Below are 56,219 nucleotides of genomic sequence, written 5' to 3'. Positions count from 1 at the left end.
GTCTCGGGTGCGAGGTCGGCATCGGGTCCGGTGCCGATCCACGGGTTCCTCAGCACGGCCACGGCGGCCGCCTGCACGAGGGGGCGGTCGAGCGGGGTCCCTGCCTCGGCCATGGTCTCCTCACGGTTGAGGGTGAGGGATCGGACGCCGAGGCTGCGGGCGAGGTCGTCGAAGCTCTGCGGACGGGCGTCGGGTTCGGCTGCGGATGCGGCAGTCGGCACAGCTGACTGGGACTGTGCGCTCACCGGTCCTCCTCCTGCTCGGAGAGCTCATGCTGTTCGCTCAGCGACAGGAGCGCAGCTCTGCTCGAGGCGTTGACATGCTCGCGCATGGCGATCTCCGCGCCGAACCAGTCCTTGTTCTCGATCGCCTCGATGACGGAGTGGTGCTCTCCGACCGATTCGCTCAGCCGGCCCGGGCGCTGCACGGCGCGGAGCACGATGCGGTGGTAGGCGAGCTGGTGCATGAGCCGTTCGTAGGTCTCGGCGAGCTTGATGTTGTCGGCGCCGCGGACGAGGGTCGCGTGGAACTCGTGGACGAGCCGCGCGTAGGTGTCGGCGTCCCCGGCGAGCGCGGCCGCATCGGACGCGTCGGCATTGTCCTTGAGCATTGCGAGCTCCGGGATGGCCCCGCGCCGGGCGAAGAGGTTCGCCGCCAGCCCCTCGAGGGATTCCTTGAGCTGGAAGAGCTCGACGATCTCACGTCGCTTGGGTCGCCTGAGGAAGGTGCCGACGCGCGGTCGGATCTCGACGAGGCCTTCGTATTCGAGCTGCTTGAAGGCCTCCCTGATGGGGGTGCGGCTGACGCCGAAGGACTCCGCGAGACTCGATTCGGGAATCATGTCCCCGGGTTCGTAGCCGTCGCTGAGGATGAGCGCCCGCACCCTGTCGAGGAACGACTCGCTGGCCTGAACATCGGAAATCTGTTGCATACAAGAAACGTACTTGCATACATCGACAGATGTCAACAATCTTGACCAATCCCAGTATTCACGGACTTAACCGAATCTATTGACGGATGCATAACGGTCATTCTATGGTCTCTGGTATGCAACAAACACATGACACCGCCCTGCGGGGTGTGAAGCAGACCATCACCGACGCCTGGCACGCCGTCTGGGACAGCGACGATCTCGACGCCTTCGATTCGCTCGTCACCGACGACTACGTCCGTGTCTCGACGAATTCCGGCCAGGCGAAGGACGCGCAGGCCATCAAGGACGAGATCCGGGAGATCCGTTCGGCCTTCCCCGATCTCACGACGACGATCGACCACATCCTCATCGAAGGCGACGAGGGTGCGATCTACTGGCATTCCGTGGGAACGTTCACCGAGCCGATGGGCGACGTCCCGCCCACGGGTCAGCAGGTGACGACGCACGGTTCGAACCTCATCACCCTGAGGGGGTCGCGGATCGCCCGCGAGGAGGTCACGTGGGACGCCCACGAGCTGCTCGCCGACCTCGGGCTCAAATCCCTGTCGTCGGCCTTCGAGGCCGGCCCCGAGGACGTCGTCACCGATGACCTGTCCGGACGCCCGTCGGCGGACTCGCTCAAAGCGTTCAACCGCCAGTTCATCACGGGCGTGACCGTGGTGACGACGACCGACGACGAGGGCAAACCCCGCGGCCTGGCGGTGAATTCCTACAACTCCGTCTCCCTCGACCCGCCGCTCGTCCTCGTCTGTGTGCAGAAGACCTCGTCGACCTATCCCGCGCTGTTCCGGTCGACGCATATGGGCATCAACATCATGAGCCGCAATCAGCGGGAGACGATCGGCGTCTTCGCTTCGAAGTCGCCCGACAAGTTCGCCACCCTCGACTGGCATGCCGGAGCCAACGGCTCTCCGCTCATCGACGGTTCGGCGGCATCGATCGAGGTCGAGATCAAGGAGCGCTTCCAGGCGCTCACCCACACCGTCTTCATCGGTCGCGTGCGCAGCGCGGAGACCTCCGAGGACTCCCCGATGATCTACAAGGCCGGCAAGTTCTTCGACAGCGAGGACCTCAGCTCACTCGACTGACACCTTCTCACCTCCGGCTCTCCCCTCGAGCCCCGGACTTACCCCGGTCCACCTCATCACAGCCTGACCCATCCCTGCATCAACCGGGCGCCAGAACGATTCACAAGGAAGTGGAGTTCGCCATGCAGTACGAATCCGGTCAGTCCGACGCGGAGGACAGCGCGTCGAGACCACAGCACCGCCACGCTCAGCTGCCCGGCCACGGCATGGATTTCCCCGGCGGCATCTCACCGGCCATGGCCGAGGCGAACGCGCTCCGCCACCGACCGGGGTCGGTGTTCTGGATCTCGATCGCCGGGGTCGCCGCATTCACCCTGTGGGGAGTCCTCTCCCCCGACGGCATGGCCACGACGATGACGAACGCGATGAACTCCGTCGCAGCGAGCGTCGGCTGGACCTACCTCATCGTCCCCCTGGGATGCATCGGCCTCCTCCTCTACCTCGGCTTCGGACGCTTCGGGCGGGTCCGCCTCGGCGCCGAGGACGACCGTCCGGAATTCAGCACGTGGGCCTGGCTGGCGATGATCCTCTCCGCCGTCATGGGCATCGGGCTCATCAGCTACGGCGTGGCCGAACCGATCTCGCACTTCACGACCCCGCCCCACGATCTCGCCGCGCCCGGCACCACCGAGGCCGCCGTCGTCGCGATGCAGTACTCGTACTTCGATTGGGGTCCGCACGCGTGGGCGGTGTTCGGGGTCTTCGGACTCGCGATCGCCTATTCGACGCACAAGCGCGGGAACACCGGCCTCATCTCCCCGATGCTGCGACCGCTGTTCGGCAAGGCGATGGACGGATGGCTCGGCAAGCTCGTCGACATCATGGCCGTCGTCGCCACGCTCTTCGGCACGACCACCTCGCTGGGCCTCGGCGCCTCGCAGATCTCCGAGGGACTCAACCGGGTCTTCGGGATCCCCAATGAGCTCTTCGTCCAGATCATCATCATCCTGGGCATCACCGTCGTCTTCACGCTCTCGGCGCTCTCCGGGGTGAACAAGGGCATCAAGTTCCTCAGTCAGACGACCGCGGTGCTCTCGATCTTCCTCGGCCTCTTCGTCCTCATCGTCGGTCCGACCGGCTTCATCGGCAACCTCTTCTTCCGCGCGACCGGCCAGTACCTCGGCGAGTTCTTCACGATGAGCCTGCTCACACCGCTGACCTCCGACGCCGTCGGCTGGTACCAGTACTGGACGTACTTCATGATGGCGTGGTGGCTGAGCTGGGGCGCGTTCGTCGGGGTCTTCCTCGCGAAGATCTCCAAGGGACGCACCGTGCGGCAGTTCGTCCTCGGCGTCATGGGCGTGCCGAGCCTCGTCTTCTTCGCCTGGTTCACCGTCTTCGGCGGGACCGCGATCAAGATCGACATGGACGGCGGCGGACAGATCGGCAAGGCGGCCGCCGAGAACGTCAACTCCGCGTTCTTCGAAACCCTCGGCAACCTGCCCTGGACGGGACTGACCTCGGTGATCGCGATCATCCTCGTCGTCCTCTACTTCGTCTCCGGAGCCGACGCGAACACCTTCGTCCTCAGCATGCTCACGTCCCGCGGCACGCTTGAGCCCAGCCGCTGGGTGCTCACCGTCTGGGGTGTGCTCACGGGTACGACGGCGATGGTGCTCTTCTTCGCCGGTGGGCTCGCGGCTCTGCAGCAGGCGGCGATGCTCTCGGCGCTGCCGTTCGCGATCATCGTCGCCCTGCTCGGGATCTGCATCGTCAAGACCCTCCACGAGGATCATTCGATGGACGCGTACCGCACGGTCAGGCGCAAGGACCTCCCCGAGGAGTTCGCCACCACCGAGGTGTGAGGCGGGACAGCCTCGCTTCACTGCCCACACTCATCGAGACCGCCGCCTAGCGCCGAGACCGCCAGTCACAAGCTGCAGTCTCGGCGCAAAGTGGCGGTCTCGACGCTTCAGCCGGCCTCGTCGGCGAGGCGGGCGAAGGCGAGGTGGGCGAGCGCGGCGGCCTGATCGCCGAGCAGCGCATCGTCGAACTGCACCCTCGGCGAATGGTTCGTCTCGGCATCGGGATCGATGCCCTCAGGGGTGGCGCCGAGGAAGACGAACGCGCCAGGCACCTTCTCGAGCACGAACGAGAAGTCCTCCGAGCCCATGCGCGGATGCTCGAGCACTTCGACCTTCTCCTCCCCGAACATGCCGCGCAGGCGCGAGACGGTCAGCTCCGCCTCGGCGGGGTCGTTGACGGTGACGGGGAAGCCAACCTCGAAGTCGACGGTCGCCGTGCACCGGTGGGCGCGGGCGATGCTCTCGACGATCTCGGGCACGCGCTGCTGGAGGAGGGCGAGCGAGTCGGCGGAGAGGAAGCGGATCGAGGCGGCGAGCTTCGCCTCGTCGGGGATGACGTTCGTCGCCTGCGCGCCCTCGAGCTGGGTGACCGAGACGACGACAGGGTCGAAGATGTCGAACGACCGCGTCGTCATCGTGTTGAGCGCCAGCGCGATCTCGGCGACCGCAGGCACGGGGTCCCGCGTCGACTGCGGCTGCGAACTGTGACCGCCGGCCCCGTGGACGGTGACGTGGAGATCGGCGAACCCGGCCATGAGCGATCCCGGTCGCGTCGCGAACCGGCCCCGTTCGGCGGCCTCGACGTGGATGCCGTAGGCCGCGACCACTGGGACCCCTGCCGCCTCGAGCACGCCTTCGGCGATCATCGGCTCGGCCCCGCCCTCGACCTCCTCGGCGGGCTGGAACATGAAGGTCACCGAGCCTGACAGTTCGTCGCGGTGCGCGGCGAGCAGCTTCGCCGCCCCGACGAGCCCGGCCGTGTGCATGTCGTGCCCGCATGCGTGCATGTTCCCGTTCGTCGACGCGAAGTCGAGCCCGGTCTCCTCGACCACCGGGAGCGCGTCCATGTCCCCGCGCAGCAGCACCGCAGGTCCGGGCTTTCCGCCCTTGAGGACGGCGACCACCGAGGTGAGCGCGCTGCCCGTGCTCACCTCGAGTCCCAGCCCCGCGAGCTCATCGAGCACCTGCGCCTGCGTGAACGGGAGGTCGTAGCCGAGTTCGGGATTGGCATGGAGGATGCGGCGCAGGACGGCGAGGTCGGGCTGGAGGGTTCGCGCTTCGCTGCGGAAATCGGGGATCGTCATGGTCCCGATCCTAGTTCCGTCGATGCCGAGGCCACGTGCGCGTCCATCCCCACCGTCCCCCACCTGTCCGCAGACACCAACCGACCCTCGTGCTCGCCCCGGAATCGGCGTAGCGTGAACGGCACGCACCCACCGTCCGCCCCCACCGCCGGGATCCCGCTCGAAAAGGAGTCCACATCGTGCGCATCATCATCACCCAGAACACCACGCTCGACGGTCGGGTCGAGATGCTCGATGACTGGTTCGATCCGCAGGCCCAGGACGACGAACTCCTCGCCGAGGTGCGCAGCCAGACCGCACGAGAGCAGATCCTCCTCCTCGGGCGACAGACGTTCGAGGACTTCCGCGGCTTCTGGCCCCGGCAGACCGCCGACACCACGGGCATCGCGGCGCAGCTGAACAAGGTCGACAAATGGGTGTTCTCGACGACGATGACCGATCCTGAGTGGGAGAACTCGCGGATCATCGCCGACGACCCGCTGCTCGCCGTCGCCGCACTGCGCGAGCAGCCCGGCCTCGACGCGATCCTCACCGGCAGCATCAGCCTGGCCCACACGCTCATCACCGCCGGCCTCGTCGACGAGTACCGCATGTTCACCTACCCCGTGTGGCAGGGTCGCGGCCGCGGCTTCTTCCCCGGCGGCCACCCGCAGCCCCCGCTCGCCCTCCTCGACTCGCGATCGTTCCGCAGCGGCGTCGTCTACTCCGCCTACACTCCCGCAGGTCAGGTGCCGACAAGCCTCTGATCTCCCCCGCCGAGGCGGTTCCCCAGTTCCCAACTCCCCCGCCGAGGCGGTGCGGAAGTTCCGACCGACCCTCGCCGACTCCCGCTCTACGCGGTGCCGAACATGACCTGTCTACCGTCCGGGTCGGCCACCGTGACGACGACGTCGTCGATCGCGGTCGGGATGATCCCGGCGGCATCGAGCCGGTCGAGGAACGCGGTGCGGTCGTCGATGCGGAAGTAGAGGTGGGTGAGGTTCGACGCGGGAACGGTCGGGTGGGTGTAGTCGGCGAACGCCTCGGCGTCATGGAGGGCGAGCTGGATCCCACCGACCTCGAGGACGTAGTACGTGTACTCGTCATCGCCGGCCGCACTGAGCTCGAGCCCGGCGATGTCGCGGTAGAAGTCCGCCGTGTCCTCGAGTTCGCCGCAGGTGAGGAACACCCCGCGCAGCTTCGCGTCCATGCGCGCAGTCTAGACCCTGCTCAGCCCCGGCTCCCACTGCGCGTTCAGGTTCGACCCCGCGCGCTCAGGCCTTGATGATCCCGAACTGTTAGCGTGGACGGCTGAATCGTTAGGAGTGAGTGTGCAGAGGATCAAACGCTGGGTCGGCGTCGCTATGGCCTTCTCGATCATCGCGGTCGCCGGGTGCAGCGCAGCCGGCAGCGGCGGCAGCCCCGAGGAGACCGCCGGAGCCGAGCAGTCCCAGACCGGTCAGTCCCAGGACGGCAAGCCGAACACCGACAGCATCCCCGAGGTCGTCGCCGAGGTCAACGGCGAGAAGATCACGAAGGACGACTTCGTCCCCCTCTTCGAGACCCAGTACCAGCAGATGATGGTGCAGGCGCAGCAGGCCGGTCAGCCCGTCGACGAGGAGGGGCTGAAGAAGCAGACGGCCGAGAACCTCGTGAGCACGAAGCTGCTCAGCCAGGAAGCCGACAAGCGCGGGATCAAGGCCTCAGATGATGATGTGACGAAGGCCCTCGACGAGGCGGCGGCCTCGAGTCAGATGAGCACGGAGGACTTCCTCGGCGCCATGAAAGACCAGGGCATGGACGAGAAGAAGGTCCATGAGGAGCTGGGCACCCAGTTGAAGATCGAGGATCTCATCGTCGACGAGTTCGGCGAGTTCGAGGTCACCGATGAGGAGATCGGCGCCGCGTACCAGCGGGCGAAGGACCAGCAGGAGCAGATGGCCGCGCAGTCGGGTCAGGAGGCGCCGGTGCCTTCGCTCGAGGAGATGCGACCCCAGCTCGAGGAGCAGGTCAAGGGCGAGAAGTCGACCGAGGCGACGCAGAAGTTCGCGGGCGACCTCCGCGAGAAGGGCGACGTGACGATCAACCTCTGATACCGGCGCCTACGGAATCCGTCGTGACAACCTCACCTGAGGACAACCTCGGCGAGGATGCCCATGCCTGCGCCGATCCCAGGCGTAGTGGACATTTCAACCATCTACTCCACGATCCTCGATTCGGGCGAGTCTGAAGAAAGTCTTTCAGGATCTCGCAAAATCGGTGTGCGCGTTCTAGTCTGTATGGGACCAACGCAACCCGACTTCCCCTCGCCGATGATGGCGACCAGGGCAGCGGCGCTGACCAGAAGGATCCTCATGGCTTCCGTACTCTCCCGTTCGGCGATCATCGCGCCGAAGGACTTCAACCGCTGGCTGATGCCGCCGGCCGCATTGGCCATCCACCTGTGCATCGGCCAGGTCTATGCGTTCAGCGTCTTCAAGATCCCGTTCATGTCCCGCTTCGACGCCGGCGAGGTCTCGATCGGGTGGATCTTCTCGATCGCGATCCTCATGCTCGGCATCTCCTCGGCGATCTTCGGCACCTGGGTCGAGAAAGCCGGCCCCAGGGCTTCGATGGTCGCCGCCGGTTCGTGCTGGGTCGCAGGCTTCCTCATCGCCAGCCTCGGCATCATGACCGGCCAGCTCTGGCTGGTCTACTTCGGCTACGGCTTCGTCGGCGGCATCGGACTGGGCATCGGCTACATCTCGCCCGTCTCGACGCTCATGAAGTGGTTCCCGGACCGGCCGGGACTGGCCACGGGACTGGCGATCATGGGCTTCGGCGGCGGCGCACTCATCGCCAGCCCGATGTCGAACCAGCTCATGTCCTTCTACGGCGGAGGCACCGAGCCTGCGAACCTCGTCGCGGGTCTGACCCCCACGTTCGTCACCCTGGCCATCGTCTACGCGGTCGTCATCGCCGCCGGTGCCTACGTCATCCGCGTCCCGCACCCGGATTGGAAGCCGGCGAACTTCGACCCGTCGACGGTCAAGGCGAAGCCGCTGCAGACGACCGGCAACGTCTCGGCGAAGAACGCGATCCGCACCCCGCAGTTCTGGCTGCTGTGGATCGTCCTCTTCCTCAACGTCACCGCGGGCATCGGCATCCTCGAGAATGCGGCGCCGATGATCCAGGCCTACTTCGGCATCACCGCGGCCGCTGCTGCCGGCTTCGTCGGACTGCTCTCGATCGGCAATATGGCCGGACGGTTCGTGTGGTCGACGACTTCGGACTACCTCGGGCGGAAGAACAACTACATGATCTACCTCGGCGGCGGGGCGCTGCTCTACCTCGTCGTCGCGCTCTTCGGCGGCGGGTCGATCGTCCTCTTCGTCATCGCGACCCTGTTCATCATCTCGTTCTACGGCGGCGGGTTCGCGACGATCCCGGCCTACCTCAAGGACCTCTTCGGCGTCTATCAGGTCGGTGCGATCCACGGTCGCCTGCTCACCGCATGGTCAGCCGCCGGCGTGGCCGGACCGCTCATCGTCAACTCGGTCGTCGAGGCCGGCGACAAGGCCGGCAAGACCGGACCCGAGCTCTACACGCCCGGCATGTTCATCATGGTCGGGGCACTCGCCATCGGCTTCGTCGCGAACCTCCTCGTCCGCCCGGTCAAGGACAAGTACCTCGAACCCACCACCGCCGAGGCGGCCCCGACCTCCCCGTCGACCGCTGAGAAAGACTGAAGGAAGGACGCAGCATGAGCACATCGCAGACATGGTCCTCGGTTCCCCCCGAAGGCTCCCCGCAGTCCCCGGTGGGCGGCGCGTACAAGGTCATCGGCTCGGCCCTGACCGTCGTGGTCGTCGGCGGCCTCGCCTGGGGCCTGACCCTGACCGTGATCAAGGCAGTCGCGATCTTCACGAGCTGAAGTCGCTCCCCGCCGAGGCGTGTCGCCGCTGACGGCGCATGACTTCCGCGTCGAGCGCGGCAGGAGACATCCAACGGCCCCGCACCAGACGAACAGTCCGGTGCGGGGCCGTTCGCATTCAGGCGTGCGATCCTCGGCGACCGCCGCCTCTGCCCAATGTCAGCTCACCTCTTGCGCCCGCATTAACTTAAGTGCTTAACTTACTGGCATGGACCTGGCATTCGAACTCCACGATCTCGTGCGCACCCTCGATCGGTGGGCGGAGAAGATCCTCCAGCCCGAGGGACTGAGCTACAACCAGTACGTCGCGCTCGTCATCCTCGGCCAGCATCCGGGCATCACCGGTCGTACCCTCGCCGGCGCCCTCGGCGTCACCGAGGCGGCAGGCAGCGGCATCGTCAAGGTCCTCCTCGGGGCCGGCTACGTCGACAACCTCGCGGCGGCCGGATCGGGCAACCGACGTGAACTCCACCTCACCGAGGTGGGCGCCGAGAAGGCCGCCCACTGCGGTCGCCTCCTCGGCAGCTCGCTCGACGACAACGCGCGCACGATCGGCCTCGACCCCCAGGTCCTCGCGCAGACGATCCGCGATCTCCACGACGAGGTCCGCACCGTGCGCTCTTCCTCTCCCGACAGCTGACGCCGCTGGCCGGTAGCCCACCAACACCCCATCGGCAACCCGCCTCTCCACTCCCACTCGTTCCCAGGAGCACTCATGGCCTTTACCCTCGCCCTCCTCGCCCTCGTCTTCGGCCTCGCCCGCCTCGGCGTGTTCATCGCCCTCCACCTCGTGCCCAGCGAGTACACGATCGTCGGCCACGCCGTCAGCGACTACGCAGTCGGTCCCACCCGGCGCCTCTCGAGCGCCATGACATGGCTGACCGCGATCTTCTGGGCGCTGCTCGCCGCCGCGGTCGCCCTCGGTGTGCCCGACTGGTCCGACGCCACAGGGATCACGATCGCTCTGGCCGCACTCGCAGTGATCTTCATCGTCCTGCCCCTGGCGCCAACCGACCTCGAAGGCGAGAAGGCCACGATGATCGGCCGCCTCCACTACGTCTTGGCGATTGCCTGGTTCGCGATCAGCTACGCGTGCATGGGCAACTTCACCCGCCTCTTCACCGCCGAAGGTCCCGCGTGGCTCGCCGGCTCCCTGGGCGTCATCGCCTGGATCGCGGCGATCTCGCTCGCCGTCAGCGTCCTCGTCCTCATCGTCAAGCGACTGCGCCCGAAGGTCTTCGGCATCTCCGAACGCATCTTCATCCTCGCAGTCAGCCTCTTCTACCTCGGCGTCGCCGCCGGACTGATGATGCTCACCGCCTGAGGGCAGCCAGTTCCGTACCGCTCATGCCGACCCACCTCCCGACCCGAGTCCACCCCGTCCCGCTGGCACCTCCCCGAGGCGTACACTCGATCCGTGCCGACGACGAACCCCGAGACCCCACCCCGCAGACGCGGACGCCTCGCGTGGGGGTCGATCGTGCGCAACGCGGCCCTCGCCGTCGTCGTCCTCGCCGGACTCTGGCTCGTCGTCAACGTCCACCTGCCCACTCCCCGCGTGCTCCAGGATGAGATCGCCGAGGCGGGCGCCTGGGGCTTCGCCGTCTTCATCGCCCTGGCCACGGTCGTCGCGGCCACCCCGATCCCGGTGACGATCGTCGCCGTCGCCGGCGGGCTCGCGTTCGGCCTGCCGCTGGGAACCCTGCTCACGCTCATCGGCATCGTCCTCGGCGGGTATGCCGGGTACTGGATCGCCCGCGGCCTCGGCCGTCCGACGGCGAGGAAGATGCTCGGCTCCCACGCCGAGGCGGTCGAAACCCAACTCCACGGCGGCGGCTTCTACGCGGTGTGCACGCTCCGCCTCCTGCCGGGCCTGCCGTACTGGCCCGTCAACTACGGCAGCGGCGCCTTCGGCATCGACAACCGCACGTTCCTCACGGCCACGACGATCTCCTCGCTGCCTGGCCTGTTCGCCCTCGTCGGCATCGGCGCCTTCATCGGCGACCCGACCGTCCCGGGCGGCATCGCCGTCGGCGTGGCCTGGGTCGTCGTCGGCGTCCTGACGATCCTCGCCTTCCGCCGCTGGCGAGCGACGACCCGCGAACCTGCCGCCCAGAACGGCACCGAACCCGTAGTCGAGTCCGACAACCGCGAGAATCCCGGACCCGTCACCGAGGCGGCCGACGGCTGAGCCCTCCGAATCCCCGGACAGTCCCTACCCGAAGTTCGGCTTGCGGCGCTCCTGGAAGGCGCGGAATCCCTCGGCGTAGTCCGGGGTCTGCCGGGCCGACTCCTGCAGCCTGGCCTCCGCGTCGAGGACCTCGGTGAGGGTCGGCTGCTCGTCGGCGAGCTTCTGGACGAACGCCTTCTCCATCGCAAACGCCTCGGCGGGCCCGGAGACGATCCCCGCCAGCTTCGCTTCGACGAAGTCGGCGAGCTCGTCGGCGGGAACGGCACGGGAGACGATCCCGGCGGCGGCCGCCTCGGCGCCGGACATGAAGTCACCGGTGACGATGAGATCCATCGTCCGGTGGTAGCCGAGCCGGTCGAGGAACACATGATGGGCGCCGGAGTCGAGCATCGCGCCGATCGCCGCGAACGGGGAGCCGAACTTCGCGTTCTCGGCCGCGTAGACGATGTCGGCGGCGGCCGCGATCCCGAACCCGAGGCCGAGTGCGGCCCCCTGCACCTGTGCGACGACGGGGATCGGCAGCCCGCGGATGGCCTGGAATACGGGGGTGAACATCTCGGCGAGGAACGCGTACGCATCATCGGTGGCGACGTCGACGGCGGAGATGTCCCGGCCGGAGCAGAACACCTTGCCCTCGCCGCGGATGAGCAGCGCACGGACCCCGGGCACCGCCTCGGCGACCTGGGCGACCGCCTCGGCGAGATCTCGAAGATTGGCGGCGTTGAGCGCATTGCGGGATTCGGGTCCGTCGAGGACGATCTCGGCGACCTGCGCCCGGATGTGCAGACGGATCTCGGTCATCGCTGCTCCTTCACCACTCGTAGAATCCGCGGCCGGACTTGCGCCCGAGCTCTCCGGCGGCGACCTTGTCGCGCAGGATCTGAGGCGGGGCGAAGCGCGGGCCGAGTTCCCGTTCGAGATGCTCGGCGATGCCCAGGCGCACGTCGAGACCGACGATGTCCGTCGTCTTCAGCGGTCCCGCCGGATGCCGGTAGCCGAGCACCATGGCCGTGTCGATGTCCTCGGCACTGGCCACACCTTCCTCGACCATCCGCATCGCCTCGAGCGCCAAGGCCACGCCGAGGCGGGAGGAGGCGAATCCCGGCGAATCCTGGACCATGATCGGCGTCTTCCCGAGACCGGCGACCCAATTGGCTGCGGCGGCCACGAGCTCCGGGGAGGTGCGGGAGCCGACGACGATCTCGACGAGGTCGGACACCGGCACGGGATTGAAGAAGTGGAGGCCGATGAGGGCCTGCGGGCGCGGCAGGACCGTGGCGAGCGCGTCGATCGACAGGGAGCTGGTGTTCGTCCCGATGCTCGCGGCGGGCGCGAACTTCGCGATGTCGGCGAGCACCCGCTGCTTGAGCGCGACGACCTCGGGGACGGCTTCGATGACGAGCAGCGCCTGGTCGAGCAGGGTCGGATCCCGGTGGACCTCGATGCTGCCGGGCACCGCGACGCCCTTGGCCTCGGACTTCGCGATCGACGCGGCGATGCGCTCGCGGGCGGCGGCCGCCGTGTCCTCGGTGTTCTCGATGACGATGACGCGGGCGCCGGCGGTGGCGAAGGCATGCGCGATGCCCGCACCCATCCGGCCCCCGCCGTAGACGCCGACCGTGTCCGGGACGTGAGCGAGATCCGCGGCAGCGGTCTCAGGGGATTCCGAAATGGTCGCCGAGGTGGTCGCCTCGGGGGTGGGTGTCTCAGGGGATGGTGCGCTCACTGCTCTCCTGTCTCTCTCTTCGCCTGCGTCTTCGCGTGTCTCTTCGCCTCGCGCCGGGCGAGGAAGGCATCCATGCGCGCGAACTTCTCATCGGTCTCGAACAGCACCGCCTGGGCGACGTTGTCGATGAGCGGATGCGCCTCGCGCGGGGCGTGGAACGCCGACTTCGTCAACCGCACGGCCAGCGGCGCGAAGCTCGCGATCCGGTCGGCCAGCGCCTCACCGGCGGCCTCGAGGTCCTCAGGATCGACGACGTCGTTGAGGAGCCCGATGCTGCGCGCCTCATCGGCGTTGACCGTTCGGCCGGCGAGCAGGATCTCCTTCGCCCGCGGTTCGCCGACGAGTTCGCGCAACCGCCACGCGGCCCCGGCGGCGGCGAGGATGCCGAGCCCGGGTTCGGGGTTGCCGATCTTCGTGCTCGGCGTGCCGATGCGGAAGTCGCATGCGAACGCGAGCTCCGCTCCCCCGCCGAGCGCATAGCCCTCGATGAGGCCGATGACGGGCATCGGCAGGTCGAGGATGCGGCTGAAGATCTTCGAGTTGATCCCGGCCAGCGCATCGTCGCGTCGGCGCTCGCGCAATTGGCCGATGTCGGCCCCGGCGGCGAAGGTGCCGCCGGTGCCGGTGAGGATCGCGACTTTGGGCTGCGCTTCGAGTTCGGCGCACACCTCATGGAGCGCCTCGACCATGGTCAGGTCGATCGCGTTGCGCACCTCGGGTCGGTTGAGCCGAATGATCATCCGGTCGGGGCGGCGCTCGATGAGCAGCGGGCCGTCGGTGCCGGCCCCAGTTTCTCCCGCCGAGGCGGTGGATCCAGCGTCCCCCGCCGAGGTGGTGTCGTCCTCCGGTCGCGATCCCTCGCTCATGCGCGTTCCAGCAGAACGGCCGAACCCTGGCCCACGCCCACGCACATCGTCGCGAGTCCCCGCTTCTCATCGGACTGCTCGAGGCGATTGAGGAGGGTCAGCGCGATCCGGGTTCCCGAAGCGCCGAGCGGGTGGCCGAGAGCGATCGCCCCGCCGAACTCATTGACGATGTCCGGGTTGAGGCCGAGGTCCCGGATGCACGCGAGCGACTGCGAGGCGAAGGCCTCGTTGAGCTCGACGGCATCGAGGTCGTCGACGCTCCAGCCGACCCGGGCGAGCGCCTTCTGCGAGGCGGGAACCGGGCCGATGCCCATGATCTCCGGGGGCACACCGGCGCTCGCACCGGCGACGACGCGGGCGCGCGGGCTCAGCCCGTGCTCCTCGGCGTATCGGTCGGAGACGAGGATCGTCACAGCCGCACCGTCGTTGAGCGAGGACGAGTTGCCCGCGGTGATGACGCTGCCCGGCCCGTGGAGGGTGCGCAGCTTCGCGAGCTTCTCCGGGGTCGTGTCCGCGCGCGGACCCTCATCGACGGTGACATCGCCGATGGGCAGGATCTCGGGATCGAACTTGCCCTCACGCTGCGCGGCGAGGGCCTTCTGGTGCGAGGCGTAGCCGAAGGCGTCGAGCTCTTCGCGGGTCAGTCCCCACTTCTCGGCGACGCGTTCGGCCGTCTGCGGCATCGTCAGGGTGACGTTCTCCCCGAACTGCGGGTTGGGGAAGCGCCAGCCGATCGAGGTGTCGAAGGTCTTGCCCGGCTTTGCCCACGCCTTCGACGGCTTCTCCGTCACCCAGGGGGCGCGGGTCATCGATTCGACGCCGCCGGCGACGACGACGTCGGCATCTCCGGCGGCGATCATCGCCCGGCCCTGGATGATCGAGGTCAGTCCCGAAGCGCAGAGGCGATTGACGGTGAAGCCGGGGATCGAGTCGGGAAGTCCGGCGAGCAGCACGGCCATGCGGGCGACGTTGCGGTTGTCCTCACCGGCCTGGTTCGCAGCGCCCATGATGACTTCGTCGATGTCGGCGGGGTCGATGCCCGAGCGGTCGACGACGGCCTTCAGGGTCGTGGCGAGCAGGTCGTCGGGCCGCTGGTCGGCGAGCGCTCCGCCGTAGCGGCCGATCGGGGTGCGCAGTCCGTCAAGGATGAATGCCTCGGGCATGGTGCTCCTTCTTCTCAGGGTCCGACGAGTTCGTCTCTGGCTCCGACGAGGTGGTGCGGGCGGGCTCCGGTCAGCGGAGCGCCGCCGCAATGATCGTAACGTGTATCACTGAATGGGACGGCGGCGGCCCAGGACGCGGGATCCCCCGGGTCGCGTCCCACCGGGACCCGACCGTCCCCCAGCCCCGACCGCGACCGGCCGGTGCCACCCGGGCGCCTACGAGTCGAAGTCGATCGTGACTTCGTCGCTGACCGGGAACGTCTGGCACGTGAGCACGAAGTTCGCGGCCACCTCGGCGTCTTCGAGGGCATAGTTGCGGACCATGTCGACCTCACCGGCGCAGACCTTCGCCCGGCAGGTTCCGCACACCCCGCCCTTGCACGCGAACGGCAGGTCCGAGCGCGACTCCTGGGCGGAGTCGAGGATCGTCTTGCCCTGCGACATCGCCGAGGTGGTCCGTCGTCCGTCGAGGACGACCGTGACCTCGCTGGTGGCCCCCTCGAGGACCTTGTCGGCGTGGACGACCTCGGGTGGGGGTTCGTCGACGTAGAAGAGCTCGAAGTGGACCTTCCCCTTGTCGACGCCGAGTTCGTCGAGGACCGCGCGGGCGTCGGAGAGCATCCCGAAGGGTCCGCACAGCCACACATGGTCGATGTCGGACACGGGCACGAGCACGGAGAGCAGGGTCCGCAGCTTCTCCGCGTCGAGGCGGCCGGAGAAGAGCTCGACCTCGCGGGGTTCGCGGGAGAGGACGTGGATGAGGTCGAGCTGCTGGTTGCGCGCGTCCTTGAGGTCGGCGAGCTCCTCGGCGAACATCACGGTGTTCGTCGTCCGGTTGCCGTAGAGCAGGGTGAGAGAGGCCTCGGGGTTGGCGAGCACCGTCGAGGCGATCGAGAGCATCGGGGTGATCCCGGAGCCGGCCGCGATGCACAGGTGTCGCCCGCCCAGGCTCGCATCGGCCTGGAAGCTGCCGCTGGGCGGCTGCACCTCGATCGTCTCACCGGGGCGGACGTCGCGGACGAGCCAGCGGGAGAAGAGGCCGTCGGGGATCTCGCGGACCCCGATGCGCGGGTCGGTGCCCGCGGGCGCGCAGATCGAGTAGGTGCGGCGGTGCTCGACGCCGTCGATGATGCGGCGCAGCGTCAGCGACTGTCCCGCCGCGAAGTCGAAGAGTTCGCCGAGGTGGTCGGGCACGTCGAAGGTCACCGCGGCCGCATCCTCGGTGAGGTGTTCGACGGACTTCACCCGCAGGGCGTGGAAGCCCGTCCGCTCGGCGGTCTGGCCGGCGCCCGTCTCGAGCGTCTCGGTCATCTCAGATCTCCTTCACGTGTTCGAACGGTTCGAGGCAGTCTCGGCACTGGTACATCGCCTTGCAGGCGGTGGGCCCGAACTCCGAGGACAGGGTGACGTTGTCGGACCCGCACAGGGTGCACACGATCGCGCGGCGGGTCGGCATGAGGGTGAGCGCGACCGGCCCCTGGCGAGCGGGGGCCTGCCCGGGCGGGGAGATCCCGGCACCCGAGAGCGCGGCCCGACCCTCCTCGGTTATCCAGTCACTCGACCAGGCGGGGCTGAGCGAGACGCGGACCTCGGCGTCGGGGAAGCCTGCGTCGGCGAGTTCCCGTTGGAGGTCGTCGCGCATCGTCGCCATCGCCGGGCAGCCGGAGTAGGTCGGGGTGATCGTCGTGACGACGTGACCGTCCTCGATCGTGACGTCGCGCAGCACGCCGAGGTCGACGAGGGTGAGCATCGGCATCTCCGGGTCGGTCACCCGGGCTGCGGCGGCACGGGCCCGGTCGACCGCCTCGGCGGGGGTCTCCAGGGTCGCGTTCATCACCACTGGCCTTCCGGGTGGGCGCGGGCGACGACCTGCATCTCGGCGAGCATGCGGGACAGGGCTTCGGTGTGGAGGCCGTCGCGGCCCTTCTTGCCGCGGACCCCGGCGAGCGCGCCCGCCGCGGGGCGGTCGATGCCGGAGGCGGCGAAGACCTGGTCGAGGATGACCCCGGCCTCGTCCTCGACGGTCGCAGGGTCGACGCCGATGCCGGCGGCGGCCACCGCGGCGTCGACCTCGTGGGTCTCGAAGAGTTCGGCCCACAGCGGCCACAGGCCGCCCAACGCGGTGAGCAGGCGGGTGCGGGACTCCTCGGTGCCGCGGGCCAAGGTGAGGACCCAGCGGGCGGCGAAGTCGCGGTGGTAGGACATCTCCTTGACGCCCTTGGCGGCGATCGCTGCGAGCACGGTGTCGCGGCTGGTCACCAGGCGTTCGAAGAGGGCGAGGCGCCAGGTGGAGAAGATGAGGATCTTCGCGACCGCCTCGGCGAAGTCGCCATTGGGCACCTCGGCGAGGCGGACGTTGCGGAAGTCGAAGTCCTCACGGAAGTAGGCGAGCCGGTCCTCGTCAGGGACCGGGGAGCCCTCCGCCAGGGCGGGCACGAGGGCGGGATCCGCGGCGGCGGCGCGGGCGAGGAGGAGGCGGGCCTGACCGAGGAGGTCGAGGGAGATGTTCGCGAGCGCGATGTCCTCTTCGAGGTCGGGGGCCCGCGAGCACCATTCGGCGATGCGCTGGGAGAAGACGAGGGCGTCGTCGCCGAGCATGAGGCAGTACTGGGCGAGCGCGCTCGGGTCGACCCCGTCGGGCACGGTCGTGTCGACGCCGGCCAGGGGGTCCTCGAAGTCGGTGCCGAAGGCCCAGTGGGCGTCGTTGACGAGCAGGCCGGAGTAGGCGTTGTCGTGCTCGTCGTGGTCGACGGTCGTCCCGGCTTCGTCGTGCTCGACGTGGACCTTCGGCGCGTTGTCGGTCGGCTTGCCCGCCGAGGCGGTGTTCGGGTTCGTCATGTGATCCTCAGTCCTCACATGTGGGGGACATCGTCGGGGATGTCGTAGAAGGTAGGGTGACGGTAGACCTTGTCGCCGCTGGGGGCGAACATCGGGTCCTTCTCGTCGGGGCTCGAGGCGGTGATGTCCGAGGAGCGGACCACCCAGATGCTCACGCCTTCGTTGCGGCGGGTGTAGACGTCACGGGCGTGCCGGATTGCGAGCTGGTCGTCGGGGGCGTGGAGTGAGCCGACGTGGACGTGGTTGAGGCCGCGCTTGCCGCGGACGAAGACCTCGTAGAGGGGCCATTCGCCGCGTGGAGCTGCGGGGGCCGCGTCGGGGGTGTTCGTGTCGGGGGTGGATTCAGTCATTTCGCGGCCTCCTCGGCGGTGGGCCCCGCCTGGTCGGGAACGTCGGTGTCAGCGGGGGCGGCGGCCTCCTCGGCGGACTTCTCTGCGAAGGCGAGCGCAGCCTCACGGACCCACGCCCCCTCATCCCATGCGCGCTTGCGGTGGGCGATGCGCTGTTCGTTGCAGGGGCCGTTGCCCTTGACGACGGCCCAGAACTCGTCCCAGTCGGGGGTGGAGAAGTCGTAGTGGCCGCGCTCCTCGTTCCACTTGAGGTTCTCGTCGGGGAATGTCACGCCGAGCGCCTCGGCCTGCGGGATCGACATGTCGACGAACTTCTGCCGCAGCTCGTCGTTCGTGTGGGTCTTGATGCCCCACTCCATCGACTGCGCGGTGTTCGGCGAGTCGTCGTCGGGGGGTCCGAACATCATCAGCGCCGGCCACCAGAAGCGGTTGACGGATTCCTGGACCATGGCGCGCTGTTCGTCGGTGCCGCGCATCATCGTCATGAGCAGTTCGTATCCCTGCCGCTGGTGGAAGGACTCCTCTTTGCACACGCGGATCATCGCGCGGCCGTAGGGGCCGAAGGAGGTGCGGCACAGGGGTACCTGGTTGCAGATCGCCGCGCCGTCGACGAGCCAGCCGATCGTGCCGACGTCGGTGTAGGACAGGGTCGGGTAGTTGAAGATCGAGGAGTACTTCTGCTTGCCGGCGATGAGCTTCTCGGTGAGTTCGTTGCGGCTGGCCCCGAGCGTCTCGGCGGCCGAGTAGAGGTAAAGGCCGTGCCCGGCTTCGTCCTGGACCTTCGCGAGCAGGATGGCCTTGCGGCGCAGCGAGGGCGCGCGGGAGATCCAGTTGCCCTCGGGCTGCATGCCGATGATCTCCGAGTGCGCGTGCTGCGCGACCTGCCGGATGAGGGTCTTGCGGTAGGCCTCGGGCATCCAGTCGCGCGGTTCGATCCGGTCCTTCGACTCGATCGTGGCCTGGAACTGGTCCTCGAGCTGTGCTTCGGTTGTCATGATCACTCCACCCCGGGCGACGTCGCCCGCCCCGGCATCCACCGACCGTTGGTCAGTCACTGCCTGCCCGTCATTTACTGACCGTTTGTTCTGTAAAGTTCTCCATAAGTGTGGCATACCCCACGCCGAGGCGCAATGTCCGGGGGCGGGCGCCCCTCCTCTACGCGGCGCCCGGCGGCGACAGCCTCTCCGTTACAACCGCCACACCCAGAGGCGTCAGCGGCGCGCCCCCTGCCCATCGCCTACATTGCAAATCTGCCGTTGGGGCAGGCCGAGAAACTCCGCGACCATGCAACCGACGGGTTTCGTCGTAACACCGCCGATGCCCCGCGCCGGGGTCGAGGTCCATGAGACGTCAGGAAATCTTCCCGGAAGAGGTCACTAACAGTCACTTCGGTGTCAGCACATTCGCCAGTGAGAACACGCGACTCACTGTCCCCGCGATTCCGAACTACAACTGATTTGCCTCAATTGCGCGGCAGTGAAAGTATTCTCTCCGAGCCGGGCTGAGGTTGTGCTGCCCGCCAAGCACACTGTGGAGGTCTTTCAGTGGTCGGTCGTCGTTCTGCGGTGAAGGTACTCGCCCGAAGGTATCGCAGACGGGCAATCGGTCTGCTCGATGACAGTCAGAAGCTCTGGCTCTCAGAAGCTCGCCATGGTGAGCATCCGTGGCAGCAGCGAATGCGCTCGGCACTTCACCTCGGCGGCGCCGACGGTCCCGGCGTCACCGCGACTGGTGCTCACGATTCGCTCGCCGCCCAAGCAGCCAATCTCGATCAAGTACGTTCGCTCCTGCGCGAAGCCGGGATCGAATTCGTCGAGCTGCCTCGGCGGCGGTTGGAACGCGCACGACTCGTCGTTCCGCAGGCGCAGATACGTCGAGTGATCGCAGCTCTGTCATCGCTCGAAGCGGAAGACGGATGGTCGATGGACTACCGCTACCATTCGTGGGCCGCGACGAGTGTGCGCAGACAGCGCCGGGATCCCTTCGCCGTGTCTGCCATCGTCTGCCATCGCCGAGTTCTCGCTCCGAACGGTCGCCTGCTCAGTGCGGGCCTTGAGGGAGTGACGATCGAAGCCTGGTCCGACCTCGGCCCCAGACGCAACCGCGTCGACGGCTCGACCCACCTGCCGGGAACCCTGCATCGAATAGCACGAAACCCTCGCACTCTCGTCGAGTACTTCACCCCGGAGACATGGGACGCCTCGGTGGCCAACGACAATCGCACCATTCTCCCTCCCGCCCCCGACCTCTACCAGGTCTCCGGCCCGGTCGACCTCGTCTACACATGGGTCAATGGATCAGATCCACAGTGGCGTGCAAAGAAGCTCAGCGCTGAGGCAGCCCTACGCGGGGAGACGATCAATCTCACCGCCGTCTCGGAATCGCGCTTCGCTGACCGTCAGGAGCTGCGCTATTCACTTCGCTCCGTAGAGTCCAATGCCAGTTGGGTCAACCACATCTACCTCGTCACCGATGCGCAGGTTCCCGAGTGGCTGAACATCGATCACCCCAAGATCACGGTCATCGACCACCGCGACATCTTCACCGACACAAGTAATCTGCCGGTCTTCAACTCTCACGCCATCGAGTCCCAGCTCCACCACATCCCCGGGCTGAGCGAGAACTACCTCTACATGAACGACGACCTGTTCTTCATGCGTCCGACCAGTCCCGAACTCTTCTTCACCGGAAGCGGACTGTCGCGCTTCTTCCCGTCGACGGCTCCTCTCGATCTCGACGATCCGAGTGCTCGAGACATGCCGGTGCTCTCCGCCGCAAAGCATGGAAGGCAATTCATGCTCGATGAACATGGGCGCCGGGTTGCCAATAAGTTCAAGCACACGCCGCACCCGCAGGTGAAGTCAGTGATGGAGGAGTTCGAGGCCACACACCAGGAGATGTTCGATGGCGTCGCACGGTCGAAGTTCCGTCATCCTGATGACTATTCGATCACCTCGGCGCTCTATCACTTCCACGCGTATGCCCAGGGCAAAGCTGTCGACTCATCCATCCGGTACGCCTACATGGACATCTCCCGCACCGACGCCGAACTGTACATGCGCCGACTGCTGCGGCGCCGGGATCTCGATGTTCTCTGCCTCAATGACACTGACTCGTCGCCGGATGCCCAAGAGTATTTGGACGAGATCATGGCGTGGTTCCTCAATGAGAAGTTCCCCTTGCCGAGCAGTTTCGAGAAATAGCCCTGCACCTACGCTTTGAGGTACGAGCCTCCTACCGCCTGCGTGAGTCAATGACCTCTCTTCCGTCCGGGGCCTGAACCTATATTCGCGTGCGCTCGTTCGGCGGCATCGGCGAGCCCCGACCACGCCAGCGCGGTGAACCGACAATTGCGCGGTTGACCGACAGCGGCACGGTGAACCGTTCTCCGGGCATTGCTTAGGTGGAGGATCCCACTCGATTTTCGGCCGATCTTCGAGTGGGATCCACCATTTTGGGGCATCGTCGCACTGCTACGCCATGCTCCGCCGACGCGCGCATCCCGCCCCACGCCTCACGCGCCTCCGCCGCGACTTGACAGAGACGCCGATCACAACGATATTTATTGACCAGATGGTCGTTTATTCCGACCCCGCTTCCTACCCGAGTCACCACGAGGGTCGGGCGACGGAGACAGTGCATCGCAGCGACTCGAGGAGGAGCCTGACATGGCGACGACCCGCACCGACGACGTTCCGACCGCACCCGCGGCAGGCGAGACCACCGCAGACGATCGCAGCGAAGAGCACGCCTCCAACGCAAACGACGCCGCAACCTCGGCGCCGGGCAGTGCAGGCGAAGCCGAACTCCCTGCCGGCGAGGCCGCGCCCCCTGCCGCCGGCGAGGGCGAACGAGAATCCAAGCCCGGCATCGGAAACGAAGCGAACACCGGACCCGCCGCGATGTACGCCAACGACCGCGCGTCCCAGCACCTCGGGATCACACTCGACGACCACGGCCCCGGCTGGGCGCAGTGCTCGATGACGGTCACCGACATCATGGCCAACGGCCACGAGATCACCCACGGCGGCTACATCTTCCTCTTCGCGGACACGACGTTCGCGATGGCGTGCAACTTCCCCGGCTCGGTCACCGTCGCCTCGGGCGGAGACATCACCTTCCTCAAGCCCACCCGCGTCGGCGACCACCTCGTCGCCCGCGGCCGCGAGGTCGTCAAGCAGGGCCGCTCGGGCATCTACGACGTCGAGGTCAGACGCGACGACGAGATCATCGCCGTCTACCGCGGACGCTCCCGCACCCTGCCCGCACACAAGCCCACCACCTGAGCCGCGGTCCGCGCCCACCCGGCGTGACCCGTGACGCGCCGCCACCTCGGCGCCCTGACTCTCCGCACCTGCAGCCCCACTGCAGGCAGCCCCCGCAACGAACCACAGGAGACCACGATGACCGCAACCGACACTGACGCCGGTGCGACGATGAGCCTCGATGAGCTGCGCGCTCACCAGCTCGCCAACCTCAAGACCACGGTGACGACCGTCTACGAGAAGGTGCCGCACTACCGGAAGGCGTTCGACGACCTCGGCGTGGTCCCCTCCGACATCACGAGCCTTGACGACATCGCGAAGCTGCCGTTCACGAACAAGCAGGACCTGCGGGAGAACTACCCGTTCGGGCTCTTCGCCGTCCCGCGCGAGGACGTCGCGCGCATCCACGCCTCCTCGGGCACGACCGGTCTGCCCACGGTCGTCGGGTACACGCAGAACGACCTCGACGTGTGGAGCGGGCTGATCAAACGCTCGATCCTCGGTGCGGGCGGCAGGCCCGGCCAGATGCTCCACAACGCGTACGGCTACGGGCTGTTCACCGGCGGACTCGGCGTCCACGGGGCCGAACGCCACGGCTTCACCGTCGTCCCGATCTCCGGGGGACAGACAGAACGCCAGGTCCAGCTCATCCAGGACTTCCAGCCCGACATCATCACCGCCACCCCGACCTACCTGCTCACGATCCTCGACGAGTTCCACAAGCAGGGCATCGACCCCACCTCGACGAGCCTCAAGGTCGCCATCTGCGGCGCCGAACCGTGGACGGACGAGATGCGCCGGGAGATCGAACGCTCCTTCGCCATCGACGCCGTCGACATCTACGGCCTCTCCGAGGTCATGGGCCCCGGCGTCGCGTGCGAATCCGCGGAGACGAAGGACGGCCCGACGATCTGGGAGGACCACTTCTACCCCGAGATCGTCGACCCCTTCACCGGCGAAGTGCTGCCCGACGGCGAGGAGGGCGAACTCGTCTTCACCTCCCTGACGAAGGAGGCGCTGCCGATCATCCGCTACCGCACCCACGACCTCGCGAGCCTGCTGCCGGGCACCGCGCACCCGAACTTCCGCCGCATCTCGCGCATCACAGGCCGTTCGGACGACCTCATCATCATCCGCGGCGTCAACGTCTACCCCGCCAACGTCGAGTCCGTGCTCTTCGAGTTCGAACACCTCAGCCCGCACTTCCAGCTCGTCCTCACCCGCCCGGGCCGGATGGACGAGGTCACCGTCGAAGTCGAATGCCGCGAGGGCGTCGACGCCGCCCAGCGTGAAGGGCTCGGCGTCCGGGTGGCGTCCCGGATCAAGGAGCGCCTGGGCGTCTCCTCGACCGTCGACGTCAAGGATCCCGGTGCCCTGCCGCGCTCGGTCGGCAAGCTCAAGCGCATCATCGACCGTCGCGAGAACATCCGTTAGGCCGGGTGGGTCGTGGCTGGTGTGATCGCTGTGTCCGTTGTCGGGTTCCCCGCCCGCTGTGACCGGCGTCGCGGCGGCCCAGGCTCTCGCTGATTAGACTGATGCCCATGTCCAAGAGGCCCTCACCTGCGAAGACTCCGACCGATCCGGCGGAGTCCGTCACCCGTGACCTCGCCGAGGCGAGGGCCGAGACAGCGGCATCCCCGGGTTCCGCGTCCGCCGGGATGGGGACCGCGGCACCTGCCACCGAACCGAAGCGCACCCGCCGCGGCCGTCCCGGCTACGACCGGGAGACGCTGATCAACAAGGCCACCGAGGTGTTCGTCGCCCGCGGTTACGACGGCACGTCGATGGACACGGTGGCCCGCGAGCTCGGCATCACGAAGTCCGCGATCTACCATCACGTCACCTCGAAGGAGGAGCTGCTGCGGCTGGCGATCAACCGCGGAACCGACGCCCTCGCCTCGGCGGTGGAGTCGGAGTCGCACCGGGAGGATCTCAGCGCGCTCGACCGCCTGCGCCACGCCGTCCACTCGAGCGTGCTCATCCTCATCGAATACCACCACTCGGTCACCCTGCTGCTGCGGGTGCGCGGCAATTCCGCGGTCGAGCGCGACGCCCTCGAACAACGTCGGCAGATCGACATGAAGATCCGCGCCCTCGTCGCCGAGGCGATCGCCGAGGGCGGTGTCCGCGCCGACTTCCCGCCCGGCCTCGTCACCCGCCTGCTCTTCGGCATGGTCAACTCGATCACCGAGTGGTACCGCCCCAGCTATCCCGTCGACCCGGAGACCATCGCCGAGGCGGTCACCGCGATGGCCTTCGCCGGACTGGCGATACCGCGACGGGAGTGAGGCGCGCAGATCCGCGCTCTGGAAGGTGGAGTCCAGGGCGAAACGGGCCGATCATCGAGCAAAGAACCTGCCCAGAGCGTCCTGCGGATCCGGCGAGGCACGACACGCTCAAACGTCCGTGGCAGGGCGTACTCTGACAGGGTGACCTCTCGGATCCTGTGGATTGCCGTCCTCGCCTCGTTCGTGGCGTTCCTCGACGGCACGATCGTCAACGTCGCCCTGCCCGCGATCGATCGTGAACTCGGCGGCGGACTCGTCACCCAGCAGTGGGTGGTCGACGGCTACTTCATCACGCTCGGGGCGATCATGCTTGTGGCCGGATCCATCAGCGACGCCTACGGTCGCAGCCTGGTGATGAGGATCGGCCTCATCGGCTTCGGCATCGCCTCGGTGATCATCACCGTCGCCCCCGATCCCTTCATCCTCATCGCCGCCAGGATGCTCCAGGGAGCGGCCGGCGCCTTTCTCGTGCCGAGCTCACTGGCGCTCATCAGCGCCCACTACTCCGGAGCCGCCCGCGCGAAGGCCATCGGCACCTGGACGGCACTGACCACGGGCGCGATGATCGTCGGACCGCTCATCGGCGGCCTCCTCGTCGACTTCGCGTCATGGCGCTTCGCCTTCCTCATCAACGTCGTCCCGATCGCGATCACCCTGTGGCTCCTGCGCAAGGTTCCCGATCCTCCCCGCCGAGACAAGGCCTACATCGACATCCTCGGCGCGGTCCTCTCCATCCTCGGGCTCGGCGGCATGGTCTTCGGCCTCATCGAACAGCCCCGGCTGGGATGGGGTCATCCGGCGATCCCGATCACCCTCCTCGGCGGGGGTGTGCTCTTCATCCTCTTCCTGCTGCGGCAGCGGCGGGTGAGCGACCCGATCCTGCCGCTCGACCTGTTCCGGGCACGGAACTTCTGGGTCGGCAACATCACGACGACGCTCATGTACGGGGCGCTGTCGCTCAACGGCTTCGTCCTCGCGATCTACCTGCAGGAGGATGCGGGGCTGACGGCGACGGCCGCCGGGCTCGCGAGCCTGCCGACGACGATCATGATGATCCTCTTCAGTTCCACCAGCGGACGACTGGCCGGGAAGTGGGGGCCGCGCCTGTTCATGGCCTTCGGTCCGATCCTCATGGGCGTCGGATCGCTCATGCTGCTGCTCGTCAGCCAGGATTTCAACTACTGGTGGCAGGTGCTGCCGGCGATGATCGTCTTCGGCCTCGGGCTCGCCGCGACCGTCTCTCCGCTGACGTCGACGGTGCTCGGCGCGATCGAGGAGGAACGCAGCGGGATCGCGAGCGCCGTGAACAATGCGATCTCCCGCGTCGCCGGCCTCATCGCCATCGCGCTGGTCGGCACGATCGTCGGCGGGACCATCGACCTCACCGGCTTCCATCGCGCGGCCGTCGCCGTGGCGGTGCTCCTCATTGCGGGCGGGCTCGTGTCGCTGGTCGGCATTCAGAATCCGAAGATCCCCGCCCCTGAGGACTCATCGGCCGAGAGCGCACGAGGCTGACCGGCGCGGCACCTGGCCTTGGCCTCGCCTGCACCTCACTCCTCCACTGCGCGCCCCCGCCGAGTTCCGGAACCGGAGTGTCGAAAACCTTGCGCGAAATCGACACTCCGGGTCCGGAACTTCAGGAGCAGACGCTCAGGGTGGCAGACGCTCAGAGATTCCGGCGGAAGAACGGGACGAGCACGCTGACCGCCTCGTCGACCTCGTTCGTCCCGTCGTACAGCGACATGTGGTTGGCACCCTCGACGACGTGGAAGGACTTGTCGTCGCTCGCCGCACGCTCGTAGAGATCGTCGCTCATCCACTTCGACCCTGCCTCGCTGCCGGCGATGAGCAGGAGCGGCTGAGTGAGGAAGGCCTCCGCCTTATGGAAGGCGTCGTAGGTGATGATCTGCGAGAGGCTGCGCGTGGTCATCCATCCTGGAGCGTTCGGGTGCTCACAGCGTGGGGTGTGGTAGTACTCCCAGGCCTCCTCGAGTTCGGGGTTGGGTGCGTCCTCCCTGCGCATCGGGGCCAACGGGAACCGGTTGCCCTCTGCCTGTCCGGCGGCATCCGTGGTGCGCGCGCTCGCGCCTTGGTCGAGCACGGGAGCGGCATCGGCGTCGGCGATCGACCCGTCCCAGCCGTTGCGGAACATCTGTCCGATGTTGACCATGCTCACGGTGCCCACGGCCGCGATGCGCGGATCGTTGATCGCGGCATTGGCGGTGTATCCAGCGCCGGCGCAGATGCCCATGGCGCCGATGCGTTCATCATCGACGTACGGCAGGGTCGTCAGGTAGTCGACGACGGCGCTGACATCTTCGGTGCGGATATGGGGGTTCTCCAGCTGCCGCGGCTCTCCCGTGCTCGCACCCTGGAAAGAGGCGTCGTAGGCGATCGTGACGAATCCGTCAGCGGCGAGCTTGGAGGCGTAGAGTCCCGCGGTCTGCTCCTTCACACCGCCGCCGGGGTGGGAGACGACGATCGCCGGGTAGGTCGTGTCCGCATCGAAGTCCGACGGGACGAAGAGCACCGCCGACAGCGTCGTACCGTAGCCGTTGTGAGTGGGAATGTCGATGGTCTCGGAGGTGGAGGTCCTCTCGAGGGTGGAGGTCTTCTCGGACATGGTGTTCTCCTCTTCGGGATTCTGCGGATCATAGGTCTCGGTCCGGGCACCCGACTGACCCGGCACATGCGGTCCTCACACAGCGTCGCCGACGAACGTCGTCGCGGCTCCGGGGGCGGGGACCGCCCGAACACCGTCCATGCTCGTTCCCTTGCGGGACATGTGCCAGGTTCCATGAGTACCCCGGGCGGGCTGCCGAGCTCACCCGCCGCGACTCGGCACTCGGATCCGGGTCCGGCATCCCTGCGCCAGGGGTTCTGCCGGTACCTGCCGCCGGTCGGGTGACGCTCGTAGACTCTGGGGCATGGCCATCAAGGACGAGAGCGTGCGCGACTTCCTCACCACCCGCCGCGCGAAGATCACCCCCGACATGGCGGGTCTGCCGCCGGGTTCGGGAGTGCGTCGCGTGCCCGGACTGCGCCGCGAAGAGGTCGCTCTGCTCTCCGGCGTGTCCGTCGACTACTACACGAAGATCGAGAAGGGCGACCTCTCCGGCGTCTCCGACGAGGTCCTCGACGCGGTGGCGCGGACCCTGCGCCTGACCAGGGATGAGACCGCCTACCTACCTCTACGATCTCGCCCGCACGGCACGACGTCCGGCCCGCAGCCGCAGGCGTCCCCGGCCCGCCGAGGCGCTCACCCCTCAGGTGCAGCTGCTCATGGATTCGATGTCGGCCACCCCGGTCGTCGCGATGAATGGCCGCCTCGACGTGATCGGGGCGAATGCTCTCGGTCGGGCCGTCTTCTCCATCGCCATCGAGAGTCCCACCCGTTCCTCGAGTCTCACCCCTCCGAACTTCGCGTCGTTCGTCTTCCTCGACCCGGCCGCCGCGGAGTTCTATTCCGACCTCGCCGAGGCGGCCGCCACGTGCGTGCAGATCCTGCGCACCCAAGCCGGTTCCACCCCGCATGACAAGCGGCTGACCGGTCTCATCGGCGAGCTCTCGACCCGCAGTGAGGACTTTCGGCAGATGTGGGCGGCCCACGACGTCGGCCGGCACCGCTCGGGAGCGAAGACCCTCCATCATCGTGAGGTCGGTGACCTCGAACTCAGCTTCGAGCAGGTCCGACTCGACTCGGCACCGTCGATCACTCTCTCGGCCTACCTCGCTGAGCCGGCCTCGCCCACTGCCGAGCGCCTCCAGCTGCTCGCCTCCTGGGCGAGCGCACCGACCACTGCCCACTGAGGCTCGTCGGCGCACTGTGGCTCGTCGGCACGTTCACGACCGAGCGACATCGGCGCGGCACGTGTTCGACGGAGGCCACAGTCGTCCGCTCCCACCAGAGGGGTTGTGTCTCACCCTGTCACGGGTCGATGAATCGGGACTAGCCTGGGGTGCACACCATCGCCTGAGCAAAGGAGCATTGCCATGACCAACGTCCTCATCCTCGGAGCGAACGGTCGGATCGCGCGATTCGTCGTCGCTTCCCTGAGCAAACAGTCCGACATCTCGCAGACGCTGCTCGTCCGCGACGCGAGCAAGCTCGCCGAGGTCCCGGACAATGCCCGTGTGATCACCGCCGACGTCCTCGACACCGCAGCCCTGACAGATGCGGTCAGAGGTCAGGACATCGTCTACGCGAACCTCACCGGCGACGACATCGATGAGCAGGCGCAGAGCGTCGTCGCCGCAATGGACTCCGCGGGAGTCCCAAGGCTGATCTTCGTCCTCGCCCTCGGCATCTACGGCGAGGTGCCCGGCGCCTTCGGCGAATGGAACGACCGGATGATCGGCACAGAGCTGCGGGTGTTCGCGAAGGCGGCGGAGGTCCTCGAAGCCTCCGACCTCGACTACACGATCCTGCGGCCGGCCTGGCTCGACGACGCCGAGGACGCCTCGTATGAGATCACCGTCAAAGGCGAACCCTTCAAGGGCACCGTCGTCGCCCGGCAGGCCGTCGGTGACCTCATCGTCGAGATCATCGACGAACCGACCCGACACAGCAGAGCCAGCCTCGGCGTCGATCGCCCGCACACGGACGGCGACAAACCGTACTTCATGTGAGGGGCAGCCCGAGCCCACTACCCGAGCGGCAAACCGCGCCTCAACCGCATCGCGTACCGTCTGCACCACCTGCCGGCCCACCCAGCCGACGAATCCAGGACGCGGAGTGTCGATAATGCGCGGCAGAATCGGCACTGAGGGTCCTTAACTCGCGGGGGCAGAGCCGCACCTCACCCTCCGCGCCCTCACCCTCCGCGACGAGTCACCCTCCGCGCCCTCAGCCCTCCGCGCCCTCACCCTCCGCGACGAGGGTGAGCACGTCGTAGTTGGCCACGGGCTCGCCGTCCTGATTGACGACCTCGGCGTCCCAGCGCACCTCACCGTACTCGTCGGTCTCGCGCGGGGTGATGCGCTTGGCCGTGAGCGTCACCTTGAGCCTGTCCCCCGGTGAGACGGGCGTGACGAAGCGCAGCCCTTCGAGGCCGTAGTTCGCGAGCACCGGGCCCGGGTCCGGCTGGACGAAGAGTCCCGCGGCGAAGGAGACGATGAGGTAGCCGTGAGCGACGCGGCCGGGGAAGAACGGGTTCGCTGCAGCCGCCTCCTCGTCGGTGTGGGCGTAGAAGGTGTCCCCGGTGAACTCAGCGAAGTGCGCGATGTCGGAGAGCGTGACCTCCCGCCACTCCGACTCGAGGGCGTCCCCGACCCGCAGATCCGCCAGCGACTTCGTGAACGGATGCTCGCCGAGGCGGCGCTCGGCTCCGGTGACCCACTCCCCGCCGATCGCGGTGAGCATGTCCGGGGAGGCCTGGACGGCGGTGCGCTGCATGAAGTGCTCGACACCGCGCAGACCGCCCATCTCCTCACCGCCGCCGGCCCGACCGGGACCGCCGTGGACGAGGTTGGGCAGCGGCGAACCGTGGCCCGTCGACTCGTCCGCGTCATCGCGGTCGAGGACGAGGATGCGCCCGTGCCAGGGGGCGACGCCGCGGACGAACTCGGCGGCGAACGCCGGATCGTGGGTGACGACCGAGCCGACGAGGGAGCCGCGCCCGCGCGCGGCGAGGTCGACCGCCTCGGTGAGCGTCGAGTACGTGATGATCGTCGTCACGGGACCGAAGGCCTCGACGTCGTGGACGGCGTCGACCCAGGAATCGTCGGCCTGGAGGACGGTGGGGGCGACGAACGCCCCGCCGAGCGAAGCCGCCAGCTCATCCGAGGCCGCGCGACCGCCGGTGAGCAGGTGCGCTCCGCCGGCGAGGATCTCATCGACGGCGTCGAGGACATCCCCGCGCTGACCCACCGAGATGACCGGGCCGAGCTTCGTCGCCTTCTCCCGCGGATCGCCGGCGACCACGGTAGCAAGCTTCGCGGTGAGCGCCTCACCGACCGCCTCGGCGAGCTCAAGAGGAACGAAGGTGCGGCGGATCGCGGTGCACTTCTGCCCGGCCTTGACGGTCATCTCCGCGACGACCCCGTCGACGAAGAGGTCGAACTCGGGGGTGCCGGGGGCGGCATCGGGACCGAGCAGGGAGAAGTTGAGGGAGTCCGCCTCGGCGAAGAAGCGGGTGCCGCGGTCGGTCACGCACTCAAGCGACGCGAGCCGGCGGGCGGTGCCGGCGGACCCGGTGAAGGCGATCGTGTCCTGCTCGGCGAGCAGGTCGAAGAGCGGGGAGATGTCGCCGGTGACGAGCTGGATCGCGCCCTCGGGCAGGAGGCCGGAGTCGACCATGTCGGCGACGACGGCCCGGGTGAGATGCGCGGAGTCGGTCGCGGGCTTGACGACGACGGGGACGCCTGCGACGAACATCGGCGCGAACTTCTCGAGCATCCCCCACACGGGGAAGTTGAACGCGTTGATCTGCAGCGCCAGGCCCTGCCGGGAGGTGAGGATGTGGCGGCCGACGAAGGTGCCGTTCTTCGACAGGCGCTCGACACTGCCGTCGAGGAGGACCGTCGAGTTCGGCATCTGCCGCCGTGCGACGCCCGAGTAGGTGAAGAGCGTGCCGATGCCGCCCTCGATGTCGACGAACGCGTCGCGCTTCGTCGTCCCCGTCGTGAACGAGATCGCGTGGTAGTCCTTCGCGCGTTCCATGAGGTAGGCGCCGAGCTGCTTGAGGATGACCCCGCGCTGGTGGAAGGTCAGCGCCTGAACGGCTGGGCGCCCGACTTCACGTGCGTAGTCGGCGACGGCGGTGAAGTCGATGCCCGCCGAGGACACCTCGTGGAGCAGCTCACCCGTCGTCGCGTCGCGCACCTCCCGCGCGTCGGCCGCATCGGTCGGGGCGTGCCAGGCACCGGCCGCATAAGAGGTGAGGGTCTCCGTCATGTCGTCTCCTGAGTCCGTCGAGGTCAGTGCGTCGGCAGATCCCGGTGCCACTCGGCACCGCTGCCGATCATCTCCCCAATACTAACCAATCGGTCGGTAATCCGGAATCGCCGAGGTGGGGGTGCAGTCCACCCCAACCCCGAGTCCCAGCCGCACCACCCCGCCAGTGGCGCCGGTCACCTCGGTGGACTATGATCGAGCGCATTAACTGACCAAACAGTCACCAAAGGCCGCCTGCCGCCAACGTCGCCGAGCACCTGCCGCACCACGCACCACCACGCAGCTTTCCGTCGACGGCGCACCGGCCCGCTGACCCCTGATTTCAACGGAGAGATCACCCATGTCCCAGACTGCCTCCACGTCGATCACGCGCGAAGAGCGCAAGGTGCTCGCAGGCACACTCGTCGGCACGACGATCGAGTGGTACGACTTCTTCATCTACGCCCAGGCCGCCGGCCTCATCCTCTCGACGCAGTACTTCGGCCCGTTGGCCGCGGACAATCCCGCGCTCGGGCAGATCATGGCGTGGGCGTCTCTGGGCATTTCGTTCCTCTTCCGACCGTTGGGCGCAATCATCGCCGGCCACCTCGGCGATCGGATCGGGCGCAAGAAGATGCTCGTGCTCACGCTCATCCTCATGGGGGCCGCGACCTCGCTCATCGGTCTGCTGCCGAACTACGCGATGATCGGCATCGGCGCACCCATCCTGCTCACCCTGCTGCGGATCCTGCAGGGCTTCTCCGCCGGCGGCGAATGGGGCGGGGCGGCACTGCTGTCGGTCGAGCATGCTCCGATCTCCAAGCGCGGCATCTTCGGCGCCTACCCGCAGATCGGCGTGCCGGTCGGCATGATCCTGGCCACCGGCGTCATCTGGGTGCTCACCACCCTGCTCACCCCCGAACAGTTCGCGAGCTTCGGCTGGCGGATTCCGTTCCTCTTCTCCGTCGTCCTCGTGATCGTCGGCTATTACATCCGCCGCCAGGTCGAGGAGTCCCCGGTCTTCGCCGAGCTCGCCGAACGCAAGGCCGAGTCCTCGGCCCCGCTGGGCATCCTGTTCAAGAAGAACACGAAGGAAGTCATCCTCTCCGCGCTCATCTTCATCGGCAACAACGCCGTGGGCTACATGATCATCGCGTTCTTCGCCGCCTACGCCTCCCGCCCCCTCGACGAGGGCGGATCCGTCGGCCTCGACCGGGCACCCGTGCTGCTGGCGACGACGCTCGCAAGCTTCGGCTGGCTGGTGTTCACGATGTGGGGCGGCGCGTTGTCGGACAAGCTCGGTCGCGTGCGGACCTTCCAGATCGGGTACGTCCTGCTCATCGTGTGGCTCATCCCGACCTTCCTCATGATCGACATGGCGAACATCTGGATGTACGGCATCGGCATCTTCGTCCTCACCGTCGGCATGGGCCTGTCCTACGGCCCGATGTCGGCGATGTATGCGGAGATGTTCCCGGTCGAGGTCCGCTACTCGGGCGTCTCGATCGGCTACGCGCTCGGCGCGATCCTCGGCGGCGCTTTCGCCCCGACTATCGCCGAGACTCTGCTCGCCGAGACCGGCTCATCGATCTCGATCGCGATCTACATGATCGTCGTGTGCATCATCTCGCTCATCGGCGTCAGCCTCGTCAAGGAGACGAAGGGCAACGACCTCGGCCTGACCAAGCACCACTGAGGCTGCAGCGAACCCCCCAGTTCGTCACCTGCACCTCGATTTCCTGGTCGATCCACGGTGAGTCCTCCGCCTGAAACGCCGTGGATCGACCCAACAATCCACCGAGGCGGCGCACCCACTCAGCAGCTCTCGCATAGGCTGGCGACATGACTGCACCGACCCCTACTGAGCTGACGTATCCCGACATCGAAGCCGCGGCCGCCCGGATCGCCGGACGGGTGCGGCCGGTCACCGTGGCCCCGGCACAGCCGGGCACCCTCGCCGAGGCGGCCTCCCCCACCGCAGCCACGTGGAGCTCCGGCCCCGCCGAGGACCCGAACGCATCCGGTCTGCTCTTCGCCCTCGAGTTCATGCAGTACACGGGCACGTTCAAGGCCCGCGGCGCGCAGAACTTCATCCAGTCTCATCTCGCCGAAGGCACCTTCCCCGAAGCGGGAGTGACCATTGCATCGGGCGGAAACGCCGGTCTCGCCTGCGCGTGGGCTGCCCGTGCAGCGCAGGTCCCCGCGACAGTGTTCCTGCCGACCACGGCCCCGAGTGTGAAAGTCGAACGGCTGCGTTCCTATGGTGCGCGGGTGGAGTTAGTCGGATCCGAATTCGCCGAGGCGGCCGCGGCCTGCCACGCCTTCGTCGCCTCATCGGGGGCGTTGGCCTCGCATGCCTACGACCATCCGCTCATCGCCGCCGGCGCGGGCACTCTGATGACCGAGATCCTGGCGCAGGTGCCCGACCTCGATACGGTCGTCGTCTCCGTCGGCGGAGGCGGACTGTTCGCCGGGGTCGCGACGGCCGCGACCTATCACGGAGTGCGCACGGTGGCGGTCGAGCCGGAGAACTGTCGCGCTCTCAGTGCTGCGATCGAGGCGGGAGAGCCGGTCGACGTCACGGTCGATTCGGTGGCATCGGATTCGCTCGGTGCCCGAAGGGCCACACCGCTGGCACTGGCTGCGGCACGGTCGGATCTGGTCACCTCGGTGTTGGTCAGCGATGAGGCGATCATCGGTGCCCGGCAGCACCTGTGGGATCAGCACCGGTTGGCGGTCGAACATGCGGCGGCCACGGCACTGGCGGGAGTCCACGGTTCGGGCGGCTATGTGCCGGCCGAGGGAGAGAAGGTCGGCGTCGTCCTGTGCGGGGCGAACACGAGCCTCGGCGATCTCTGAGACGCGCGGTCAGCGCGGTCGAGCGCCGGAAATCAGCGCGTTCGGTCGCGGTCCTTCGACTTCAGGGATGCCTTGATGAGGCCGAAGATCGCGAGTGCGACGACGACCGTGATGATGGCCTTGACGAGGAACCACGCGATGGAGAACGCGACGTTGACCACCCACCACGCGATGATGACAGCGATGATCGCGCCGATGATGCTCCACACAGTACTCATCTTCATGCCTCAAGCCTAGGCCTGAGCACACAGCTGTGCAATGACGCGGCGTCATCAGGTTCTGTTCCCTGCCTCATCACTCGCTGAACTGATCATCGGGGCAAAACCCGTGTATCTGCACAAAACGTGATGACGGACCCGGCGGCCTCTTCGTCACCCAGCGTCAGCAGCGTGGACCCGGACCGCGCGGGCGGACCAGCGGCGGTCGGCGAAGCCCACCTCGATCGGGTGGTCGAAGGCCGCTGAGACCTGCTCGGAGGTGAGCACCTCGACGATGGGACCGGCGGCGGTCAGCCGACCGTCGGAGATGAGCGCGGCATGAGTGGTGTTCTCGGGAATCTCTTCGAGATGGTGGGTCACCAGCAGTGTTGCCAGCTCCGGCGAGTGCACGGAGAGGTAGTCGATCGTCTCCAGCAGCTGCTCCCGGGCAGCCACGTCGAGGCCGGTGGTCGGCTCGTCGAAGAGCAGCAGCTGCGGGTCGGCGATGAGGGAGCGCGCGACGAGCGCTTTGCCCCGTTCTCCCTGGGACAGCACTTTCCAGCCGGCGTCGGCGCGGGACTCCAGCCCCACCTCGGCGATGAGGGAATCGGCCTTCGCGACCTCCGCAGGGGTGGGATCCCACCGCATCGGACGTTCGACGGTGCCGGTCAGACCGGTGAGGACGACCTCGCGCACGGTGAGGTTCGACCGCAGCGGATGGCGCGGATTCACGTGCCCGATGAGGCGGCGCAGCGCCGCGAGCTCGACCCTGCCCATGCGTGATCCGAGGATGTCGACGGTGCCCGAGGTCGGGAACACCTGCGCCGAGGCGAAGCTGAGCAGAGTCGACTTCCCCGCCCCGTTCGGCCCGATGAGCACCCAGTGCTCGCCGGCGGCGATGCGCAGATCGATGCCGTGGAGGATCTGCGTCTGCCCCCGCCGGAATGTCACACCAGCGATATCGAGGACGGCCTCGGCCACGTCTCACTCACCCCTTCAGATCGGCGACCCCACCGTCCGGAAGGGCCGATCCGATTCTAGGTCTCCCCTCGCCGAGGCGGCCGCCAGGTCGAACGACCGCCGTTCCGCATGGTGGATCCGAGTTCGGGACGGCTCCTTTCGGCCCCCGCCGACTTTCAGCTCAGCGCGTCCTCCGGCGCTGAGATCTCGCGGCGGAGGATCTTGCCGGTCGGGCCCTTGGGCAGCTCGTCGACGATCCACACATTGCGGGGGTACTTGTATGCGGCGACGCGGCCCTTCGCGAACTCGCGCAGCGCTTCGGCGTCGACGCTGCTGCCGGCCTTGAGAGCGACGGCGGCACCGATCTCCTCGCCGAGGTCGTCGTTCGCAATGCCGATCACGGCCGCCTCGGCGACGGCCTCGTGCTCGTAGAGCGCTTCCTCGACCTCGCGCGGGTAGACGTTGTAGCCGCCGCGGATGATGAGGTCCTTCTTCCGGTCGACGATCGTGAAGTACCCGTCGGCGTCCTGTTCGGCGAGGTCTCCGGAGTGGAACCAGCCGTCGCGGATGGCCTCCTGTGTCGCCTCCGGTCGACCCCAGTACCCTTTCATCACGGGTTCGCCCTTGATCGCGATCTCGCCGATCTCGCCGACGGGAACGTCATTGTCGTCATCGTCGACGAGCTTCATCTCGACTCCGCGCACGGGGACGCCGATGGTGCCGGTCTTGCGTTCCATTCCCGGCTGGTTGAAACATGCCACGGGTGAGGTCTCGGACAGTCCGTAGCCTTCGAGGATGATGCAGTCGAAGGCGGATTCGAAGTTCTTCATCACCTCGACGGGCATCGCCGATCCGCCGGAGATGCACGAGCGCAGGCTCGACACGTCGAAGCTTTCGCGACCTTCGGCGTGGAGCATGCGCGCGTACATCGTCGGCACACCGATGAAGATGCTGACTTTCGAGCCCTGGATCGTCTCGAGGGCCTCGATCGGGTCGTAGCGCGGGATGAGGGCGAGGCAGGATCCGCTGAGCACGGAGGCGTTGAGTCCGCAGGTCAGGCCGAAGCAGTGGAACAGCGGCAGGCAGCCCATGACCATATCGTCCTCGGTCAGGTGGATGAGGGTCTCGGCGGTGACGGCTGCGTTCGTCATCATGTTGAAGTGCGTGAGTTCCGCACCCTTGGGCTGCCCGGTGGTGCCCGAGGTGTAGAGGAGCACGACGGTGTCGTCCTCGGCTCGGGACACCACCTCAGGTGTAGGTTCGAAGGCGGACAGCTGATCAGCAAAGTCGGCCGGATCGACGCGGACGCATTCGATGCCGACCGCGGCCGCTGCCTTTCCTGCCTCGTCTGCCATGTCCTTCCAGGCGAAGACGAGCGCGGCTCCGGAGTCCTCGAGGTAGTACTGCACCTCGCGGTCCTTGAGCAGCGGGTTCATCGGCACGACGATCGCGCCCACGGACAGTGCACCGTAGAAGAGGACGGGGAATTCGAGGACGTTGGGCAGGACGAGTCCGACGCGGTCGCCGGGCCCGATTCCCCTCTCGGTGAGCATCGTCGCCACCCGCTGCGCCCGGTCCTGAAGCTGCGCATACGTCAGCACGGAATCGCCGAGGCGGACGGCAGGTCGATCTGCGTGCCGGCTCGCGGTGGCGGTGAGATTGTCGGCGAGGTTGGTCATAGCTTCCTCCAGGCTTGATTCGTTCGTCATTGATCGGCTCGGTGCTGGCGCTGGGACCACGACAGGTTGTGGCCTCAGCACAGGAGAAGAGTCGACTGACCGGACGGGGGCCGACTCCCGTTCGACTCCCGTCGTCCGGCTCTATGATGCCCACTCTGCCGCTGGCGAGGGTTTCGGACAACGGGATGCGCAACAGAATCACACACCATCGGTTGTGGTCGGACAACAAGGATGCCCGTATGCTTCTGCCATGGCAGCCAATCCACTCGTCCTGCGCATCATCGACCGTGTCCGAGCAACGCTGCCGGCCACGGTTCAACGCTCGGTCAGTCGCACCTGGCGGGAAGTGCCCGCTTATCCGGCCAGCCCGGACAAGAACCTCGCCGAGGATCTCACCGCACACACGTTCACCGTCTTCGAAGCCGCGCTCACCCCCTTGGAGGAGGGACGTCGCGCGACCGCCGAGGACTTCCCGATCACCGCTTCCCAAGCCCGGCGACGTCTGCGGCAGGGAGTGACCCTGCCGGACTTCCTCACCGGTTTCCGGATCGGTCAGGAGACTCTGTGGGAGGCGATCGTCGATGCCTCGGATTCCGAGCAGGAGACCCGCGACGAGGCTCTGCACATCGCCATCCACGTCATGAGCGTCATCGAGGTCGGCAGCTCCGTCGGCGCGGTCGCCTACCTCGAGACTCAACAGCTGGAGATGGCCGAGGGCGACCGGGTCCGCCGTGATCTCGTCGACGATCTGCTCTCCGGTCGCCGTTTGGCACCGGGGCCCAGCGCAGACCTCGCCGAGGTGTCCGACCTCCGCCCGGATTCGCGTGTGCTCGTCGCCACGGCCACCGCGCAGACACCGCTGCGTGATGATCGGGGCATGCGCGAGGTCCTCACGGCCCTGTGCTCGGTCTTCGACGTCGGCCGTCGCGGCATCGCCGTGGTCCTGCAGGATCAGATCGTCGGCATCACCCCGGTGACCTCCGACGGGGCAAGTACTCTGGCCGATCTCGAACGGGTCCACCGGGAGCTGTCGCGCACCGGCACCGACCTGTGTCTGGGCACCTCCACCGTCCACGAAGGACTGGAGAACGTGCCCGAGGCGTTCCGCGAAGCCGTGCTCGCTGAGGACAGCCTCGGCGGTGTGCCGGGGGTCAGATCGCTGCACGCGCTCACTCCGCTCGACTACCTCGTCACCCTCGACGACGAGGTGGCCCACCGCCTCATCCGGCCCGAGCTGCGCCGTTTCGTCGAGGACGATCTCGCGGCCGGTGGGGTGCTCATCGAGACGCTGCTCGAATATGCAGCCTGCGATCTCAATGCCAAACTCGCCGCCGAACACCTCCACGTCCACGTCAACACCGCCTACTACCGGCTCGACACCGCAGCCGACCGCACCGGCCGCAACGTCCGCAGCTTCACGGATCTGCAGGAGACGATCATCGCCATCCGCATGCTCACCGCCCGCGGAAACGTCCCGACATCGGGGTGAACGATCCCCGCGCCGAGGCGGCCCATCCCTGGATCGGACGGGCATCCTCGGCGCGGGGAAAGGCACGGGCCATAATGGAGTCATGCACAACGCCGCCGATTCGAATGAGGACCTCCGCGAGGAGTATCGCATCAAGATGCGCGGTCGGCTTCTGCGCCGGTCCGCGTCCTTCAATGTCGCCCACGCCGTCGACAGCCTCGAACCGGGCACCGGCGCTCAGAGCATCCAACGCGCGCTGACGCTGCTCAACCTCGTCGGCCTCATCGCCGGGGAGCGGCGCGAAGGCGCGAGCCTGTCCGAGCTCGCCTCGATCAGCGGCCGCCCGAAAGCCAGCGTCCACCGCATGCTCCAGGCGCTCATCGCCATGGGATACGTCGAACGCCTCGAGGAGGGCGGGTACCGCCTCGGCGTGCAGTCGCAGATCCTCGGTCAACTGGCTCAGAAATCGGTGGATCCGCTGGTCACGGAGTCGGAGTCGAGCCTGATGCGCTTGGCCGAACTCAGTCAGGACACCGTGTTCCTCACTCTGCGCACCGGCAGCTATTCGATCTGCGCCCGCCGCGAGGAGGGTTTCGGTGAAATCTTCAACAACGCCCTGTCCGTGGGCGACCGACACCCCTTGGGCATCGGGGCCGGATCGCTGGCGATCCTCTCCGAGCTCTCCCCCGCCGAGGTGGACGCCCAGTTCGAGGCCAACGCCGAGATCCTTGCCGAAAGGTATCCGAAGGTCTCCGTCCCGCATCTGCGCGACATCATCGATCAGGCCCGCATCGACGGCTTCGTCCACAATCCGGGGCTCTTCGCCAAGGGGTCGTGGGCGGTGGCGGTGCCGCTGCGCATCCGCGGCTCCCGCCCGCAGGCGGCTCTGTCGATCGCTTCGATCGCCGATCGCGTCACGGGTTCACGGGTCGAACGCCTCGTCGCTCTGCTGCGCCGGGAAGCGAAGGCCATCGCCGAGGCGCTGAGCTCCTATCCCGTCCACGACCCGAACTCCGGCGACCTCTGAGCCGCCCCTCAGCGCCGGCGCAGGAGGCGGACTCCGGTAGCGTGAAGGGCATGCCGGAGCCTCCTGATTCCACGACCGTGTCCCTGCCGATCACCGAACTGCGCGACCTGTGCATCGCTGCGATCACCGCGGCCGGCGGGTCGACCGCACTGGCGCAGTCCCTGGCCGAGGCGACCGTGGCCGCAGAGCACCGCGGCAAGACCGCCGTCGGCACGGCGCACCTCTTCGACTACCTCGATGGGCTCGAAGCCGGCCGCATCAACGGGCAGGCACAGCCGCGAGTGACGAATCGTCTGCCCGCAGCACACCATGTCGACGCCGACCGCGGCACTTCGCAGCTCGCGTTCGACGCAGTTGTCGATGACTTCGCCGCGTCTGCCGCGAAACTCGGCATCTCGGTCCTCAACATCTCCAATGCCTTCACTGCCGGCGAACTCGGCTATTACACGACACGGCTTGCCGAGCGAGGCCTGGTGGCGCTGGCAGGGGCCAACTCACCGGCGCTGATGTCGTTGTTCAGCTCACCGGGCTCGGCGACCGGAACGAACCCCTTCTCTTTCGCCGTTCCCCATGCCGACGGCCCGCGCATGTTCGACCAGGCGACCAGTGCGACCGCCTGGGTCAACGTCCGCGACGCCGCCGATCGGTCAGAGGCGATCCCCGAAGGGTGGGCACAGGACCCGAACGGGGCGGCCACGGTCGATGCCGAGGCCGCCCTCGCCGGTTCCCTGCTGCCATTCGGCGGGGTCAAGGGCAGCAATGTCGCACTCATGATCGAACTCCTCGCCGTCCATGGCGGGGGCCGCTTCTCCGTCGACGCACCCGCCTTCGACTCGGGACAGGAGAACCCGGGCACGGGACTGTTCGTCATCGCGATCGCGGAAGACGCCTTCGACCCCGACTACTCGAAGCGGGTCGCCGAGCACCTCGATCGTCTGCACTCGCAGTTCGGCGTCGATTTCGGTCGCAAACGCAGCCTCGACGTCGTCGAACTGCCCCGCGAGCTCCATTCAGCTCTCCTCAGCCGCGGCTGAGGCGGCACACCTTCCCAGAACTCGGCTGAGCGGATTCCGAACTAGACGGCGGCTTGATCTCCCAGTCCCGCACGAATACGACGGACGGCGTCGTCGAAGGACTCCTCGGTCACCTCGGCGGCTGCTGCGGGGTCTCCCGCGTCGACGGCGTCCATGAGTCGGCGCTGATGTTTGAGCAGCGGCACCGTGTCCGCAGCGGCGATCTCGAGCCTCGCTCCGACGAGCTTGTAGGCCCGGCATCGCAGCCACAGAGCCCGGATCGTCTCGGCGAGGACGGGATTGCCCGAGGCAGAATAGATCGTCGCAAGCAGCTCTTCGTCGTGGTCGAGGTACTTCGAGGCATCGCCGGAGTCGAGAGCCGCCTCCATCGCCGCGAATTCCTCATCCAATCGTGCCCGGCCCACCTCATCGAGCTTCTGAGCACCCTGGACCGTCGCCTCGACCTCGAGGATGCGACGCACGGAGTAGATCTGCAGCAGCTCCTCGGCGGTGAAGGTCTTGACCACCGCTCCACGGTGCGGGCTGGTCTCGACGAGCCCGACCGCCTCGAGCCGGGCCAGCGACTCCCGCACGGGCATGACGCTCGTGCCCAGGGACGCCGCGAGCTGGCGGATCCGCAGACGGTCCCCGCTGCGGTATTCGCCTGACAGAATGCTCGCCTGCAGCGCCTCGAACACCTGGTCGCCGACGCGCGGGCCGATCTCGGTCTGGGTCTCGCTCATAGTCGACAGTCTATCCACGCCGAGGCGGCTTGCAGTGAGTTCATCGGCTCCTTCTACCACAGCTGCAGTTTGATCGCTCAGCGCAGGACGATCGTCCTCTTGCCCGAGAGGAACACACGGCCGTCGCAGTGCCACTTCACGGCATTGGACAGCGCCTTGCACTCGGCATCGCGGCCGGCAGCCACGAGGTCCTCGGGGGCGAAGGCATGGTCGACCTCGACGAGCTGCTGGGCGATGATCGGCCCCTCATCGAGCTCGCTGTTGACGAAGTGCGCGGTCGCTCCGACGGTCTTGACTCCGCGCTCCCACGCCTGGTGGTAGGGCTTGGCGCCCTTGAACGAAGGCAGGAACGAGTGGTGGATGTTGATCGCGCGTCCGGTGAGCTCGCGGGCGAGATCATCGGAGAGGATCTGCATATAGCGGGCGAGCACCACGAGGTCGACTTCGAAGCGGTCGACGAGTTCGAGCAGCTTCGCCTCGGCCTCGGGCTTCGTCTCCTTCGTCACTGGGATCCGGAAGAACGGGATGTGATGCCATTCGACGAGTTCACGGTGGTCGGGGTGGTTCGACACGACGGCGGCGATCTCGATCGGCAGCTCGCCGACGCGGGCGCGGAAGAGCAGATCGTTGAGGCAGTGCTCGAACTTCGAGACCATGATGAGCACCCGTCGCTTCTCGCCGTGCGGCCACAGCTGCCAGGTCGCCCCGAACTCCTCGCCGATCGCCGCGAAGTCGGTCCGCAGCGCCTCGATCCCGTTGCCCGGCTCCTCGGAGACGCGGAAGTCGATGCGCAGGAACAGCTGCTGCGTCGACTGGTCATCGAACTGTTTGAGTTCCTTGATGTCCCCGCCGTGGGTGAGCAGCGCACCGGTCACCGCATGGGTGATACCGGGGCGCTCGGCGCATTCGAGAGTGAAGATGAAGTCCTGCATGTCTCTTTTCCTTCTGCAGTCGGGGTTCGGCTGGATCGCGGCCGCTCAGCATTCGACGACGTTGACGGCGAGGCCACCGCGCGATGTCTCCTTGTACTTGGATTTCATATCGACTCCAGTCTGCCGCATGGTTTCGATCGCCTGGTCGAGGCTCACTCGATGCGAGCCGTCGCCGTGCATGGCGAGCCTCGCGGCGTTGATCGCCTTCACCGAGGCGATGGCATTGCGTTCGATGCAGGGGACCTGCACGAGTCCGCCGACCGGATCGCACGTGAGTCCGAGGTTGTGCTCGAGACCGATCTCGGCGGCGTTCTCCACCTGCTCCGGCGTCCCGCCGAGCACGGCGCACAGGCCCGCGGCAGCCATCGCACAGGCCGACCCGACCTCGCCCTGGCAGCCCACCTCGGCGCCGGAGATCGACGCATTGCGTTTGAAGAGGATCCCGATCGCCCCGGCCGTGAGCAGGAACGTCACGACGGCGTCATCGCCCGGGCTCGCTTCCGCGGCTTCGGAGTCGGCGCCCCCGCCGCCGGTGACGAACCGGTCCAGGTAATGGAGGACCGCGGGGATGATGCCTGCCGCGCCGTTCGTCGGGGCGGTGACGATCCGCCCGCCCGAGGCGTTCTCCTCGTTGACGGCCAACGCGTAGAGGTTGACCCATTCGAGAGCGTCGAGCGACCCCGAGGCCCGGTAGTCCGCGGCTTCGAGCTTCGCCTTCAGCTCGGGGGCCCGACGGCGCACCTTGAGTCCCCCGGGCAGGGTCGTTTCGCTGCGGGTGCAGCCGTTGTGCACGCATTCGCGCATCACCGACCAGATCTCGAGCAGCCGCGCCCGCAGGGTCTCATCGGACTGGCGGGCTCGTTCGTTGACCGCCATGAGCTCGGCGATGCTCAGCCCGTGTGTCCGACACTGCTCGAGCAGCTCGTCGGCCGTGGCGAAGTCGATGACGTCCCCGTCCCGGCGCTGTTCACCGGACCCGCCGGCTGCTGCGTCGATGGCTTCGGCAGCGTCCTTCTCCGCGGCGAGTTCGTCGTCGGTGACGACGAATCCCCCGCCCACGGAGTAGTAGTCGCGCTCGATGAGCTCACCGTCCGCCTCGGCGCTGATGCGCATCCCATTGGGATGGCCGGGCAGGGATTCCCGCAGGTGCAGGGTGAGATCTGACGCCATGTCGAAGGGCACGTCCTTTCGCCCGCCGAGGCGGAGCGACCCCTTCTCGCGGATCTCGGCGACCAGCGGGCCCACCGAATCCGGATCGAGCGTTTCGGGTTGCTTACCGCTCAGCCCTGCGAGCACGGCGGAGTCCGAGCCGTGCCCGATGCCCGTCGCACCGAGGGAACCGAAGAGTCCGACGCGGACCGCATCGACACGGTCGAGCTGGCCCGCCTCGGCGAGTTCGTCGACGAAGCGCACCGCCGCACGCATCGGGCCCACCGTGTGCGAGGACGAGGGCCCGATGCCGATCGAGAACAGATCGAGGACCCCGAGGCTCATCAGCCGGCTCCCTCTTCGGGCCCGGGAATCTGTCCGCCGGCGAGGAACTCCGCCATACCGTCGAGCAGCCAGCGGACCGCGAAGTCCGCGAAGCTCGCCCGCGGGTAGACGCGGTACGTGTCCTCACCGCTGTGATGGAGGATGACCGGGACGGGTCCCAGCGCGGTGACGATCGCCGTGCCGACTCCGAAGGCGCGGGGGTGGAGATCGGCGCGGCAGCTCTTCTCGAGCACTTCACGGGCCTTCTCACCGGTGAGTTCGAGGATCGTCCGGTTGGCAGAGAGATCGACGGCCTGTCCGGGCAGTCCCTCGAGTCCCGCCTCGGCGACGATCGTCTCACCGGGCTCCTGGCAGCGGGAGACGTCGACGGCGAGGAACTCGTCGGGGCTCAGCCACAGCACGTGCTGGGCCTCCGGGTCACCGGTGACTTCACCGACGCCGCGGGGCAGGCGCAGGCCGAACGTGTCCTCGAGCGACTTCCATGATGCGGAATCCGGCTGTGCCCGCAGGCCGATCTGCACGGTGAAGGGCAGTTCGCGCAAGCCCACGCTGCGGCCGCCCGCCGCGCTCGCCTCGGACATCAGCCCGGCCAGGTGCGCGGCCGGAGAGACCCGCAGATCATCGAGTCCGCTCGACCCGGTGCCCGCGGTGCCGGTTTCTGCCGTGGCAGTCGCGGCGGACGGGGACTGTGCCGTCGAAGGGGTGGAATAGGTGGTGTCAGCCATCGCGGCGGTTTCCTTCCGGATCGTAGAAGACGGGAGAGGTGATCTCGACATCGACGAGGGTGTCGCCGAAGGGGGACTTGACGATCTCACCTTCGCGGTTGCGGCCGTTCTCGACGAGCGCGAGTCCGAACGGCCGGTCGAGGCTCGGCGAGATATATGACGAGGTGACGTGGCCGATCATCGGCACCGGTCCGTTCTCCTGTGTGACGGGAGTGCCCGCAGCGATGAGCTGGGCGCCCTCGGCGAGGCGGGTCGTGCCGTCGACGGGCAGCACCCCGACGAGGTGCTTGCGGTCCTCGCGGGCCGTGTCGGCCCGCGAGTAGGAGCGTTTGCCGATGAAGTCCTTGACCTTCGACACGATCCATTCCATGCCCGCGTCCTGCGGGGTGACGGTGCCGTCGGTATCCTGTCCGACGATGATGAAGCCCTTCTCGGCACGCAGCACGTGCATGACCTCGGTGCCGTATGGGGTGATGTCGAACTCGGCGCCCGCCTCGGCGACGGCTTCCCAGACGGCCAGCCCATAGAACGTGTCGACGTTGATCTCGAAGGCGAGCTCGCCGGAGAACGAGATCCGGCAGATGCGGGCGGGAATGCCGTTCGCCAGGGTGGTCTCGCGGAAGCCCATGAACTCGAAGGCGTCGTTCGACACGTCGAGGTTCGGGGCGAGCTTGGCGATGACGTCGCGGGACCGGGGTCCGGCCACGGCGACGGTCGACCACTGTTCGGTCACCGAGGTGAAGACGACGTCGAGGTCGGGCCATTCGGTCTGATGCCATTCCTCGAGCCATTCGAGGACGGTCGCAGCCCCGCCGGTGGTCGTCGTCATGTAGTAGCGGTCCTCGGCCACGCGCAGGGTCACGCCGTCGTCGAAGACCATGCCGTCGGGCTTGCACATCAGCCCGTACCGACCCTTTCCGACCTTGAGCTTCTTGAAGCCGTTCGTGTAGATCTGGCCGAGGAACTCTCCGGCGTCCTTCCCGCGGATCTCGATCTTGCCGAGCGTCGAGGCGTCCTGGAATCCGACGGATTCGCGTACGGCCTTGCCCTCGCGCAGCACCGCCGCCTCCATGTCCTCGCCCGGCTTCGGGTAGTACCAGGGCCGTTTCCACTGCCCGACGTCTTCGAACTCGGCGCCGTGGGCGACGTGCCAGGAGTGGATCGAGGTGACCCTGGCTGGGTCGAAGAGTTCGCCCTTGCGTCGTCCGGCCAGTGCCGCGAAGGGCACCGGTGCGAAGGGGGCGCGGAAGGTCGTGTGCCCGACCTGGCCGAGGTCGTCGGCCTCCCCCAGCACCGAGGCGATCGCGCCGATGGCGTTGACCGCTGAGGTCTTGCCCTGATCGTTCGCCGTCGAGATCGAGGTGTAGCGCTTGATGTGCTCGACCGAGCGCATGCCTGCGCCCATCGCCCGCTGCACGTCGGCGACGGTCTGGTCACGCTGGAAGTCGATGAAGTGAGTGCTCAGGTTCTGGTGATCGTCCTGCGCCGAGGTGACCAGCCACAATGGGCGCGCCGGGGCATACGCCATCGCCGAGGCGGCAGGGACGGTGAGCGCGGCCGGGAAGCCGGTGCGGTTCGCCGCCTGGTTCCCCGCCTCGGCGCCCTGCCGCAGAGCCGCTTCGAGCGAGTAGTCCCCGGTCACGGATCCGACCGTGAACTGGTCACGCACGGGCGTCGTCGGCACGAAGGCCGCAATGTCGACGTTCCAGTGGATCGCGCCCTTGCGCTGACCGTGCAGATGGATGACCGGTGAGTGGCCGCCGGATACGGCGAGCAGATCGACGGCGATCTCCTCACCCTCAGCAGCCGCGACACCGTCATCGTCGAGCGCTGCGACGGTGATCGCACTGACCCGACCGGCCGGTCCCTCACCGGCGGTGCCGGTGACGGCGGAGTCGAGGATGAGCCGGGTGCCCGTGGCTGCGGTGACGGATTCGGCGATCGCCGAGGCTGAGGTGCGGGAGTCGATGACCGCGGGGACGGTGATGCCTGCCGCGTGGAGGTCGGTGACGAGGTCATAGGCGGAGTCGTTCGTCGTCGCCACCGCCACCTGGTCACCGGCGGCCACACCAAAGCGGCCGAGATAGGTGCGCACGGCCGAGGCGAGCATGATGCCGGGTCGGTCGTTGTCCGCGAAGACGATCGGACGGTCGTGGGCGCCGGTGGCGAGCACGACCTGACCGGCGCGGATATGCCAGACCTTCTGGCGCACTCCGCGGCCACCAGCAGCGGCGACGGCATCGGTGCGGTCTTCGAGGGCGACGAAGTAGTTCGAGTCGTAGCTGCCGAAGACGGTCGTGTTCTTCACGTACGTGAGCTCTTCGTGCTCGGCGAACCCGGCGACGGTGGACTCGACCCAGGCGAGGGCGTCGACGCCGTCGATCGTTTCGGCCGTGGCCGGTCCCGCCGCGAGCAGCGAGCCGCCGGGCAGGGACTGGTCGTCGAGCAGCAGGGTGCGCGCACCGGACTTGCCAGCTTCCCTGGCCGCGGCGAGTCCGGCGGGGCCTGCGCCGACGATGAGGACGTCGGTGTGCACGTGCTTGTGTTCGTAGGTCAGTTCGTCCTGGCCGGGGTCGAGGATGCCGAGTCCGGCGAGGTAGTCGGCCTCGAGTCCTTCGGCGATGGCGACACGGGTGGCGGGCAGCATCGATTCGGAGACGTCTCCGGAGTACCGGGAATGCACGCGGACGAGCGCATTGGACTCCTCGACGCCGGCGCCGAGGATGCCGCGGGCGCGTCCGAGGTAGGTCGAATTGCCGCAGTCGATGCGGCCGGAGGCGATCAGCGCGCTGGCGATCGTGTCACCGGCGAAGCCCGAGTAGGTCGCTCCGTCGACGGTGAAGTCGATCGGGCGGGTGGTGTCGATGCCGGTGGCAGAGGGCAGACGAGAAGCGGAGTGCAGACGGGTGGTGTTCGTCATCGAACCTCTCCTTGTGTGTCGGGACGGGGCGAGCCGATCGGGTAGATCGCGGTGAAGTCGTAGGTGGCCGTGTCTCGGACGGCGTTGAACCACTTCCGGCAGCCGGCGCTGTGGCTCCACATCTCGGCGAAGGCGCCGCGGCTGTTCTCACGGTAGAAGAGGTACTCGGCCCATTCCCTGTCGGTCAGGGCGTACGGGTCTTCGGGGTAGGCAACGTGGGCCTGTCCGCCGTAGTGGAATTCGGTTTCGTCGCGTGGCCCGCAGTTCGGGCAGTGGATGAGCAGCATGTCGGTGTCTCTTTCCTTCCGCTCAGTGGGCCACGGCTGCGGCGCCGTGTTCGTCGATGAGGTGGCCGGTTTCGAAGCGGTCGAGGGCGAATGGGGCGTTGAGCGGGTGGGGTTCGTCGTTCGCGATGGTGTGGGCGTAGGTGAAGCCGGCCGCCGGTGTTCCCTTGAAGCCGCCGGTGCCCCAGCCGCAGTTGGCGTAGAGTCCGTCGAACTCGGTCTTCGACACGATCGGTGAGGCGTCGAGGGTGACGTCGACGTTTCCGCCCCATGTGCGCAGCACATGGGCGCGGGCGAAGATCGGGAACAGCTCGACCGCGGCGGCCAGCTGTTCCTCGATGACGTGGAAGCCGCCTCGTTGGCCGTATCCGTTGTAGGAGTCGACGCCGGCGCCCATGACGAGTTCGCCCTTGTGCGCCTGGGAGACGTAGACGTGGACGTGGTTGGACATGACCACGGTCGGGTGCACGGGTTCGAAGAGTTCGGAGACCAGCGCCTGCAGCGGGTGGGTCTGGATCGGCAGGCGGATCCCGGCCATGTCGGCGAGCACCGAGGAGTCCCCGGCCACGGCCAGGGCCACCTTTTCGGTGGCGATGGGTCCGCGGTTCGTCTGCACGCCCACGACCTGATCGCCGATGCGTTCGATGCCGGTGACCTCGCAGTTCTGGATGATGTCGACACCCATTTCGTCGGCCTTGCGGGCGAAGGCCCAGGCGACGTGATCGTGCTTGGCGATGCCGGCGCGCGGCTGATAGGTGCCGCCCATCACGGGGTAGCGGAGGTCGTCGCCGATGTTGATGATCGGGCAGACTTCCTTCACCTGCTGGGGGTCCAGCCATTCGGCGTCGACGCCGTTGAGCGTGTTCGCATTCACCCGGCGCTGGGATTCGCGGACGTCCTGGAGGGTGTGGGCGAGGTTGAGCACGCCGCGCTGGGAGAAGAGGAAGTCGTAGTCGAGCTCTTCGGGAAGCTGCTCCCAGAGCTTGAGGGACTTCTCGTAGATCGCGGCGGATTCGTCCCAGAGGTAGTTCGAACGGATGATCGTCGTATTGCGGGCCATGTTGCCCCCGGCCAGCCAGCCGCGCTCGAGAATGGCGATGTTCGTCATTCCGTGGTTCTTCGCCAGGTAGTAGGCGGTGGCGAGTCCGTGTCCGCCGCCGCCGACGATGACGGCCTCGTAGGACTTCTTCGGCTCCGGGTTGCGCCACAGGAAGTCGGGGTGTTCGGGAAGCTGGTCAGCCATCAGCGTGCTCCGATCTCGGTGAGGGTGGGGTACAGGGGGTGGTCGTTCGCCAGTCGGGTGACGCGTTCGCTCAGTTCGGCGATGATCTCCGGGCTCGCGCCGCTCTCGTCCGTGCCGGCCTTGAGCACCTCGGCGATGATTCCGGCCGCCTCGGCGAATGCTTCGCTGCCGAATCCGCGGCTGGCGAGCGCCGGGGTGCCGATCCGCAGACCGGAGGTGACCATCGGCGGTCGCGGGTCGTCGGGGACGGCGTTGCGGTTGACGGTGATGCCGATCTGAGCGAGCAGATCTTCGGCCTGGGCTCCGTCGAGGGTCGAGTTGCGCAGATCGACGAGGACGAGGTGGACGTCGGTGCCGCCGGTGAGGACGGAGATTCCGCGTTCGGCGACGTCGTCTTCGGTCAGGCGGCGGGCGAGTTCGCCGGCGCCGGCCAGGGTCCGCTTCTGCTTGTCGACGAAGGTGTCGGTGGCGGCCAAGCCGAAGGCCACGGCCTTGCCGGCGATGACGTGTTCGAGGGGTCCGCCCTGTTGTCCGGGGAAGACTGCGGAATTGATCTTCTTCGCGATGTCCGCGTCATTGGTGAGGATGATGCCGCCTCGGGGGCCGCCGAGGGTCTTGTGCGTCGTCGACGACACGACGTGGGCGTGCGGGACCGGTGAGGGGTGAAGCCCGGCGGCGACGAGTCCGGCGAAGTGGGCCATGTCGACCATGAGGTAGGCACCGACCGCGTCGGCGATGCGGCGGAACTCGGCGAAGTCGAGCTGACGGGTGTAGGCCGACCAGCCTGCGACGATGAGCTTCGGCTGGTTCTCGTGGGCGAGGCGTTCGACCTCGGCCATGTCGACGCGTCCGGTCTCGGGGTCGAGGCCGTAGGGGACGATCGAGTAGAGGCGGCCGGAGAAGTTGATCTTCATTCCGTGGGTGAGGTGGCCGCCGTGGGCGAGGTTGAGGCCGAGGACGGTGTCGCCGGGACGGATGAGGGCGTGCATGACCGAGGCGTTGGCCTGGGCGCCGGAGTGCGGCTGGACGTTGGCGTACTCGGCGCCGAAGAGGGCCTTGACCCGATCGATGGCGATGCGTTCGATCTCGTCGACGTGTTCGCAGCCGCCGTAGTAGCGGCGGCCCGGGTAGCCCTCGGCGTACTTGTTCGTGAGCACCGACCCTTGAGCTTCCATGACGGCCGAGGCGGTGTGGTTCTCCGAGGCGATCATCTCCAGGCCCTCGCGCTGCCGGGCCAGTTCGGCGTCGATGAATCCGGCGATCTGCGGATCGAGTTCGGCGATGGCCGTGCTCAGTTCGACAGGCTCACGACTGGGGAAAGTCTCGGCCGCTTGGTCGACGGGTGGGCAAACGAGTTGTTCTGTCATGGATCTCCTTTGATCGTCAACTAATATATCAGCTGCGTTCCTGTAGTCTAAACAGAAGACATCAGAGATTGCAATGGTTGATTCGGAGTACTTTCATGCGTTCGAAAGCAGGGGTGGCGCTGAGAACACGGTCGTTGGCGGATCACGCTTATGAGGTACTCCGCCATCGGCTCATAATGCTGGACATTACGCCCGGCGACCCAATCAACGAAGCGGCCCTGAGCACCGAACTCGAGGTCGGACGAACCCCCATCCGCGAGGCCCTCAAACGGCTCGAACGCGATCACCTCGTCGTGTCCTACCCGCGGCGGGGGACCTTCGCCACCAATGTCGATCTCACCGACCTCTCGACGATCTCGGAGATGCGCGAGGCCCTCGAGCCGATTGCAGCCAGACGGGCGGCCCGCAATCTCACGCCGGATCGACGCCAGGGCTTCACGGCCGCGATCAGCGATCTCAGAGCCCTCGGTTCGGCCGATGACCAGCGCACGCTCATGGAACGCGACCTCGAGGTCCACCGCCTCATCTACAGCTCCGTGGACAATCCCCACCTGTCCGAGACGCTCATCCGCCTCGATGATCTCGCCACCCGCATCTGGTGCCTCGTCATCCCGGGCATTCCACACCTCGTCACCCACATCCGTGAGCACATCGATCTGCTCGAGGCGATCCTCGAAGGCGATGAGGCGACGGTGGCCGAACTGGCAGCTGAACACGTCCGCGATTTCGACAGGACTCTACGCTCCACTCTCAGTTGAGTTCGGCAGCCAAAGCAGCAAGGAGAGCAACCGACGTTCAGTGGCCACCTAATCGCTGGGTCACTCTGTCAGCCGCCTGCACACACTGATCACCAAGGCTGGCGATACGCTCAGCGTCGGAACGGAACTTCGGCACAGCAATGAGCACTGCCGCGACGATTTCATCACGATGGTCGCGCACGGGTGCCGCGACGCCGACCTCGCTCGGTGAGGATTCCTCATCGTTCAGCGCGTAGCCGGCTTCGCCGATATCAACCGTCTCATCGTCGGCGGACAGGAACACCTTGACCGAGGCACTCTCCCTCGTCCGATAGCGGGAACCCAGACTCGATGTGTGTTTGACCGGCTGAGGGCTTGGAATCTGCTCAACGGTGATCGCCTCGGAACCGTCCCACACCATCAGGGCGCTCGTCTCTCCAGTCGCACGGGTGAGTGCCTGGAGGATCGGATAGGCCGCACGCCGGACATCGAGGTCGGCGAGAAGGGGGCCGGCAATGGCTATGATGCCGAGGCCGAGGCGGTAGCGCCTCGACGCCCCCTGCTCGACGATCCCTTCCTGCTCGAGAGAAGCGAGGATGCGGGACACCGTGCTCTTGTGCAGACCTACCCGCGGCGCGATCTCTGTGACCCCGAGTTCCTGTCGGTCAGGTGAGAAGCAGCGCAGGATCGCCACCGTGTTCTCGATGACCGAGGCGCCGCGACGAGAATTCTCAGAGGTTTGGCGAGACATGATCCGAGTATATTCTGTGCACCGACGAGACGCCCGGTTCCGCATCAGCCAGCGGTCATGCGGAACCGGGCGAGTTCAGGTTCGACACCTAAGTTCATCCGGCCGTATGCTCAGGCCGGAATGATGTTGTGCTCGGGCCCAAACGGGAACTTCGTGATGTCTTCGGACTCGTTCTCACCGACGACGACAATGTCGTGTTCACGGTATCCACCGGCGCCGGGCTGCCCCTCGGGGACGGTGATCATCGGCTCCATGGAAACGACCATGCCCGGTTCGATGACCGTGTCGATGTCCTCACGCAGCTCGAGCCCGGCCTCCCGACCGTAGTAGTGGCTGAGCACACCGAAAGAATGCCCATATCCGAACGTCCGGTTGGCCAGCAGCCCGTGCTCGATATAGATCTCGTTGAGTTCGGCAGCGATGTCCTTGCACACCGCCCCCGGTTTGATGAGTTCGAGGCCGCGCTTATGCACCTCGACGTTGACGTTCCACAGCTCGAGTGATCGCTCATCGGGTTCACCGTAGAAGAGCGTCCGCTCCAGCGCTGTGTAGTAGCCCGAAGGCATCGGGAAGCAGTTGAGGCTGAGGATATCGCCCTTGCGGATCTTCCGCGTCGTCGCCCAGTTGTGGGCACCGTCGGTGTTGATTCCGGACTGGAACCACACCCAGGTGTCCCGCACCTCTTGGTCCGGGAAGGTCTTCGCGATCTCATGGACCATCGCTTCGGTACCGATGAGAGCGACCTCGTACTCGCTGATGCCCTCAGTGATCGCGGCCTTGATCGCCTCACCGCCGAGGTCGCCGATCCGAGCACTGTGCTTGATGACCTCGATCTCTTCGGCCGATTTGATCATCCGCTGGCGCATGGCCGCCTGTGCGACGTCGACGAGCTCGGCACCGGGGAAGGCCGCTTGGATTCGGTTGCGGTTGTCCAACGGCAAGTTGTCGTCTTCGACGCCGAGTCGGCGAGGATTGCCGATGCCGCGCTGGCGCAGGCCCTCCTGGATTGCGTAGTAGTAGTTGTCGCGGCGCCAGTCAGTGTAGACGATGTTCTCGCCGTAGCTGGTCCGCCACGGCATTCCGGCGTCGATGTTCGCAGTGATGGTCACCGTGTCATCGGCGGTGACGACCATCGCATAGGACCGCCCGAAGTAGGTGAAGAGGAAGTCCGAGTAGTACTTGATGTTGTGATACGAGGTGAGGACTACAGCGTCGAGCTCTTTCTCCGCCATGATCGCACGCAGGCCGGTCAGCCTCCGCTCCATCTCCGCGTCGGAGAAGGTCAACGGCGTCTTGGCCCCGTTGTGAAGGACCTTGAGGCGCTCGAGTTCGGCGACATCGGTGGCAGGGGATGATGTATTAACAGTCATTTACTCTCCTTCGAGCGAGTCGTGGCGACGAGTGCACGACTATGAGCGATTCACATGTTGCATTCCTTACAACCATGTTGCATTTAAGCTAAGCGCTCGGCACCGTCGCCGTCAAGCATGCGGAAAGAAAATGCCCGAAGTCAGTCTGATTCCAGTCAGGCTGAGTGGTAGTTACTCGGGGTCTGGCGCAGCGCACGCAGAGCTACCGCCAGCCCTGCGAGCCTCCCTGTCCCTCGCGGATCGCCGCCGATGAGCGCGAAGATCCGCTGCAGACGGTTGTGCATCGACTGTCGCTCGAGGAACAGCAGGCGTGCGGATTGAGCTGTGTTGCACCCCGAACGCAACCAGATCTCCAAAGTCTCGACTAGAGCTGTACCGCGCGTGGCATCGTGCTGAAGCAGGTCTCCAAGCAATTCGGCAGTCAACCGATGCCTCAACTCAACGTTCGAATTTTCAGCTATCAACCGATCGACAACAAGTTCATCCGAATCAACTACGTTCGCTCGAACAGAGCATCCGGGCGCAAGCTCCAAAGCAAGTTTCGCCTGCTCAAGAGAATGGTTCGCAGACGAGACCCCATCGACAAGCGGACCCACACACACTGAGCCGTCCCCAACATCGACAACCTGCGTCAGGCGCTCAACCAGATCAGCCCTGGCCTGTTGCTTGCCATTCGCAGGAAGTACGACAAGTCCGAACAGTTCCCCAGGAACCGCATAAAGTACAAATTGTGACTCACCGCAGATCAGAGACCTCTCGAGCTTTCCTCGTAAGCGATTAGGCTCGACCGACCGTGCGAAGAGCATCGCCAGAGGCCGTGCCGGGTTTACGCCCACAGAGGCGCACAGATCCTGAAGAGCCGTCTCACGCTCTCGTGCAATCACCGCACGAATCAGCTGCACTCCCGCAATATCCCCGAGCGTGGGCGGCCTTTGCTGCAACATCGCAAGCCCCAGCACATCAGCTACCCGTTCGCCAACAGTTTGAACGAAGAGCTCTTGACCGGGATCGGCAATTCCGATCTGAAGGGCTGCCGCCACGATACCCCGTATGGGTATTTCCACTTCCACAGTATTCATTAAAGCCGCATCCTCACGAGACGAGCCTGATACATCTATCAGGTCCTGCGAAAAGGCCCCCGGCACCAACAAGGAAACGGTCGCCGACAACTCAGCGGCGATCATGGACAGAATCTCTCGAAGGCCGGCCCCTGCAGCCAGCTCAACGGCCACAGCGTGGGACAATTCATCCGCCTTTTCCAACATCGCTACCGATGCGGTGACGAAAGTGCTGTTGATCGACTCAGCGATGACAACGAACGGAACCACGGATCGCAGCTCAATGAGAATGATCTTTGATTCCACAGCGGCGCGCACGACCTCTGATGGGATTTCAGGAAGCACTGCGCCAGTTTCGATTGCCAACGCGGCCACATTGCGAGCCGCCAACTCCCGCACATACTGCTCTTGCTTTGCACTAGATGCCTTTGCGAGTGATTCGCCCCCCGAGAGGAGGAGCTCTCCGCCTCGGAGCAGGGGCCCAATGTCGAGAACTTCGCTCGAGTGAACCCAACGGACAGCTTGAGCCGTCAAACGGTCACCGCCGACGAGGACGACCGGGTCCGCTGCTTTGACGATTGGGTGTGAAAGTATCTCGTGCACGTTCATGTCAGGGCTGCTCTCGAAGTCTTGTGGAAGTGTCATTCAGCACCGGTCGGCTCGATGCCGCCTACAGCGTATCGCGACCACGGATGTGCAATTTGACGCTCCGTCACCCAATTCTCCCCAACGCTTGACAGAGCGACCATTGTCGGTCACTCAAGCGGGCCCTAGGATTAGGAGAATCAGTCGGACAGGCGAATCGAGCATGAGTCGTCCGATTCACACGTTCGCCCATGTCAAGGGTGACTAGAACGTGTATGCAACTGACCAATTCACAGTGGCATGCTGCGCAAACAACTCGGCAACGCAAACAGCACCGGCACCCAACACACCCACTCCCGCACGAGATGCAACGAGGCGGCTCAAAAGAAGGGAAGTAGATATGACAATCGGTCGTGATCCCAAACCTGAAAACGACAGCGACTCTGATAGGCGCCAAGCCGAGCTGGTCGGTGACGAAACCTCAAGCAACGAACCGTTGACACATTCATCCGACACAATCGGCAAACCAACTGACGGCGGACCCCGTTTCGTATCCTTGCCTCGTTTCCGAGGGTCCCGGATTGCCGCGCTAGATCGAAACATCATTATGGTTTTGCCGCCGATTCTTATCATTGCGGTCGTGATTGCCGTTACCGTTAGCCCTCTCGGTTCAGCAACGGTCATCGACTCGATACGCACCTTTGTGACTTCCAACTTCACATGGCTGTTCATCGTCTACTCGCTCGTCGCGGTGATCCTTTGCTGCTGGGCAGCGTTCAGCAAAGTCGGTTCAGTGCGCCTTGGAGGTCCGACTGCTCGTCCAGAACACGGAAAATTCGCTTGGTACTCGATGCTGTTCGCGTGCGGTCAGGGCATCGGACTCATTTTCTGGTCAGTCGCGGAGCCGATCCTTTTGAGGGAAGGGGTGCCAGTCGTCCCAAAGGGGGACTTCACAGCCCAAGGTGGGCTTGTGTGGACATATTTCCATTGGGGGCTCACCGCATGGGCCATGTATTGCCTAGTCGCTCTTTGCCTTGCGTACTCGCATCACAATCTCGGGAAGACACTGACCTTTCGAGAAGCCGTAGTCGATATCTGGCTCATCGCAGTTGAGGGTGTAGTCGGGGTCTGAATCCGCCGGCCTCGAGTAGAGATCGGGCGATGTAGTGGGTGAGGTTGCGGAAGCCGAGGGCGGAGCCGCGGAGGTGTTCGAGTCGGCCGTT

52 protein-coding genes and 1 pseudogene (1 of these 53 running past the window's edge) are annotated in these 56,219 nt (G+C 66.6%); 24 read left to right on the top strand and 29 right to left on the bottom strand.

The window, feature by feature from the left end; all coding sequences use genetic code 11:
* Positions 1-245, bottom strand: partial view of an amino acid synthesis family protein gene (locus tag AACX88_RS13735; protein ID WP_009380161.1) — the start only. It extends 442 nt beyond the left edge of the window; 245 of the gene's 687 nt are visible here — the first part of the coding sequence; the start codon lies at positions 243-245; the stop codon falls past the left edge of the window.
* The gene (locus AACX88_RS13730) at positions 242-931 is read right to left on the bottom strand and encodes a GntR family transcriptional regulator (RefSeq protein ID WP_009380163.1); all 690 of its coding nucleotides are present in this window, start codon (positions 929-931) and stop codon (positions 242-244) included. The genes AACX88_RS13735 and AACX88_RS13730 overlap by 4 nt, the downstream gene beginning before the upstream one ends.
* Before the next feature lie 116 nt (positions 932-1,047).
* Between AACX88_RS13730 and AACX88_RS13725 the strand changes: the two genes are divergently transcribed.
* Together AACX88_RS13725 and AACX88_RS13720 are read left to right on the top strand one after the other, a co-directional pair.
* On the top strand, positions 1,048-2,022 hold the full coding sequence (locus AACX88_RS13725) for a flavin reductase (protein WP_051995598.1): 975 nt from the start codon (positions 1,048-1,050) through the stop codon (positions 2,020-2,022).
* A gap of 122 nt (positions 2,023-2,144) precedes the next feature.
* Positions 2,145-3,827: a BCCT family transporter gene (locus AACX88_RS13720; RefSeq protein WP_339393491.1), complete on the top strand. Its 1,683-nt coding sequence runs from the start codon at positions 2,145-2,147 to the stop codon at positions 3,825-3,827.
* A 107-nt stretch (positions 3,828-3,934) separates the two neighbouring features.
* Here the strand turns inward: AACX88_RS13720 and AACX88_RS13715 are convergent, their stop codons facing one another.
* Positions 3,935-5,131, bottom strand: a complete 1,197-nt coding sequence (locus tag AACX88_RS13715) for a M20 metallopeptidase family protein (protein WP_009380171.1) — start codon at positions 5,129-5,131, stop codon at positions 3,935-3,937.
* A gap of 179 nt (positions 5,132-5,310) precedes the next feature.
* Between AACX88_RS13715 and AACX88_RS13710 the strand changes: the two genes are divergently transcribed.
* Positions 5,311-5,877 carry a dihydrofolate reductase family protein gene (locus tag AACX88_RS13710; protein WP_009380172.1) on the top strand — a complete coding sequence of 189 codons (567 nt, stop codon included), beginning with the start codon at positions 5,311-5,313 and terminating at the stop codon, positions 5,875-5,877.
* A gap of 86 nt (positions 5,878-5,963) precedes the next feature.
* On the opposite strand, the gene AACX88_RS13705 is transcribed toward AACX88_RS13710, so the two are convergent.
* Positions 5,964-6,320, bottom strand: a complete 357-nt coding sequence (locus AACX88_RS13705; RefSeq protein WP_009380173.1) for a VOC family protein — start codon at positions 6,318-6,320, stop codon at positions 5,964-5,966.
* 121 nt (positions 6,321-6,441) lie between these two features.
* Here AACX88_RS13705 and AACX88_RS13700 point away from each other — a divergent pair, with 121 nt between their 5' ends.
* The 6 genes from AACX88_RS13700 (at position 6,442) to AACX88_RS13675 (ending at position 11,214) form a co-directional block, all read left to right on the top strand.
* Positions 6,442-7,203, top strand: coding sequence for a SurA N-terminal domain-containing protein (locus tag AACX88_RS13700; RefSeq protein ID WP_009380174.1), 762 nt, complete (start codon positions 6,442-6,444; stop codon positions 7,201-7,203).
* 261 nt (positions 7,204-7,464) lie between these two features.
* Positions 7,465-8,838 carry an OFA family MFS transporter gene (locus AACX88_RS13695; protein ID WP_009380176.1) on the top strand — a complete coding sequence of 458 codons (1,374 nt, stop codon included), beginning with the start codon at positions 7,465-7,467 and terminating at the stop codon, positions 8,836-8,838.
* Positions 8,839-8,852: 14 nt separating this feature from the next.
* Positions 8,853-9,023, top strand: coding sequence for a hypothetical protein (locus AACX88_RS13690; RefSeq protein ID WP_164672063.1), 171 nt, complete (start codon positions 8,853-8,855; stop codon positions 9,021-9,023).
* 208 nt (positions 9,024-9,231) lie between these two features.
* The gene (locus AACX88_RS13685; RefSeq protein WP_339393490.1) at positions 9,232-9,663 is read left to right on the top strand and encodes a MarR family winged helix-turn-helix transcriptional regulator; all 432 of its coding nucleotides are present in this window, start codon (positions 9,232-9,234) and stop codon (positions 9,661-9,663) included.
* Between the two features lie 75 nt (positions 9,664-9,738).
* Positions 9,739-10,347 carry a DUF998 domain-containing protein gene (locus AACX88_RS13680; protein WP_339393489.1) on the top strand — a complete coding sequence of 203 codons (609 nt, stop codon included), beginning with the start codon at positions 9,739-9,741 and terminating at the stop codon, positions 10,345-10,347.
* Positions 10,348-10,440: 93 nt separating this feature from the next.
* A complete protein-coding gene (locus AACX88_RS13675) occupies positions 10,441-11,214 on the top strand; it encodes a TVP38/TMEM64 family protein (RefSeq protein WP_339393488.1) in 774 nt (257 codons plus the stop codon).
* A 24-nt stretch (positions 11,215-11,238) separates the two neighbouring features.
* Here the strand turns inward: AACX88_RS13675 and AACX88_RS13670 are convergent, their stop codons facing one another.
* The 9 genes from AACX88_RS13670 to paaA form a co-directional block, all read right to left on the bottom strand.
* Positions 11,239-12,015, bottom strand: a complete 777-nt coding sequence (locus AACX88_RS13670; RefSeq protein WP_339393487.1) for an enoyl-CoA hydratase/isomerase family protein — start codon at positions 12,013-12,015, stop codon at positions 11,239-11,241.
* 10 nt (positions 12,016-12,025) lie between these two features.
* Complete coding sequence (locus AACX88_RS13665) at positions 12,026-12,940, bottom strand: 3-hydroxyacyl-CoA dehydrogenase family protein (RefSeq protein ID WP_339393486.1); 915 nt, start codon at positions 12,938-12,940, stop codon at positions 12,026-12,028.
* On the bottom strand, positions 12,937-13,806 hold the full coding sequence (locus AACX88_RS13660) for an enoyl-CoA hydratase/isomerase family protein (protein ID WP_339393485.1): 870 nt from the start codon (positions 13,804-13,806) through the stop codon (positions 12,937-12,939). The genes AACX88_RS13665 and AACX88_RS13660 overlap by 4 nt, the downstream gene beginning before the upstream one ends.
* Positions 13,803-14,969 (bottom strand): thiolase family protein, encoded by a 1,167-nt coding sequence (locus AACX88_RS13655; protein WP_339393484.1) that lies wholly within the window; start codon positions 14,967-14,969, stop codon positions 13,803-13,805. The genes AACX88_RS13660 and AACX88_RS13655 overlap by 4 nt, the downstream gene beginning before the upstream one ends.
* A 216-nt stretch (positions 14,970-15,185) precedes the next feature.
* Complete coding sequence (paaE, locus tag AACX88_RS13650; RefSeq protein ID WP_339393483.1) at positions 15,186-16,280, bottom strand: 1,2-phenylacetyl-CoA epoxidase subunit PaaE; 1,095 nt, start codon at positions 16,278-16,280, stop codon at positions 15,186-15,188.
* 1 nt (position 16,281) lies between these two features.
* Positions 16,282-16,803 (bottom strand): 1,2-phenylacetyl-CoA epoxidase subunit PaaD, encoded by a 522-nt coding sequence (paaD, locus tag AACX88_RS13645; RefSeq protein ID WP_339393482.1) that lies wholly within the window; start codon positions 16,801-16,803, stop codon positions 16,282-16,284.
* Positions 16,803-17,807, bottom strand: coding sequence for a 1,2-phenylacetyl-CoA epoxidase subunit PaaC (gene paaC / locus AACX88_RS13640; protein WP_339393481.1), 1,005 nt, complete (start codon positions 17,805-17,807; stop codon positions 16,803-16,805). Before paaC ends, paaD begins: the two co-directional genes overlap by 1 nt.
* A gap of 14 nt (positions 17,808-17,821) precedes the next feature.
* Positions 17,822-18,157: a 1,2-phenylacetyl-CoA epoxidase subunit PaaB gene (gene paaB / locus AACX88_RS13635; protein ID WP_009380199.1), complete on the bottom strand. Its 336-nt coding sequence runs from the start codon at positions 18,155-18,157 to the stop codon at positions 17,822-17,824.
* Positions 18,154-19,152: a 1,2-phenylacetyl-CoA epoxidase subunit PaaA gene (gene paaA, locus AACX88_RS13630; RefSeq protein ID WP_339393480.1), complete on the bottom strand. Its 999-nt coding sequence runs from the start codon at positions 19,150-19,152 to the stop codon at positions 18,154-18,156. The genes paaB and paaA overlap by 4 nt, the downstream gene beginning before the upstream one ends.
* Before the next feature lie 1,209 nt (positions 19,153-20,361).
* Between paaA and AACX88_RS13625 the strand changes: the two genes are divergently transcribed.
* The 5 genes from AACX88_RS13625 to AACX88_RS13605 all read left to right on the top strand — a co-directional run bounded on the left by AACX88_RS13625 (position 20,362) and on the right by AACX88_RS13605 (position 26,225).
* On the top strand, positions 20,362-21,360 hold the full coding sequence (locus tag AACX88_RS13625) for a stealth family protein (protein WP_339393479.1): 999 nt from the start codon (positions 20,362-20,364) through the stop codon (positions 21,358-21,360).
* 465 nt (positions 21,361-21,825) lie between these two features.
* The gene (gene paaI / locus AACX88_RS13620; protein WP_339393478.1) at positions 21,826-22,443 is read left to right on the top strand and encodes a hydroxyphenylacetyl-CoA thioesterase PaaI; all 618 of its coding nucleotides are present in this window, start codon (positions 21,826-21,828) and stop codon (positions 22,441-22,443) included.
* A gap of 117 nt (positions 22,444-22,560) precedes the next feature.
* Positions 22,561-23,856, top strand: coding sequence for a phenylacetate--CoA ligase PaaK (paaK, locus tag AACX88_RS13615; RefSeq protein ID WP_339393477.1), 1,296 nt, complete (start codon positions 22,561-22,563; stop codon positions 23,854-23,856).
* A 107-nt stretch (positions 23,857-23,963) separates the two neighbouring features.
* Positions 23,964-24,710 (top strand): TetR/AcrR family transcriptional regulator, encoded by a 747-nt coding sequence (locus AACX88_RS13610; protein WP_339393476.1) that lies wholly within the window; start codon positions 23,964-23,966, stop codon positions 24,708-24,710.
* A 141-nt stretch (positions 24,711-24,851) separates the two neighbouring features.
* Positions 24,852-26,225: an MFS transporter gene (locus AACX88_RS13605; protein ID WP_339393475.1), complete on the top strand. Its 1,374-nt coding sequence runs from the start codon at positions 24,852-24,854 to the stop codon at positions 26,223-26,225.
* A 151-nt stretch (positions 26,226-26,376) separates the two neighbouring features.
* Here the strand turns inward: AACX88_RS13605 and AACX88_RS13600 are convergent, their stop codons facing one another.
* Positions 26,377-27,333 (bottom strand): alpha/beta hydrolase, encoded by a 957-nt coding sequence (locus AACX88_RS13600; RefSeq protein WP_339393474.1) that lies wholly within the window; start codon positions 27,331-27,333, stop codon positions 26,377-26,379.
* 304 nt (positions 27,334-27,637) lie between these two features.
* Between AACX88_RS13600 and AACX88_RS13595 the strand changes: the two are divergent.
* From AACX88_RS13595 to AACX88_RS13585, 3 genes and pseudogenes are all read left to right on the top strand, one after another.
* Positions 27,638-27,835, top strand: a pseudogene (locus AACX88_RS13595) (transcriptional regulator); the annotation flags it as partial.
* A gap of 46 nt (positions 27,836-27,881) precedes the next feature.
* Positions 27,882-28,520, top strand: coding sequence for an MmyB family transcriptional regulator (locus tag AACX88_RS13590; RefSeq protein WP_339393473.1), 639 nt, complete (start codon positions 27,882-27,884; stop codon positions 28,518-28,520).
* A 183-nt stretch (positions 28,521-28,703) separates the two neighbouring features.
* On the top strand, positions 28,704-29,339 hold the full coding sequence (locus AACX88_RS13585; protein WP_339393472.1) for an NAD(P)H-binding protein: 636 nt from the start codon (positions 28,704-28,706) through the stop codon (positions 29,337-29,339).
* A gap of 217 nt (positions 29,340-29,556) precedes the next feature.
* Here AACX88_RS13585 and paaZ read toward each other — a convergent pair whose 3' ends face one another.
* The gene (gene paaZ / locus AACX88_RS13580; RefSeq protein ID WP_339393471.1) at positions 29,557-31,605 is read right to left on the bottom strand and encodes a phenylacetic acid degradation bifunctional protein PaaZ; all 2,049 of its coding nucleotides are present in this window, start codon (positions 31,603-31,605) and stop codon (positions 29,557-29,559) included.
* A gap of 340 nt (positions 31,606-31,945) precedes the next feature.
* Between paaZ and AACX88_RS13575 the strand changes: the two genes are divergently transcribed.
* Entirely contained in the window at positions 31,946-33,280 is a 1,335-nt protein-coding gene (locus AACX88_RS13575) for an MFS transporter (RefSeq protein ID WP_339393470.1), read from the top strand.
* A gap of 146 nt (positions 33,281-33,426) precedes the next feature.
* Positions 33,427-34,443: a serine/threonine dehydratase gene (locus AACX88_RS13570; RefSeq protein ID WP_339393469.1), complete on the top strand. Its 1,017-nt coding sequence runs from the start codon at positions 33,427-33,429 to the stop codon at positions 34,441-34,443.
* Positions 34,444-34,475: 32 nt separating this feature from the next.
* Here the strand turns inward: AACX88_RS13570 and AACX88_RS13565 are convergent, their stop codons facing one another.
* The 3 genes from AACX88_RS13565 to AACX88_RS13555 form a co-directional block, all read right to left on the bottom strand.
* Positions 34,476-34,667, bottom strand: coding sequence for a hypothetical protein (locus tag AACX88_RS13565; RefSeq protein WP_062860502.1), 192 nt, complete (start codon positions 34,665-34,667; stop codon positions 34,476-34,478).
* Between the two features lie 147 nt (positions 34,668-34,814).
* Positions 34,815-35,621, bottom strand: coding sequence for an ABC transporter ATP-binding protein (locus AACX88_RS13560; protein WP_339393468.1), 807 nt, complete (start codon positions 35,619-35,621; stop codon positions 34,815-34,817).
* A gap of 155 nt (positions 35,622-35,776) precedes the next feature.
* Entirely contained in the window at positions 35,777-37,279 is a 1,503-nt protein-coding gene (locus AACX88_RS13555; RefSeq protein WP_062860500.1) for a long-chain-fatty-acid--CoA ligase, read from the bottom strand.
* A gap of 250 nt (positions 37,280-37,529) precedes the next feature.
* Here AACX88_RS13555 and AACX88_RS13550 point away from each other — a divergent pair, with 250 nt between their 5' ends.
* From AACX88_RS13550 to AACX88_RS13540, 3 genes are all read left to right on the top strand, one after another.
* A complete protein-coding gene (locus tag AACX88_RS13550; protein ID WP_339393467.1) occupies positions 37,530-38,768 on the top strand; it encodes a PucR family transcriptional regulator in 1,239 nt (412 codons plus the stop codon).
* Between the two features lie 82 nt (positions 38,769-38,850).
* A complete protein-coding gene (locus AACX88_RS13545; RefSeq protein ID WP_339393466.1) occupies positions 38,851-39,774 on the top strand; it encodes an IclR family transcriptional regulator in 924 nt (307 codons plus the stop codon).
* 50 nt (positions 39,775-39,824) lie between these two features.
* Complete coding sequence (locus AACX88_RS13540; protein WP_339393465.1) at positions 39,825-40,808, top strand: Ldh family oxidoreductase; 984 nt, start codon at positions 39,825-39,827, stop codon at positions 40,806-40,808.
* A 41-nt stretch (positions 40,809-40,849) separates the two neighbouring features.
* Here the strand turns inward: AACX88_RS13540 and AACX88_RS13535 are convergent, their stop codons facing one another.
* The 8 genes from AACX88_RS13535 to glyA form a co-directional block, all read right to left on the bottom strand.
* Entirely contained in the window at positions 40,850-41,530 is a 681-nt protein-coding gene (locus tag AACX88_RS13535; RefSeq protein ID WP_172172952.1) for a GntR family transcriptional regulator, read from the bottom strand.
* 77 nt (positions 41,531-41,607) lie between these two features.
* Positions 41,608-42,462, bottom strand: coding sequence for a formyltetrahydrofolate deformylase (purU, locus tag AACX88_RS13530; protein ID WP_339393463.1), 855 nt, complete (start codon positions 42,460-42,462; stop codon positions 41,608-41,610).
* Between the two features lie 45 nt (positions 42,463-42,507).
* Positions 42,508-43,956 (bottom strand): L-serine ammonia-lyase, encoded by a 1,449-nt coding sequence (locus AACX88_RS13525; RefSeq protein ID WP_339393462.1) that lies wholly within the window; start codon positions 43,954-43,956, stop codon positions 42,508-42,510.
* Positions 43,956-44,681, bottom strand: coding sequence for a sarcosine oxidase subunit gamma (locus tag AACX88_RS13520; protein WP_082819217.1), 726 nt, complete (start codon positions 44,679-44,681; stop codon positions 43,956-43,958). The genes AACX88_RS13525 and AACX88_RS13520 overlap by 1 nt, the downstream gene beginning before the upstream one ends.
* Positions 44,674-47,601, bottom strand: a complete 2,928-nt coding sequence (locus tag AACX88_RS13515) for a 2Fe-2S iron-sulfur cluster-binding protein (RefSeq protein WP_339393461.1) — start codon at positions 47,599-47,601, stop codon at positions 44,674-44,676. The genes AACX88_RS13520 and AACX88_RS13515 overlap by 8 nt, the downstream gene beginning before the upstream one ends.
* Entirely contained in the window at positions 47,598-47,888 is a 291-nt protein-coding gene (locus tag AACX88_RS13510; RefSeq protein ID WP_025777259.1) for a sarcosine oxidase subunit delta, read from the bottom strand. Before AACX88_RS13510 ends, AACX88_RS13515 begins: the two co-directional genes overlap by 4 nt.
* Before the next feature lie 22 nt (positions 47,889-47,910).
* Positions 47,911-49,128, bottom strand: coding sequence for a sarcosine oxidase subunit beta family protein (locus tag AACX88_RS13505; protein WP_339393460.1), 1,218 nt, complete (start codon positions 49,126-49,128; stop codon positions 47,911-47,913).
* Positions 49,128-50,495, bottom strand: a complete 1,368-nt coding sequence (gene glyA, locus AACX88_RS13500; RefSeq protein WP_339393459.1) for a serine hydroxymethyltransferase — start codon at positions 50,493-50,495, stop codon at positions 49,128-49,130. Before glyA ends, AACX88_RS13505 begins: the two co-directional genes overlap by 1 nt.
* A 95-nt stretch (positions 50,496-50,590) precedes the next feature.
* On the opposite strand from glyA, the gene AACX88_RS13495 reads away from it, so the two are divergent.
* The gene (locus AACX88_RS13495; RefSeq protein WP_339393458.1) at positions 50,591-51,253 is read left to right on the top strand and encodes a GntR family transcriptional regulator; all 663 of its coding nucleotides are present in this window, start codon (positions 50,591-50,593) and stop codon (positions 51,251-51,253) included.
* A 37-nt stretch (positions 51,254-51,290) separates the two neighbouring features.
* Here the strand turns inward: AACX88_RS13495 and AACX88_RS13490 are convergent, their stop codons facing one another.
* From AACX88_RS13490 to AACX88_RS13480, 3 genes are all read right to left on the bottom strand, one after another.
* Positions 51,291-51,983, bottom strand: a complete 693-nt coding sequence (locus tag AACX88_RS13490) for an IclR family transcriptional regulator (protein WP_339393457.1) — start codon at positions 51,981-51,983, stop codon at positions 51,291-51,293.
* A gap of 110 nt (positions 51,984-52,093) precedes the next feature.
* Positions 52,094-53,353, bottom strand: coding sequence for an aminopeptidase P family protein (locus tag AACX88_RS13485; protein WP_339393456.1), 1,260 nt, complete (start codon positions 53,351-53,353; stop codon positions 52,094-52,096).
* 155 nt (positions 53,354-53,508) lie between these two features.
* Positions 53,509-55,020, bottom strand: coding sequence for a PucR family transcriptional regulator (locus AACX88_RS13480; protein ID WP_339393455.1), 1,512 nt, complete (start codon positions 55,018-55,020; stop codon positions 53,509-53,511).
* A gap of 376 nt (positions 55,021-55,396) precedes the next feature.
* Here AACX88_RS13480 and AACX88_RS13475 point away from each other — a divergent pair, with 376 nt between their 5' ends.
* Complete coding sequence (locus AACX88_RS13475; RefSeq protein ID WP_339393454.1) at positions 55,397-56,128, top strand: BCCT family transporter; 732 nt, start codon at positions 55,397-55,399, stop codon at positions 56,126-56,128.
* The last annotated feature ends 91 nt before the right edge of the window (positions 56,129-56,219 follow it).

It is taken from the genome of Brevibacterium metallidurans, from assembly GCF_037101285.1.
Classification (GTDB): domain Bacteria; phylum Actinomycetota; class Actinomycetes; order Actinomycetales; family Brevibacteriaceae; genus Brevibacterium; species Brevibacterium metallidurans.
The sequence above is the reverse complement of the archived record's forward strand: the minus strand, read 5'-3'. Positions and strand labels throughout refer to the sequence as shown.

What these genes read in the sequence shown, in the direction of transcription:
- AACX88_RS13730 (WP_009380163.1), bottom strand. Translation starts at nt 931, where the DNA reads ATGCAACAGATTTCCGATGTTCAGGCCAGCGAGTCGTTCCTCGACAGG.
- AACX88_RS13725 (WP_051995598.1), top strand. Translation starts at nt 1,048, where the DNA reads ATGCAACAAACACATGACACCGCCCTGCGGGGTGTGAAGCAGACCATC.
- AACX88_RS13720 (WP_339393491.1), top strand. Translation starts at nt 2,145, where the DNA reads ATGCAGTACGAATCCGGTCAGTCCGACGCGGAGGACAGCGCGTCGAGA.
- AACX88_RS13715 (WP_009380171.1), bottom strand. Translation starts at nt 5,131, where the DNA reads ATGACGATCCCCGATTTCCGCAGCGAAGCGCGAACCCTCCAGCCCGAC.
- AACX88_RS13705 (WP_009380173.1), bottom strand. Translation starts at nt 6,320, where the DNA reads ATGGACGCGAAGCTGCGCGGGGTGTTCCTCACCTGCGGCGAACTCGAG.
- AACX88_RS13695 (WP_009380176.1), top strand. Translation starts at nt 7,465, where the DNA reads ATGGCTTCCGTACTCTCCCGTTCGGCGATCATCGCGCCGAAGGACTTC.
- AACX88_RS13690 (WP_164672063.1), top strand. Translation starts at nt 8,853, where the DNA reads ATGAGCACATCGCAGACATGGTCCTCGGTTCCCCCCGAAGGCTCCCCG.
- AACX88_RS13685 (WP_339393490.1), top strand. Translation starts at nt 9,232, where the DNA reads ATGGACCTGGCATTCGAACTCCACGATCTCGTGCGCACCCTCGATCGG.
- AACX88_RS13680 (WP_339393489.1), top strand. Translation starts at nt 9,739, where the DNA reads ATGGCCTTTACCCTCGCCCTCCTCGCCCTCGTCTTCGGCCTCGCCCGC.
- AACX88_RS13670 (WP_339393487.1), bottom strand. Translation starts at nt 12,015, where the DNA reads ATGACCGAGATCCGTCTGCACATCCGGGCGCAGGTCGCCGAGATCGTC.
- AACX88_RS13660 (WP_339393485.1), bottom strand. Translation starts at nt 13,806, where the DNA reads ATGAGCGAGGGATCGCGACCGGAGGACGACACCACCTCGGCGGGGGAC.
- AACX88_RS13655 (WP_339393484.1), bottom strand. Translation starts at nt 14,969, where the DNA reads ATGCCCGAGGCATTCATCCTTGACGGACTGCGCACCCCGATCGGCCGC.
- paaE (WP_339393483.1), bottom strand. Translation starts at nt 16,280, where the DNA reads ATGACCGAGACGCTCGAGACGGGCGCCGGCCAGACCGCCGAGCGGACG.
- paaD (WP_339393482.1), bottom strand. Translation starts at nt 16,803, where the DNA reads ATGAACGCGACCCTGGAGACCCCCGCCGAGGCGGTCGACCGGGCCCGT.
- paaC (WP_339393481.1), bottom strand. Translation starts at nt 17,807, where the DNA reads ATGACGAACCCGAACACCGCCTCGGCGGGCAAGCCGACCGACAACGCG.
- paaB (WP_009380199.1), bottom strand. Translation starts at nt 18,157, where the DNA reads ATGACTGAATCCACCCCCGACACGAACACCCCCGACGCGGCCCCCGCA.
- paaA (WP_339393480.1), bottom strand. Translation starts at nt 19,152, where the DNA reads ATGACAACCGAAGCACAGCTCGAGGACCAGTTCCAGGCCACGATCGAG.
- paaI (WP_339393478.1), top strand. Translation starts at nt 21,826, where the DNA reads ATGGCGACGACCCGCACCGACGACGTTCCGACCGCACCCGCGGCAGGC.
- paaK (WP_339393477.1), top strand. Translation starts at nt 22,561, where the DNA reads ATGACCGCAACCGACACTGACGCCGGTGCGACGATGAGCCTCGATGAG.
- AACX88_RS13610 (WP_339393476.1), top strand. Translation starts at nt 23,964, where the DNA reads ATGTCCAAGAGGCCCTCACCTGCGAAGACTCCGACCGATCCGGCGGAG.
- AACX88_RS13600 (WP_339393474.1), bottom strand. Translation starts at nt 27,333, where the DNA reads ATGTCCGAGAAGACCTCCACCCTCGAGAGGACCTCCACCTCCGAGACC.
- AACX88_RS13590 (WP_339393473.1), top strand. Translation starts at nt 27,882, where the DNA reads ATGAGACCGCCTACCTACCTCTACGATCTCGCCCGCACGGCACGACGT.
- AACX88_RS13585 (WP_339393472.1), top strand. Translation starts at nt 28,704, where the DNA reads ATGACCAACGTCCTCATCCTCGGAGCGAACGGTCGGATCGCGCGATTC.
- paaZ (WP_339393471.1), bottom strand. Translation starts at nt 31,605, where the DNA reads ATGACGGAGACCCTCACCTCTTATGCGGCCGGTGCCTGGCACGCCCCG.
- AACX88_RS13575 (WP_339393470.1), top strand. Translation starts at nt 31,946, where the DNA reads ATGTCCCAGACTGCCTCCACGTCGATCACGCGCGAAGAGCGCAAGGTG.
- AACX88_RS13570 (WP_339393469.1), top strand. Translation starts at nt 33,427, where the DNA reads ATGACTGCACCGACCCCTACTGAGCTGACGTATCCCGACATCGAAGCC.
- AACX88_RS13565 (WP_062860502.1), bottom strand. Translation starts at nt 34,667, where the DNA reads ATGAAGATGAGTACTGTGTGGAGCATCATCGGCGCGATCATCGCTGTC.
- AACX88_RS13555 (WP_062860500.1), bottom strand. Translation starts at nt 37,279, where the DNA reads ATGACCAACCTCGCCGACAATCTCACCGCCACCGCGAGCCGGCACGCA.
- AACX88_RS13550 (WP_339393467.1), top strand. Translation starts at nt 37,530, where the DNA reads ATGGCAGCCAATCCACTCGTCCTGCGCATCATCGACCGTGTCCGAGCA.
- AACX88_RS13545 (WP_339393466.1), top strand. Translation starts at nt 38,851, where the DNA reads ATGCACAACGCCGCCGATTCGAATGAGGACCTCCGCGAGGAGTATCGC.
- AACX88_RS13540 (WP_339393465.1), top strand. Translation starts at nt 39,825, where the DNA reads ATGCCGGAGCCTCCTGATTCCACGACCGTGTCCCTGCCGATCACCGAA.
- AACX88_RS13535 (WP_172172952.1), bottom strand. Translation starts at nt 41,530, where the DNA reads ATGAGCGAGACCCAGACCGAGATCGGCCCGCGCGTCGGCGACCAGGTG.
- purU (WP_339393463.1), bottom strand. Translation starts at nt 42,462, where the DNA reads ATGCAGGACTTCATCTTCACTCTCGAATGCGCCGAGCGCCCCGGTATC.
- AACX88_RS13525 (WP_339393462.1), bottom strand. Translation starts at nt 43,956, where the DNA reads ATGAGCCTCGGGGTCCTCGATCTGTTCTCGATCGGCATCGGGCCCTCG.
- AACX88_RS13520 (WP_082819217.1), bottom strand. Translation starts at nt 44,681, where the DNA reads ATGGCTGACACCACCTATTCCACCCCTTCGACGGCACAGTCCCCGTCC.
- AACX88_RS13515 (WP_339393461.1), bottom strand. Translation starts at nt 47,601, where the DNA reads ATGACGAACACCACCCGTCTGCACTCCGCTTCTCGTCTGCCCTCTGCC.
- AACX88_RS13510 (WP_025777259.1), bottom strand. Translation starts at nt 47,888, where the DNA reads ATGCTGCTCATCCACTGCCCGAACTGCGGGCCACGCGACGAAACCGAA.
- AACX88_RS13505 (WP_339393460.1), bottom strand. Translation starts at nt 49,128, where the DNA reads ATGGCTGACCAGCTTCCCGAACACCCCGACTTCCTGTGGCGCAACCCG.
- glyA (WP_339393459.1), bottom strand. Translation starts at nt 50,495, where the DNA reads ATGACAGAACAACTCGTTTGCCCACCCGTCGACCAAGCGGCCGAGACT.
- AACX88_RS13495 (WP_339393458.1), top strand. Translation starts at nt 50,591, where the DNA reads ATGCGTTCGAAAGCAGGGGTGGCGCTGAGAACACGGTCGTTGGCGGAT.
- AACX88_RS13490 (WP_339393457.1), bottom strand. Translation starts at nt 51,983, where the DNA reads ATGTCTCGCCAAACCTCTGAGAATTCTCGTCGCGGCGCCTCGGTCATC.
- AACX88_RS13485 (WP_339393456.1), bottom strand. Translation starts at nt 53,353, where the DNA reads ATGACTGTTAATACATCATCCCCTGCCACCGATGTCGCCGAACTCGAG.
- AACX88_RS13480 (WP_339393455.1), bottom strand. Translation starts at nt 55,020, where the DNA reads ATGAACGTGCACGAGATACTTTCACACCCAATCGTCAAAGCAGCGGAC.
- AACX88_RS13475 (WP_339393454.1), top strand. Translation starts at nt 55,397, where the DNA reads ATGACAATCGGTCGTGATCCCAAACCTGAAAACGACAGCGACTCTGAT.